The sequence below is a fragment of the Bradyrhizobium sp. LHD-71 genome (assembly GCF_031157255.1).
Taxonomy (GTDB): domain Bacteria; phylum Pseudomonadota; class Alphaproteobacteria; order Rhizobiales; family Xanthobacteraceae; genus P52-10.
Genome location: NZ_JAVIFX010000029.1, coordinates 1 through 57,671, shown reverse-complemented (window position 1 = coordinate 57,671; position 57,671 = coordinate 1). Strand labels below are relative to the sequence as shown.

The 57,671-nt window shown below is 62.9% G+C and carries 51 protein-coding genes (1 of these 51 running past the window's edge); 30 read left to right on the top strand and 21 right to left on the bottom strand.

Annotated elements, in window-relative coordinates; all coding sequences use genetic code 11:
* The 5 genes from RCO31_RS27210 to RCO31_RS27190 all read right to left on the bottom strand — a co-directional run.
* Positions 1 to 492, bottom strand: the 5' portion of a protein-coding gene (locus RCO31_RS27210) for an SDR family oxidoreductase (RefSeq protein WP_308971496.1). The gene continues 291 nt to the left of window position 1, outside the view; only the first 492 of its 783 coding nucleotides appear in the window; it begins with the start codon at positions 490 to 492; the stop codon falls past the left edge of the window.
* Between the two features lie 118 nt (positions 493 to 610).
* Complete coding sequence (locus tag RCO31_RS27205) at positions 611 to 1,417, bottom strand: carbohydrate ABC transporter permease (protein ID WP_308971495.1); 807 nt, start codon at positions 1,415 to 1,417, stop codon at positions 611 to 613.
* Positions 1,418 to 1,425: 8 nt separating this feature from the next.
* Positions 1,426 to 2,298 carry a sugar ABC transporter permease gene (locus RCO31_RS27200; protein WP_308971550.1) on the bottom strand — a complete coding sequence of 291 codons (873 nt, stop codon included), beginning with the start codon at positions 2,296 to 2,298 and terminating at the stop codon, positions 1,426 to 1,428.
* 69 nt (positions 2,299 to 2,367) lie between these two features.
* A complete protein-coding gene (locus RCO31_RS27195; RefSeq protein WP_308971494.1) occupies positions 2,368 to 3,627 on the bottom strand; it encodes an ABC transporter substrate-binding protein in 1,260 nt (419 codons plus the stop codon).
* A gap of 2 nt (positions 3,628 to 3,629) precedes the next feature.
* Positions 3,630 to 4,721 (bottom strand): ABC transporter ATP-binding protein, encoded by a 1,092-nt coding sequence (locus RCO31_RS27190; protein ID WP_308971493.1) that lies wholly within the window; start codon positions 4,719 to 4,721, stop codon positions 3,630 to 3,632.
* Positions 4,722 to 4,961: 240 nt separating this feature from the next.
* Between RCO31_RS27190 and RCO31_RS27185 the strand changes: the two genes are divergently transcribed.
* From RCO31_RS27185 to RCO31_RS27155, 7 genes are all read left to right on the top strand, one after another.
* Positions 4,962 to 5,771 (top strand): DeoR/GlpR family DNA-binding transcription regulator, encoded by an 810-nt coding sequence (locus tag RCO31_RS27185; RefSeq protein ID WP_308971492.1) that lies wholly within the window; start codon positions 4,962 to 4,964, stop codon positions 5,769 to 5,771.
* Between the two features lie 104 nt (positions 5,772 to 5,875).
* Positions 5,876 to 7,834, top strand: a complete 1,959-nt coding sequence (locus tag RCO31_RS27180; protein ID WP_308971491.1) for a glycerophosphodiester phosphodiesterase family protein — start codon at positions 5,876 to 5,878, stop codon at positions 7,832 to 7,834.
* Positions 7,835 to 7,980: 146 nt separating this feature from the next.
* Entirely contained in the window at positions 7,981 to 11,433 is a 3,453-nt protein-coding gene (locus tag RCO31_RS27175; protein ID WP_308971490.1) for a glycerophosphodiester phosphodiesterase family protein, read from the top strand.
* Positions 11,434 to 11,505: 72 nt separating this feature from the next.
* Entirely contained in the window at positions 11,506 to 13,260 is a 1,755-nt protein-coding gene (locus RCO31_RS27170) for a type I secretion system permease/ATPase (protein WP_374991539.1), read from the top strand.
* Positions 13,247 to 14,605 (top strand): HlyD family type I secretion periplasmic adaptor subunit, encoded by a 1,359-nt coding sequence (locus RCO31_RS27165; RefSeq protein WP_308971488.1) that lies wholly within the window; start codon positions 13,247 to 13,249, stop codon positions 14,603 to 14,605. Before RCO31_RS27170 ends, RCO31_RS27165 begins: the two co-directional genes overlap by 14 nt.
* Before the next feature lie 220 nt (positions 14,606 to 14,825).
* A complete protein-coding gene (locus RCO31_RS27160; protein WP_308971487.1) occupies positions 14,826 to 15,854 on the top strand; it encodes an LLM class flavin-dependent oxidoreductase in 1,029 nt (342 codons plus the stop codon).
* A gap of 219 nt (positions 15,855 to 16,073) precedes the next feature.
* Positions 16,074 to 17,747 carry a thiamine pyrophosphate-requiring protein gene (locus RCO31_RS27155; RefSeq protein WP_308971486.1) on the top strand — a complete coding sequence of 558 codons (1,674 nt, stop codon included), beginning with the start codon at positions 16,074 to 16,076 and terminating at the stop codon, positions 17,745 to 17,747.
* 176 nt (positions 17,748 to 17,923) lie between these two features.
* Here the strand turns inward: RCO31_RS27155 and RCO31_RS27150 are convergent, their stop codons facing one another.
* The 3 genes from RCO31_RS27150 to RCO31_RS27140 all read right to left on the bottom strand — a co-directional run bounded on the left by RCO31_RS27150 (position 17,924) and on the right by RCO31_RS27140 (position 20,256).
* Positions 17,924 to 18,190 carry a hypothetical protein gene (locus RCO31_RS27150; protein ID WP_308971485.1) on the bottom strand — a complete coding sequence of 89 codons (267 nt, stop codon included), beginning with the start codon at positions 18,188 to 18,190 and terminating at the stop codon, positions 17,924 to 17,926.
* A 175-nt stretch (positions 18,191 to 18,365) separates the two neighbouring features.
* Positions 18,366 to 19,142, bottom strand: a complete 777-nt coding sequence (locus tag RCO31_RS27145) for a cyclase family protein (RefSeq protein ID WP_308971484.1) — start codon at positions 19,140 to 19,142, stop codon at positions 18,366 to 18,368.
* A 127-nt stretch (positions 19,143 to 19,269) separates the two neighbouring features.
* A complete protein-coding gene (locus RCO31_RS27140; protein WP_308971483.1) occupies positions 19,270 to 20,256 on the bottom strand; it encodes a fumarylacetoacetate hydrolase family protein in 987 nt (328 codons plus the stop codon).
* 132 nt (positions 20,257 to 20,388) lie between these two features.
* Between RCO31_RS27140 and RCO31_RS27135 the strand changes: the two genes are divergently transcribed.
* From RCO31_RS27135 to RCO31_RS27110, 6 genes are all read left to right on the top strand, one after another.
* A complete protein-coding gene (locus RCO31_RS27135; protein WP_308971482.1) occupies positions 20,389 to 21,315 on the top strand; it encodes an ABC transporter substrate-binding protein in 927 nt (308 codons plus the stop codon).
* Between the two features lie 10 nt (positions 21,316 to 21,325).
* Positions 21,326 to 22,027 carry an FCD domain-containing protein gene (locus RCO31_RS27130; RefSeq protein ID WP_308971481.1) on the top strand — a complete coding sequence of 234 codons (702 nt, stop codon included), beginning with the start codon at positions 21,326 to 21,328 and terminating at the stop codon, positions 22,025 to 22,027.
* 50 nt (positions 22,028 to 22,077) lie between these two features.
* The gene (locus RCO31_RS27125; RefSeq protein ID WP_308971480.1) at positions 22,078 to 22,830 is read left to right on the top strand and encodes an ABC transporter ATP-binding protein; all 753 of its coding nucleotides are present in this window, start codon (positions 22,078 to 22,080) and stop codon (positions 22,828 to 22,830) included.
* A gap of 1 nt (position 22,831) precedes the next feature.
* The gene (locus RCO31_RS27120; RefSeq protein WP_308971479.1) at positions 22,832 to 23,605 is read left to right on the top strand and encodes an ABC transporter permease subunit; all 774 of its coding nucleotides are present in this window, start codon (positions 22,832 to 22,834) and stop codon (positions 23,603 to 23,605) included.
* Complete coding sequence (locus RCO31_RS27115) at positions 23,602 to 24,384, top strand: ABC transporter permease (protein ID WP_308971478.1); 783 nt, start codon at positions 23,602 to 23,604, stop codon at positions 24,382 to 24,384. Before RCO31_RS27120 ends, RCO31_RS27115 begins: the two co-directional genes overlap by 4 nt.
* A gap of 80 nt (positions 24,385 to 24,464) precedes the next feature.
* Positions 24,465 to 25,538, top strand: a complete 1,074-nt coding sequence (locus RCO31_RS27110) for a glycosyltransferase family A protein (protein WP_308971549.1) — start codon at positions 24,465 to 24,467, stop codon at positions 25,536 to 25,538.
* A gap of 79 nt (positions 25,539 to 25,617) precedes the next feature.
* On the opposite strand, the gene RCO31_RS27105 is transcribed toward RCO31_RS27110, so the two are convergent.
* A complete protein-coding gene (locus RCO31_RS27105; protein WP_308971477.1) occupies positions 25,618 to 26,130 on the bottom strand; it encodes an Lrp/AsnC family transcriptional regulator in 513 nt (170 codons plus the stop codon).
* Between the two features lie 134 nt (positions 26,131 to 26,264).
* Between RCO31_RS27105 and hppD the strand changes: the two genes are divergently transcribed.
* Both hppD and hmgA read left to right on the top strand, forming a co-directional pair.
* Complete coding sequence (gene hppD, locus RCO31_RS27100) at positions 26,265 to 27,374, top strand: 4-hydroxyphenylpyruvate dioxygenase (RefSeq protein ID WP_308971476.1); 1,110 nt, start codon at positions 26,265 to 26,267, stop codon at positions 27,372 to 27,374.
* 186 nt (positions 27,375 to 27,560) lie between these two features.
* On the top strand, positions 27,561 to 28,919 hold the full coding sequence (gene hmgA / locus RCO31_RS27095) for a homogentisate 1,2-dioxygenase (RefSeq protein WP_308971475.1): 1,359 nt from the start codon (positions 27,561 to 27,563) through the stop codon (positions 28,917 to 28,919).
* Positions 28,920 to 29,045: 126 nt separating this feature from the next.
* On the opposite strand, the gene RCO31_RS27090 is transcribed toward hmgA, so the two are convergent.
* Positions 29,046 to 29,555, bottom strand: coding sequence for a ferritin-like domain-containing protein (locus RCO31_RS27090; protein WP_308971474.1), 510 nt, complete (start codon positions 29,553 to 29,555; stop codon positions 29,046 to 29,048).
* Positions 29,556 to 29,594: 39 nt separating this feature from the next.
* Complete coding sequence (locus tag RCO31_RS27085) at positions 29,595 to 31,145, bottom strand: FAD-dependent oxidoreductase (RefSeq protein ID WP_308971473.1); 1,551 nt, start codon at positions 31,143 to 31,145, stop codon at positions 29,595 to 29,597.
* 555 nt (positions 31,146 to 31,700) lie between these two features.
* On the opposite strand from RCO31_RS27085, the gene RCO31_RS34790 reads away from it, so the two are divergent.
* The 5 genes from RCO31_RS34790 (at position 31,701) to RCO31_RS27060 (ending at position 36,121) form a co-directional block, all read left to right on the top strand.
* Positions 31,701 to 32,000, top strand: coding sequence for a cysteine hydrolase family protein (locus tag RCO31_RS34790; RefSeq protein WP_374991538.1), 300 nt, complete (start codon positions 31,701 to 31,703; stop codon positions 31,998 to 32,000).
* A gap of 72 nt (positions 32,001 to 32,072) precedes the next feature.
* A complete protein-coding gene (locus RCO31_RS27075; RefSeq protein ID WP_308971472.1) occupies positions 32,073 to 32,291 on the top strand; it encodes a hypothetical protein in 219 nt (72 codons plus the stop codon).
* A 7-nt stretch (positions 32,292 to 32,298) separates the two neighbouring features.
* Positions 32,299 to 32,730: a DUF6766 family protein gene (locus RCO31_RS27070; protein WP_308971471.1), complete on the top strand. Its 432-nt coding sequence runs from the start codon at positions 32,299 to 32,301 to the stop codon at positions 32,728 to 32,730.
* 170 nt (positions 32,731 to 32,900) lie between these two features.
* Positions 32,901 to 34,316, top strand: coding sequence for an amidase family protein (locus tag RCO31_RS27065; RefSeq protein WP_308971470.1), 1,416 nt, complete (start codon positions 32,901 to 32,903; stop codon positions 34,314 to 34,316).
* A gap of 80 nt (positions 34,317 to 34,396) precedes the next feature.
* On the top strand, positions 34,397 to 36,121 hold the full coding sequence (locus RCO31_RS27060) for an amidohydrolase family protein (RefSeq protein ID WP_308971469.1): 1,725 nt from the start codon (positions 34,397 to 34,399) through the stop codon (positions 36,119 to 36,121).
* Between the two features lie 123 nt (positions 36,122 to 36,244).
* On the opposite strand, the gene RCO31_RS27055 is transcribed toward RCO31_RS27060, so the two are convergent.
* The 3 genes from RCO31_RS27055 to RCO31_RS27045 form a co-directional block, all read right to left on the bottom strand.
* Entirely contained in the window at positions 36,245 to 37,453 is a 1,209-nt protein-coding gene (locus tag RCO31_RS27055) for an LLM class flavin-dependent oxidoreductase (protein ID WP_308971468.1), read from the bottom strand.
* A 188-nt stretch (positions 37,454 to 37,641) separates the two neighbouring features.
* Positions 37,642 to 39,693 carry a hydantoinase/oxoprolinase family protein gene (locus RCO31_RS27050; protein WP_308971467.1) on the bottom strand — a complete coding sequence of 684 codons (2,052 nt, stop codon included), beginning with the start codon at positions 39,691 to 39,693 and terminating at the stop codon, positions 37,642 to 37,644.
* A complete protein-coding gene (locus RCO31_RS27045) occupies positions 39,693 to 41,357 on the bottom strand; it encodes a hydantoinase B/oxoprolinase family protein (protein WP_308971466.1) in 1,665 nt (554 codons plus the stop codon). The genes RCO31_RS27050 and RCO31_RS27045 overlap by 1 nt, the downstream gene beginning before the upstream one ends.
* 208 nt (positions 41,358 to 41,565) lie before the next feature.
* Between RCO31_RS27045 and RCO31_RS27040 the strand changes: the two genes are divergently transcribed.
* Entirely contained in the window at positions 41,566 to 42,114 is a 549-nt protein-coding gene (locus RCO31_RS27040) for a PRC-barrel domain-containing protein (RefSeq protein WP_308971465.1), read from the top strand.
* 154 nt (positions 42,115 to 42,268) lie between these two features.
* Entirely contained in the window at positions 42,269 to 42,646 is a 378-nt protein-coding gene (locus tag RCO31_RS27035; RefSeq protein ID WP_308971464.1) for a PRC-barrel domain-containing protein, read from the top strand.
* 120 nt (positions 42,647 to 42,766) lie between these two features.
* On the opposite strand, the gene RCO31_RS27030 is transcribed toward RCO31_RS27035, so the two are convergent.
* Entirely contained in the window at positions 42,767 to 42,976 is a 210-nt protein-coding gene (locus RCO31_RS27030; RefSeq protein WP_308971463.1) for a hypothetical protein, read from the bottom strand.
* 181 nt (positions 42,977 to 43,157) lie between these two features.
* Here RCO31_RS27030 and RCO31_RS27025 point away from each other — a divergent pair, with 181 nt between their 5' ends.
* Positions 43,158 to 43,544, top strand: coding sequence for a DUF1236 domain-containing protein (locus RCO31_RS27025; RefSeq protein ID WP_374991537.1), 387 nt, complete (start codon positions 43,158 to 43,160; stop codon positions 43,542 to 43,544).
* Positions 43,545 to 43,898: 354 nt separating this feature from the next.
* Positions 43,899 to 44,306, top strand: coding sequence for a hypothetical protein (locus RCO31_RS27020; protein WP_308971462.1), 408 nt, complete (start codon positions 43,899 to 43,901; stop codon positions 44,304 to 44,306).
* A 13-nt stretch (positions 44,307 to 44,319) separates the two neighbouring features.
* On the opposite strand, the gene RCO31_RS27015 is transcribed toward RCO31_RS27020, so the two are convergent.
* From RCO31_RS27015 to RCO31_RS27005, 3 genes are read right to left on the bottom strand one after another with little or no spacing between them, the layout of a single operon-like run.
* The gene (locus RCO31_RS27015) at positions 44,320 to 45,837 is read right to left on the bottom strand and encodes a tripartite tricarboxylate transporter permease (protein ID WP_308971461.1); all 1,518 of its coding nucleotides are present in this window, start codon (positions 45,835 to 45,837) and stop codon (positions 44,320 to 44,322) included.
* A gap of 15 nt (positions 45,838 to 45,852) precedes the next feature.
* A complete protein-coding gene (locus RCO31_RS27010) occupies positions 45,853 to 46,341 on the bottom strand; it encodes a tripartite tricarboxylate transporter TctB family protein (protein ID WP_308971460.1) in 489 nt (162 codons plus the stop codon).
* The gene (locus RCO31_RS27005) at positions 46,342 to 47,376 is read right to left on the bottom strand and encodes a tripartite tricarboxylate transporter substrate binding protein (RefSeq protein ID WP_308971459.1); all 1,035 of its coding nucleotides are present in this window, start codon (positions 47,374 to 47,376) and stop codon (positions 46,342 to 46,344) included.
* A gap of 142 nt (positions 47,377 to 47,518) precedes the next feature.
* Between RCO31_RS27005 and ribB the strand changes: the two genes are divergently transcribed.
* From ribB to RCO31_RS26990, 3 genes are all read left to right on the top strand, one after another.
* Positions 47,519 to 48,604: a 3,4-dihydroxy-2-butanone-4-phosphate synthase gene (gene ribB / locus RCO31_RS27000; protein WP_308971458.1), complete on the top strand. Its 1,086-nt coding sequence runs from the start codon at positions 47,519 to 47,521 to the stop codon at positions 48,602 to 48,604.
* Between the two features lie 120 nt (positions 48,605 to 48,724).
* Positions 48,725 to 49,945: an acyl-CoA dehydrogenase gene (locus RCO31_RS26995; protein WP_308971457.1), complete on the top strand. Its 1,221-nt coding sequence runs from the start codon at positions 48,725 to 48,727 to the stop codon at positions 49,943 to 49,945.
* A gap of 175 nt (positions 49,946 to 50,120) precedes the next feature.
* Entirely contained in the window at positions 50,121 to 51,047 is a 927-nt protein-coding gene (locus tag RCO31_RS26990; RefSeq protein WP_308971456.1) for an MBL fold metallo-hydrolase, read from the top strand.
* Here the strand turns inward: RCO31_RS26990 and RCO31_RS26985 are convergent.
* Both RCO31_RS26985 and RCO31_RS26980 read right to left on the bottom strand, forming a co-directional pair.
* Positions 51,020 to 51,874 carry a DUF1499 domain-containing protein gene (locus RCO31_RS26985; protein WP_308971455.1) on the bottom strand — a complete coding sequence of 285 codons (855 nt, stop codon included), beginning with the start codon at positions 51,872 to 51,874 and terminating at the stop codon, positions 51,020 to 51,022. The two genes, RCO31_RS26990 and RCO31_RS26985, sit on opposite strands and share 28 nt — an antisense overlap.
* A gap of 354 nt (positions 51,875 to 52,228) precedes the next feature.
* Entirely contained in the window at positions 52,229 to 53,857 is a 1,629-nt protein-coding gene (locus RCO31_RS26980) for a fatty-acid--CoA ligase (protein ID WP_308971454.1), read from the bottom strand.
* 203 nt (positions 53,858 to 54,060) lie between these two features.
* On the opposite strand from RCO31_RS26980, the gene RCO31_RS26975 reads away from it, so the two are divergent.
* Positions 54,061 to 54,996, top strand: a complete 936-nt coding sequence (locus tag RCO31_RS26975) for an extensin family protein (RefSeq protein ID WP_374991536.1) — start codon at positions 54,061 to 54,063, stop codon at positions 54,994 to 54,996.
* 13 nt (positions 54,997 to 55,009) lie between these two features.
* Here the strand turns inward: RCO31_RS26975 and RCO31_RS26970 are convergent, their stop codons facing one another.
* Positions 55,010 to 55,702: a L,D-transpeptidase gene (locus RCO31_RS26970; RefSeq protein ID WP_308971453.1), complete on the bottom strand. Its 693-nt coding sequence runs from the start codon at positions 55,700 to 55,702 to the stop codon at positions 55,010 to 55,012.
* Between the two features lie 387 nt (positions 55,703 to 56,089).
* Between RCO31_RS26970 and RCO31_RS26965 the strand changes: the two genes are divergently transcribed.
* Positions 56,090 to 57,067 (top strand): magnesium transporter CorA family protein, encoded by a 978-nt coding sequence (locus tag RCO31_RS26965; RefSeq protein WP_308971452.1) that lies wholly within the window; start codon positions 56,090 to 56,092, stop codon positions 57,065 to 57,067.
* Positions 57,068 to 57,400: 333 nt separating this feature from the next.
* A partial coding sequence (locus RCO31_RS26960) for a GntR family transcriptional regulator (protein WP_308971451.1) occupies positions 57,401 to 57,671 on the top strand: 271 nt, incomplete at its 3' end.

Genomic DNA, 57,671 nt, shown 5'->3' with positions numbered 1-57,671 from the left:
GGCGAGATGCTCGGCCAGCGAAACCGCCGCTGACTTCGTCACGCCGTAACTCATGGAGTTCAGCGACGTGAGCAGGCCCGCGGCGGACGCGGTGTTGAGGAGATAGCCGGAGCCGCGCGCCAGCATCTTCGGCACGAGCGCGCGGGCCGCCCAGACATGGCTCATCACATGCACGCGCCAGTTGATGTCCCAGTCCGCGTCGGGCGCATCCTCCATTCCCCGGCGTGACAGCCCGGCATTCGAGTAGAACACGTCGACATTGCCGAACTTCGCTTCCGCGGCCGCGATCAGGGCCTGGATGTCAGCTTCCTTGGACACGTCGGTCGGGACGGCGAGGGCACCGATATCGCCGGCGACGGCGGCGAGCTTGTCGGCGGCAAGGTCGGCAACCACGACGCCCTTCGCGCCAGCCTCAGCATAGGCGCGCGCGACCGCTTCGCCGATGCCGCTTGCTGCTCCGGTGACTACGCAGACCTTGCCTTTCGGATGCATCGCTCGACCCTCCCGATCATTGATTTTCAGTGGTCGCATTGTTGTCGGGCCTGCCGCGGCTGACAATTGCGTATTTGGAGTTGCCGTCTGCGCTAGCTCAATATCGCTTATTGGCGGGTCATTTGATCCCGGATGTCAGGAAGGCCTGCATGAACTGTCGCTGGAAGATGACGAAGGCCAGCACCAGGGGCGCGATCGTCATCAGCGTCGCGGCGCTGATCAGCGAGATGTCGACGCCGCTCTCGGGCGCGCCGAAGAGCGAGAGGCCGACGGTCAAAGGTCGGGTCTGCGGCGAGTTGGTGACAATCAGCGGCCACAGGAAATTGTTCCAGTGCGTCGCGACCGAGACCAGCGCATAGGCGAGGTAGACCGGTCGCGCCGCCGGGATATAGACGCGCCAGAGCACGCCGAGCCACGAACAGCCCTCGACGCGCGCCGCCTCCTCAAGCTCCTTTGGTACGGACTTGAAGGCCTGCCTGAGCAGGAAGATGCCAAAGGCACTCGCCATGTAGGGCAGGGCGATACCAAGCGTGGTGTCGAACAGACCGATCTTTGCGACAATGGCGTAGTTCTCGACGATCAGCACCTCTGGCAGGATAAACAGCTGCATCAGAACGAGGATGAAGACGAGATCGCGCCCGGGGAACTCGAAGCGGGCAAAGGCGAAACCCGCGAGCGTACAGAGCACGAGCTGGCCGAGCAGCACTGTCGTGACAAGCCGCACCGTATTCGCAGCGTAGGCAAGCCAGGGCGCCTGCTGCCAGACGGCGCGGAAATTCGAGAGCGTCCAGGGCGCGGCAAGATCGCGCCCCACGACCGCGCCCACGTCATGGAAGGCCGCCCAGACGGCATATGCCAAGGGCGAGACCCAGGCGAGGGCGAGCACGAGTGCGCCCAGAGCATCGAGGCTGAACCAGCGCTGCATCGTTGATCTCATCGATAGTGCGCCCGCCGGTCGATCAAGCCGAACTGGATGACTGCGACGAGGCAGAGGAGCAGCAGCACGAGAATGGTCATGGCCGCGGCACGCGGCGCATCGAAATAGGAGAAGGCCAGCTCCCAGATCCAGTAGAGGACGAGCTTGGAGGCATTGTCGGGTCCGCCCTTGGTCAGCACGAAAAGCTGGTCGATCAGCCTGACCGAGTTGATCAGCGCGTTGACGAGCACGAAGAGCGTCGTCGGCATCAAAAGCGGCAGCACGACGCGGCGCGTGTAGGTCCAGCGGCCGGCGCCCTCGATCAGCGCTGCTTCCTTGAGATCGGGCGGGATCGTCTGCAGCGCCGCGAGATAGAAAATCATGAAGAAGCCGGCCTCCTTCCAGATCGCTACGGCGATCACCGCCCAGAGCGCCGTGTCGGGCCGTCCGAGCCAATTGACCGAGCCCAGGCCGATGACGGCGAAGGGACCGATGCCCGGCGTGTAGAAGAACAGCCAGAGATTGGCCGCCGCGATCATCGGCAGCATGGTTGGGGTGAAATAAGCGACGCGCGCAAAGGCTCGCGCCGGAATCCTGGCATTGGCCCAGAGCGCCATACCGAGCGCGATGATGATCGAGGCCGGTACGGTGACGCCGGCATAAAGCAGGTTGTTGCCGAGCACGCGCCAGAACGTGAGATCGGCGATCAGGTCGGCATAGTTATCGAGGCCGACGAAGGCCGGTGGGCGCCGCCTCGTGCCGGCCGAGTAGAGGCTCTGCCACAGCGTCGCGACCGTGGGGGCGAAGGCGAAGGTTGTGAGCAGGACGAGCGCGGGCGACAGCAGCATCCAGCCATAAAGCGCTGCGCGCCGTCGCTCCTGCTTCAACATATCGGACACGACGGCTCCCGCGGAAAAAGTCGCGGAGCCGACATGGCCGGCCCCGCGAGCTCCAGGTGATTAGTTCCGGAAGGGCTTCAACAGCCGGTCGGCAGTGGCCTGAGCCTCGCTCAGCGCCGCCTGCGGGGTCTTGCTGCCGATCACCGCCGCCTGTACGGCGTTGTTCAGCGCCTCACGGACGCGGCCGGTTTCGTAGGTCGAGAATTCGGGGATCGCCACCTTGAGCTGGTCGCGGGCGACGATCGCTTGCGGAAACTCCTTGCCGTACTGCTTCAGCGCTTCGGTTTCGTAGGAAGCCGGGCTGACGCCGACATAACCGGTCGCGATCGACCACTGTGCGGCGCGCTCCGGCGCAGTCATGTATTTCATCAGCTTCAGTGCGGCCTTGCGCTCGTCGGGCTTTGCCTGCTTGAACAGGTAGAAGTTGCCGCCGCCGGTAGGCGAGCCGGGCTGCTTGTTGGCGGGCAGCATGGCGACGCCGAAATCGAATTTGGCTTCCTTCTTCACAGCGGTGAGGTTGCCGGTCGTGTGCCACATCATTGCGGTTTGGCCGGACGTAAAGGCCTGGCGCAGCGTGCCCCACTCGATCGCACCCTCCGGGCTGACCTTCTTCTCGGCCGAGAGCGAACGCCAGAAGGCAAGCGCATCCACCACGGCGGGATCGGTAAAATAGGTCTTGGTACCGTCGGCGCTCATCAACTCCTTGCCGTTCTGGATCGCGAAGCACTGGAACATCCAGTAGGCGTAGCCGGTGGTCGGGACCATGAGGCCCCAGCGGCCGTCCTTGGTCAGCTTCTTGGCGGCGGCAGCCATCTCCTCCCAGTTGCGCGGCGGCTGGTTCGGGTCGAGCCCGGCCTCGCGGAACATGTCCTTGTTGTAGAACATCACGATGGTGGAGCGCTGGAACGGCACGCCCCAGGTCTTGCCGTCGATCTTTCCGTTCGCCATCAGCGCCGGATAGAAGCTGCCGAGCCACTTGCGGTCCTCCTCGGAGGTCGCGACCTCTTCGAAGGGCACGATCAGGTCCTGCTCGATCAGGTCATAGGCGTCGATCGAGAATAGCACCGAGAGTTGCGCCGGCTGGCCGCTCTTGATCGCCGAAATCGCGCGGATGCGGGTGTCGTCGTAGTTGCCGGCATACACGGCCTCGACGTCGATATCAGGATTCTCTTTCTCGAATCCCTTGATCATTCCATCGACGACTTCGGTGAGCGGACCGCCGACGGCGATCGGATAATACATGGTGAGCTTGGTCTCCGCGGCGGCGGGCGTCGCGGCGGCGGTCAGTCCGAGAAGGAGGCCGGCGAAGAGAGATTTCATGGTCAGGGGCCTTTCGCTGCTGAAGTGGGGGCCGGCGCGTTGCGCCGGTCGGCGGGTGAGGGGGATGAGGCGATGCGGCGGCCGCTCGTGCGCTCGAACCAATGGAGCGCCTCGCGCGGCCAGTCGAGCGAGACGCGGTCGCCTGGCACGGCGTTGGAGCGGCCCGGAACGCGCGCGGTCAGGCGGATCGAGTTTGCGACCTCGAGATGGACGAAAGTCTCGGCTCCGAGGAATTCATGTTCGACGACCTGCGCCGCGAGTCGGCCCTGGCCTTCGGGACGAAGCGCGATGTCCTCGCTGCGCACACCGAATACCCTCTCGGCAGGTGCACAATCATCGGCTCCGAGCAACTGTGTCGGCAGCATCACCATGGGCGGTGAGCCGATGAAGCTTGCGGCGAAGCTCGTTGCTGGCCGTGCGTAGATCTCTGCGGGGCTGGCGGCCTGCTCGATCCGCCCGTCGCGCATCAGGACTACGAGATCGGCCATGCTCATCGCTTCGGTCTGGTCGTGTGTGACATAGATGACCGTCATGCCGAGTCGCTTCTGCAGCGCGCGGATATCCTGCCGCACACTGTGGCGCAGCTGCGCGTCGAGGTTCGAGAGCGGCTCGTCCATCAGGCAGAGTGGGTGGCCGGCGACGATGGCGCGCGCCAGCGCAACGCGCTGGCGCTGACCGCCCGAGAGCTTTGCCGGCTTGCGATCCTCGAGCCCTTCGAGCCCGGTGATCGCCAGCGCTTCGTCGAGCCGCCGACGGCGCTCCGCCCGCGCGATGCCGCGCACCTTGAGGCCGAAGACGATGTTCTCGGCTACGTCGAGATGTGGAAACAGCGCATAGGACTGGAAGACCATCGAGAGACCGCGCTCTGAGGGTGCGAGCGCGGTGACGTCGCGTCCATCGATCGCGATGCTGCCGCCATCCGGCGTTTCGAGCCCGGCAATCAATCTCAATGTCGTCGACTTGCCGCAACCAGACGGCCCTAGCAGCACCACGAATTGCCCGCGCTCGATTGAAAGCGAGACGTCGCCAACTCCCGAACGAACGGAAAAGCGGCGGCTCAGCTTTTGGATATTCAGGAAGCTGGCGGCAATCATGCAGAAGGCTTGATGATGACGGGGCAGGGGCAGAGCAGGCTGGCAGTGTGGATGAAGTGCCCGCACCGCCTCTCGTGGAGATCGTCTTCATGAGACGATCCACTGGCGTCACTAACGGGGGCGGATGACATTCATATGAACGTCAAATGCGAGTGCAAAATCCAACTTGCGCTCACTCGATCATGCTTACGAAGCAAAAACTGTCGTACGGGCGTTATGTGCTCGGGGTATTGAGATCATATGAATACACAAGATGTTCACTTGAACATGATCGCTGGTTCGGACCGGCGGCAGACGGCCATCGCTGAAATGCTGCACAGTCGGGACTTCATCAGTGTCGAGGAATTGGCTGCACACTTCGCCGTCACCACGCAGACGATCCGCCGCGATCTGGTCGCGCTCTGCGATCAAGGCCTCGCCCGTCGTCGACATGGCGGCATCGAAAGCATGGCTCGGAGCGGAAACCTCACATTCAAGGACCGTCACGTGCTGAACCGCGAAGCCAAGCAGAGCATCGCCGCCGCCGTCGCCGGTCATGTGAGCGATGGCGAGTCCCTCTCGCTTGGCATCGGCACCACGCCACAATTCGTCGCGGAGGCGCTTCTTTCACACCGCAGGCTGAAGATCGTGACCAACAACCTGCCGCTCGCCCTGATGGTGGGGCAAAACTCGGACTTCACGCTGGCGATCGCCGGCGGCACCGTGCGCGGCGGCGACCTCGATGTCTGCGGCGCAGCCGTCGACAGCTTCTTTGCGTCCTACAAGGTCGATGTTGCGATCTTCGGCGTCGCAGGCGTCGACGAGGACGGTTCGCTGCTGGATTTTTCGGAGGAGGAGGTGCGCGTGCGGGAGGCGATGCTGCGCAACTGCCGCAGATCGTACCTCGTGCTCGACTCCTCGAAATTCACCCGCCCGGCCTATGTCCATGGCGGGCGCATCGACCAGGTCACTGCAGTGTTCTGCGAAGCGGATCCGCCTGACAGGATTCAGCAGATGCTCGATCAGTCCAGCGTTCAGTTCGTCAAAGTACCCCACCAGCGTAACCCTTAGCCTTCAACGAATGTCGCGCGCGGCCGGGGCGCGGCTCGTCCATCAACTCCTTGTCGCAAGCATGCGGCCGGGCCGGCCGACTATTGACCTTTGGAGATCACCCGATGCCTGACATTACGCTTCTTGCTCATCGCGGCAGCAATCCCTACCCCGACCATTCGATGGATGCCTACAAGGCGGCCATCAACTGGGGCGCGGACTTCATCGAGCCGGACCTGTTCCTGACCAAGGATGGCGTGCTGGTGTGCTCGCACGACAACCACGGCTTTGAGAACAAGACCTATGCGCAGGCGCTGGCCGAGAACCCGAACCTCGTCACCTTCGACCAGGTCATCGAGCTCGTAAAGGAAATGTCGATCGAGACCGGCCGCAACATCGGTATCACCCTCGAGACCAAGAGCGCCAATTACGCGACCAGCGAGGCTGTCATCCAGAAACTGGTCGAGCACGACTTCACCGATCCGTCGCGCGTCTACATCAACAGCTTCGGCTCGGCGAATCTGATCAGCCTGCATGAAGAGATCATGCCGAAGTACGGCGTCGATATCCCGCTGATGCAACTCGGCTCCGGGATGAACAATCTCGAGCAGGTTGCGACCTACGCGGACGGCATCGCCCCTTCGATCGGCTCTTACACCAAGGAGCAGGTCGATCGCGCGCATGCGCTCGGCCTCGAGGTGCACACCTGGACCAGCGCGGGAACGTCAACGAGCCAGCTGCAGAACCTCATCAACATGGGTGTCGACGCCGTCTATGTCGACAACATGGATGCAGCTCGCACGAACGTCGAGGCGTTGAACGGCGTCAAGGTGATCTACGGCGCTGACGATCAGGACGACGAGCTTTCCGGCACCGACGGCAACGACCTCGTCTATGCCATGAAGGGTGACGATGCGGTGGAGGCCGGAGCCGGCGACGACTTGGTCTATGGCGACGGCGGCGACGACACCGTTGACGGCGGCGACGGCAACGACACCCTCATCGGCGGCGCCGGTGACGACGAGTTGCAGGGCGGGGCGGGCCATGACGCGCTCATCGGCGGCGTGGGCGATGACCTCATCGACGGCGGCGAAGGTATCGACACTGTCGACTATTCCGCCGATTCGGCGGGTATCGTGGTCGATCTCGCCACCGGCGAGGCCAACGGCGACGATATCGGTGCGGATGAACTCATCGGCGTCGAGAACGTCATCGGCGGTTCGGGGGACGACAGCCTGACCGGCGACGATGCGGCGAATCGCCTTGACGGCGGCGCAGGTGACGATGCGCTCGACGGCGGGGCTGGCGACGATCTCATCCTGGCCGGGCTCGGCAACGACACGATTGACGGCGGCGCGGGGTTCGACACGCTTGACCTCTCGGCGGCGACCGGACCGGTCTCGGTCGACTTCGGTGCGGGCCGCGTCTCGGGCCAAGGCATCGGTACCGACAGCTTCACCAACATCGAGAAGCTGCTGTTCGGCGCGGGCGACGACGTCGTCAGCGGCGGCAACGGTGACGATGCGTTCGACGGCGGCGCCGGCAACGACACGCTGAAAGGTGGCGCCGGTGACGACACGCTATGGGGTGGCGAAGGCAACGACGCGCTCGATGGCGGTTCGGGCGATGATGCCGTCTACGGCGGCCTCGGCAACGATACGATCAAGGCCGGTTCGGGCGACGACCAGATCGATGCGGGCCAAGGCAATGACGTGCTCGATGCCGGCTCGGGTGACGATGTTGTCCTCGCTGGTGCTGGCGATGATGTGGTCGATGGCGGTTCGGGCGACGATCGGATCGAGGGCGGTGAGGGCAATGATCTGCTCTCGGGCGGCTCGGGCCACGATGTCTTCGTCTTTGCCGCCGATTTCGGCAAGGATACGGTCGGCGACTTCAAGACGACGGGTTCGAGCGCGGACGTGCTGGAGTTCGCGATCGACGTGTTCGCCAACTTCGACGCCGCGATCGGAGCGGCCCATCAGGAAGGCGCGGACATCGTCTTCGCTGTCGACGCCGACACCTCGCTGACGCTGAAGAACGTCCAGCTCGCCAGCCTGCAGGCGGACGACTTCCACTTCGTCTGAGCAGCTTCGACGCCGGGCTGAGCCTTCAGCCCTCAACAAGAGACCGCGCCCGCGAGGGCGCGGCTCATCGATCATTCAATCACGCTTGCCGCCTGTCGCAGCGTTGCGACCGGAACGGTCTCTGCTTGCCTCTTGGAGATGAAACCATGTCTGATGCCATCCTCTTTGCCCATCGCGGCACCAACCCCTATCTCGACAATTCGATCGACGCTTACAGGTGGGGCTTCAACTATGGAGCGGACTACGCCGAGACCGATTTCCGTCTGACCAAGGACGGCGTGCTGGTCAGCTATCATGACGATCTTCCTGGTGGTATCGCCAACATGACCTACGCGGAAGTACGCGCGCAGGTCCCGACGGTCGTCACCCTCGACGAGCTCATCGCGCTGACGAAGGAGATGTCGGCCGAAACCGGCCGCAAGCTCGGTATCCTGATCGAGACGAAGTCCGCCGACTACGCGACCCATGAAGCGGTCATCAAGACGCTGATCGCCCATGACTTTGCCGATCCGGAGCGGATCATCATCCAGAGCTTCGGTTCGGAGCTACCCGACGTTCGTAACACGCTCATGCCGCAATATGGCGTGGATCTTCCGCTGGTGCAGTTGACCAGTGCAGCCCTTACCGCCGAAACCATCGCCCACTATGCGACCTACGCAGACGGCGTTGCGCCCGTGATGAGCCTGCTCACGCCGGAGCTGGTTGCGGCCGCTCATGCGGCTGGCCTGGTCGTCAATGGCTGGACCGTCGAAGGAACGCTTGCCGACGTCCAGAGGGCTCTCGATCTGGGGGTCGACGGCATTATCGCCGATAATACGCAGTGGTCGCGTCCGGCGCTCGAAAAGCTCCTCAACGATGTCAACGTGATCTATGGCAACGAGCAATGGGACGTGGTGAACGGCACCGTCGGAGCCGACAAGCTCTATGCCATGCAGGGTGACGATATCCTGCGCGCCGGTGATGGCGACGACATGCTCTATGGCGACGGCGGCAACGACCTGCTCTTCGGTGGCACCGGCGCCGACGGGCTGATTGGCGGCGGGGGCAATGATTTCCTCTCCGGCGGCGAGGGCGCGGATGTGCTCGACGGCGGTGGCGGCAATGATGTCGTCGTGGCGACTGGTGACCGGGTGGTCTTCCGTGCCGGTGACGGAATTGATCTGGTTTCGCTCGACGATACCAGCACGATCGTCTTCGACGGGGTTGCTCCGACCAGCGTCTCCGTCATCCGCGATGGCAACAACCTGATCATCCGCTCCGGCAACGACGCGCTTGTCCTTCTCAACGGCGTCGATCCCGCCCATCAACCCGCGTCGATCGCGACCGCCGATGGTTTGACGCTTACCGGCGCCGAGCTCGCAGCGCTCGCCATGCCCGGGACCGATGCCGAGGTCGCCGCTCTGCTGCCGACCCTGCAGGCCGTGCTGGCCAACGCGCCTGGCTTCGCCGCCCCCTCGACAATCCCGGTCGGCACCGACCTCATCGTCGACGGCGACTTCGGCGACGGCGTGCTCGCGCAGCAGATTGAAGACGCCGAGACCGGTGCGGTCTATCGCCTCAGCTTCTCGCTGGCCGACCTCCCGACCGGCGAAGATGGTGTGCGCGTGCTCTGGGGTGGCCAGGTGATCTATGAGGGTATTCCTGACAGCACCGCCAGCAAGCTGCATTTCATCGTTGCCGGCGGTTCGGGCGACGGCTCGAACGCACTTATGTTCGAAGGAATGGGCGCGAGCTTCGGCGCCGCGCTCGATGACGTCCATCTCGTGAAACTCTCTGATCCGATGCTGCCGGCGCCAGGGAACGTCGCGCCGGAGGCCGCCGAGGTCGATATCCTCGTAGGCCAAAACCTTCCCTTCAACGGCAAGGTCGCAGCCACGGACGCCAATGGCGACGCATTGATCTACAGCCTCGGTGAAGCCCCGGCCCATGGCACGGTTATCTTCGACGCGAATGGTAGCTACCGCTACACCCCGGCGGCGGACTTCACTGGAACGGATGGTTTCACGTTCCTGGCGAATGACGGGCATGGCGGCTTCGTCGAGACGGCCGTGAACCTGACCGTCGTGCCGGGCATCCCCGTCGGCATGGACCTCATCGTCAACGGCAGCTTCGAGGATGTGAGCGAATCCTCCGGCAGCAACGGTCCCTCCGACTGGGGCTACCGAAATCCCGACGGCGCCATTGTCGGCTGGACGAACGTCAACAACATGCGCATCGAGCAGCACTGGGATCACTACGGTGGCGTCAACGCCAAGGACGGCCAGTTCTGGATCGACATGGATAGTTCCAATCTGGCAGCCAGGCACAGGATCGGTCAGACCATCGCCCATGTCGAAACCGGTGCGACCTATCGCGTGAGTTTCTCGCTTTCCGACTCCGACACAGTGAGAAACGATGACGGCGTGCGCGTGCTGTGGAACGGCGAGGTCATCTTCGAAGGACTCCCGCCGCAGACCGGCGCCAGCTGGACGACCTACACCTTCGACGTGATCGGCGGCTCCGGTGATGGTTCGAACAGGCTGGAGTTCATGGACACGGGGGTCGCGGACTCCTGGGGCGCCGGCGTGGCGCTGGACGACGTGCATTTCGTCAAGGCCGCGGATGTACCTGCTCCCGGGACCGGCACGCCGGGCGACGATATCTTGACGGGCACGACGGGTGACGACGTGATCCTGGCGGGTCTTGGCGACGACGAGGTCGACGGCGGCGCAGGCAACGATACGCTCGATGGTGGCGAGGGCGACGATCTGCTCGACGGCGGCGCAGGCGGCGATGTCCTCAAGGGTGGCGAAGGTGACGACGAGCTGATCGGCGGCTCCGGCAGCGACATCCTCATCGGCGGCGCCGGCGACGACCTCATCGACGGCGGCGAAGGTATCGACACCGTCGACTATTCCGACGACAGCGTGGGCATCGTGGTCGATCTCGCTGCTGGCGAGGCCAACGGCGACGACATCGGTGAAGATGAACTCATCGGCGTCGAGAACGTCATCGGTGGTTCGGCAGACGACATCCTGATCGGCGATGACGCCGCAAACCATCTCGATGGCGGCGCCGGCAACGACACGCTGAAAGGTGGCGCCGGTGACGACACGCTATGGGGTGGCGAAGGCAACGACGTGCTCGATGGCGGTTCGGGCGATGATGCGGTCTACGGCGGCCTCGGCAACGATACGATCAAGGCCGGTTCGGGCGACGATCAGATCGATGCGGGCCAAGGCAATGACGTGCTCGATGCCGGCTCGGGTGACGATGTCGTCCTCGCTGGTGCTGGCGATGATGTGATCGATGGCGGCTCGGGCGACGATCGGATCGAGGGCGGTGAGGGCAATGATCTGCTCTCGGGCGGCTCGGGCCGCGATGTCTTCGTCTTTGCCGCCGATTTCGGCAAGGATACGGTAGGCGACTTCAAGACGACGGGTTCGAGCGCGGACGTGCTGGAGTTCGCGATCGACGTGTTCGCCAACTTCGACGCCGCGATCGGAGCGGCCCATCAGGAAGGCGCGGACATCGTCTTCGCTGTCGACGCCGACACCTCGCTGACGCTGAAGAACGTCCAGCTCGCCAGCCTGCAGGCGGACGACTTCCACTTCGTCTGAGCGTTACATGCCAATGCTAATCGGAAGGGCGCCGTGCGGCGCCCTTCCTGTTCCAGATCGCCTTTTTGAGGGGTGTCTCCCTTGCTTCCCAAGCCCTCTGCCAATGCCGCAAGCGAAGCGCTGGCCTCCTGCCGTTCGGCGTTTCTCGCGGTGGCCCTGTTCTCGGCCGTGGTCAATGTGCTGATGCTGACCGGGTCGATCTACATGCTCCAGGTCTATGACCGGGTGCTGCCGTCACGCAGCGTGCCGACACTGATCGCGCTCTCGATCATCGTCGCCGTCCTCTACATCTTGCTTGGCGTGTTCGACTGGCTGCGCCAGCGCGTTCTGAGCCGGATCGGCATCATGCTTGACCGCCGGCTGAGTTCGCCAGTGGTGAGTATCATCCTCAGCGCGCAAGTGCGTGGTGCTCCTGGTGCAATGCAGCTCTCGCGCGATCTCGACAGCGTCCGCGGCTTCCTGTCAGGGCTGGGACCGACGACCCTGTTCGACCTGCCGTGGATTCCGCTCTATGGCGGGCTCTGCTTCATCCTGCATCCCTATCTCGGCTGGACGGTGGTGGCGGGTGCCGTGGTCCTGATCGTGATCGCATTGCTGACGGAATTCCTGTCGCGTCGCCCGAGCGCCGAGGGTGCGCGCGCCGGGGCCGAACGATCGGCCTTGCTGGAGGCGATGCGGCGCAACGCGGAGGCAGTCGCAGCGCTGGGCATGGAGCGACGGGTCACGGCCCTGTTCGACAGCGTCAACGATCGCTACGTCGCGACCGGGCTCGGCGCGTCCGATATCACCAGCGGGCTCGGCACGGTCTCGAAGATCGTGCGCTTCATGCTACAGTCCGTCATGCTCGGCCTCGGCGCCTGGCTGGTCATGCAAGATCAGGCCTCGTCAGGTGTGATGATCGCCGCTTCGATCTTGAGCAGCCGGGCGCTGGCGCCGATCGAACTCGCCGTCGGCAACTGGCGGCCCTTCATCGGCGCGCGTCAAGCGTGGCACCGGCTGAAGGCAGCGCTGGGCGACGCGCGGCGGGATCCGCTCGTCACGCCAGAGCGGCCGAAGCAGCAGGTCGCGTTGGAGCATGTATTCGTGGCGCCGCCGGGCAGCCCGAGCCCGGTTCTGAAGGATATCGGCTTTGCGTTGAAGGCCGGGCAGGGGCTCGCCGTGATCGGCCCCTCGGCTTCCGGAAAATCGACGCTGGCGCGCGCGCTGGTCGGCGTCTGGCCGGCGCAGCGCGGCTCCCTGCGCCTCGATGGCGCCACTCTCGATCAATGGTCGGCCGAACAGCGCGGCGCAATGATCGGCTATATGCCGCAGGATGTGCAGCTCTTCGCCGGAACGGTGGCGGAGAACATCGCCCGCTTCGATTCCGAGGTGAGCGAGGAGGCGGTGAGGGCGGCGGCCAAGGCGGCGGGCGCCTATGAGATGATCGTCCGCCTGCCGAGAGGCTTCGAGACGCCGATCGGCGAGGCCGGTGGCATCCTCTCCGGCGGTCAGCGCCAGCGCATCGCCCTGGCCCGGGCGCTCTACCGCGACCCATTCCTGGTTGTGCTCGACGAGCCCAACGCCAATCTCGACGCCGAAGGGGACGCGGCGCTGACCGCTGCGATCGGCAGCGTTCGCGCGCGGGGCGGCATCGTTGTCGTCATCGCCCACCGCCCTTCAGCGCTGGCCGGCATCGACCTTGTGCTGGTCCTCGCCGAAGGCGAGGTGCAGGCGTTCGGTCCGAAAGACGAGGTACTGCGCAAGACTCTCGCCGCCGCACCCCCTGCGGCCGCGGACGTCGGCTCCCCGACTTCAAAGATGATGGTGACGGCCAATGCGCGCGGTTAACGAAAACAGGGCCGGCTTGCCGCAAATCGCGTCAGGAGCACCTGAGGCCCGCCGCCTCGATCCGCGGCGGGATATTCGCCGAGCGGCGATCGCCGGCGTCGTGACCATCGTGCTGCTTTTGGGGACAGTTGGCCTCTGGGCCGCGACCGCGCCGATCGCCGGCGCAGTGATCGCCTCCGGAAAGGTTGTTGTCGAAAGCAACGTCCGCCGCATCCAGCATCCGTCGGGCGGCGTCGTCGCCGAGATTCAGGTCAAGGACGGCGACCGCGTCAAGGCCGGTGATGTGCTGGTGAAGCTCGACGAGACCCAGGCCAAGGCGAACCTGGCGCTGATCGAGATCGAGTTGCGCCGCTTCCAGGCGCGCAAGGCTAGGCTCGAGGCCGAGCGCGACGGTAAAGCCGAGATTGTCATCCCCCCGGAGCTGGCAGAGCGGCTCGGAGAGCGGGTGGCGGTCCAGGCGCTGGAGGGTGAGCAGACTCTGTTCCGCACGCGACGCGGCGCGGTCGAGGTGCAGCGCTCGCAGCTGCGCGAGCGGATCGCCCAGTCGAACGAGGAGATCAGGGGGCTGGCCGCACAGATCGAGGCCAAGCGTGCCCAGGCCGTGCTGATTCACCACGAGCTCGACGGCGTGCAGAAACTCTACGAGCAGAGTCTCGTTGCGCTGCCACGGCTCACTGCACTTCAGCGCGAGGCCTCGCGACTGGCCGGTGAGGAGGGGAGTCTCACCTCCGACACGGCCCGAGTGAAGGGACGTATCGCCGAGATCGAGCTGCAGGTCCTGCAGATTGACGAGGATCTGCGCCGCGAGGTCACGACGGAGCTGCGCGACGTCGAGGGCAAGATCGCAGATCTCTCGGAGCGACGCATCGCGGCGGTGGACCAGCTTGCCCGCGTCGAGATGCGCGCGCCGCAGGACGGCATCGTCCATCAAAGCACGGTGCACACGATCGGTGGTGTCATCGGCCCGGCCGAGCAGATCATGCTGATCGTCCCGGAAACCGACGGTCTCGTGGTTGAGGCCCGGATCGAGCCGGCAATGATCGACCGGCTGCGCGTGGGACAGGCGGTGGTGCTGCGCTTCCCGGCCTTCGACAGTGCCACGACCCCCGATCTCCACGGCCGCCTGATCCAGGTCTCGGCCGACTCCGCAACCGATGAGAAGACGGGCGTATCCTTCTACATCGCCCGGGTCAGGCTGGAGCGAGCCGAGGTACAGCGGCTCGATGGCAAGGCGCTCCTCCCCGGCATGCCGGTCGAGGTGTTCATTCAGACCGGGATACGGACCGCGCTCGTCTATCTCGTCAAACCGCTGGAGGACCAGCTCGCGCGGTCGTTCCGATATTGATATGGCCGCAACCTCACAGATGAGGTTGCCGCAAAGCGATGCAAACGAAGAGCCGGGACGCGAGATCCGCCCAAAGATCAGCTTTGGCGCGTAAATCCTCATCACAGCTTGCAAAAACGCCATCGCAGCCAGCCGCCAACGCCACTTCTCCCTTGCGGCTTTTTCTGGCACCGATGCGCCCAATGAAGGCCGCGAGATGTGGCCGAACAAGAGGGTGACGATGAAAATCGGTGTGTTTCTTTTTCCCGAGGCGCGCGATCCAGCAAAGGACCATCAGATCATCAACGAGACGATCCGTGAGGCGCAGATGGCCGAGGAGCTCGGCGCGGATGCGGTCTTTCTTGCCGAGCATCACTTCGACGGCAATTGCGTCTATGTCGATCCGCCGACGTTTGCGGCGGGCCTCGCGATGGCGACGAACCGCATCAAGATCGGCTTCGCAGTGCTGCAGACGTCCCTCTATCACCCGCTGCGCATGGCCGAGCAGATCTCGTTGATCGACAATCTGTGCAAGGGCCGGCTGATCGTCGGCCTCGGCCGCGGCAGCCTCGTCAATACCCATGAATACGCCGGCTACCAGATCGATCCGGACAGCGCGCAGGAACGCTTCGAGGAGATCGAGGAAATCATCCTCAAGTGCTGGAACGGCGAACGGGTTGTGCACGCCGGCAAGTACTGGAACTTTGAAATCGGCATGCTGCGGCCGCGCCCGTTCACAAAGCCGCATCCGCCCATCCTGCGCAGCGTCGCGTCGCCCGGTTCGCTGAGCGCGATGGCGCGCCAGGGTCGGCCTGTGATCATGGCGGCGGCGACGGCGAAAGCTGCGGCGAAGAGCGTTGAGCTCTATCGCACGACGGCGAAAGAGGCAGGACTGAGCACCGATTCGATCGATCAGGCGATCGCCAAATGCTGGGTTGCGCGGACAGTAATTCTTGCTCCGACCGACAAGGAAGCCAACGAAGTGGGCATGCCACACTTCAAGGCGATGCAGGTCTATCGCGCCGCGCAAAGTGAGAAGTTTGATGCGAAGGTCGCGAAGGCCAATGCGAACATGGCGCCGCAGGTCCTGTGTGGGGCGCCCGACAGCATGATGGAGGAGTTCACGGAGCTGCAACGGACGGGAATCGGTGGGGTGATCGTGCGCTTCCGCACCGGACCGATGCCGGCCGAGTTTTCGAACCGCGGTCTCCAGCTCTTCATGAAGGAGATCGCTCCCGCGATCGGCGAGCGCACGCTCGCAACGGTGTAGCTGCGGTTCCTGCGAAAGCAGGAACCGATATCCTCCGAGTATATTGGCTGAAGGCAATCTCTGCTTTCCGCGACATGACCGTTGCCGCGTATGGGCTCCTGCTTCGCAGGGGCCCTATCCACTTTCACTCCGCGCAAGTCTTAGCGTTCCGCTGCGTGGACCGCATCCGCTCTTGCCGATAACGTGAGCCGGTCACCAGATTGATCAGGCGAGCGATCTTTGCCAAAAGATCGTCAAACACGAAACGGGAGGACCGGCATGAAGCTTGGCGCAGCGATCGCGGAGATCATGAAGCGCGAAGGAATCGAGATCCTTTGCGGCTATCCCGTCAATCATCTCATCGAATACGCCGCAGCGGCGGACATCCGCCCCATCATGGTGCGGCAGGAGCGCATTGGCGTTCACATGGCCGATGCAATTTCACGGCTAAGCTCCGGCCATAAGATCGGTGCGTTCTGCATGCAGCACGGCCCCGGAGCGGAGAACGCCATGGGCGGCGTCGCGCAATGCTACGGCGAATCGGTGCCGGTGCTGGTGCTGCCGATGGGCTATCCGCGCCGGCTGGCGCAGGTCGACCCGAACTTCAACTCCACCCAGGCGATGCGGATGTTCGCCAAGGGCTCAGAGCAGATCTGGCAGGCCTCCGAGGTCTGCAACATCTTCCGTCGTGCGTTCACCAAGCTGAAGAACGGCCGCGGCGGTCCGGTGATCGTCGAAATTCCGTCGGACTCCTGGAATGACGAGGTGGCCGAGCCCTTGAACTACACGCCGGTGCTGCGCACGCGCTATGGCGCCGATCCGGCGGACATCAAGCGAGCCGCGGAATTGCTGGTCAACGCCAAGCGGCCGGTGATGTATGCAGGGCAGGGCGTGCACTACGCCAAGGCATGGCCGCAACTGAAGAAGCTCGCCGAGCGGCTGGCGATGCCGGTGACCACCAGCCTTGGTGGCAAGTCGTCATTTCCCGAAACCCATCCGCTGTCGCTGGGCTCCGGCGGGCTTGCGGTGCCGCGCGCGGTGCCGAAGTTCTTGAGCGATGCCGATGTGATCTTCGGCATCGGCTGCTCGTTCACCGAGACGAACTTTGGCATCGCGATGCCGAAGGGCAAAACCATCATCCATTCGACACTCGACCCGGCGCATCTCAACAAGGACGTCGAGGCGAAGGTCGGCCTTGTCGGCGACGCAGCGCTGGTGCTCGACGCGTTGCTGGAGGAAGTCGGCAAGACGGTGAAGGCCGATCGCGATGCCAAGCCGGTGGCGGCCGAGATTGCCGCTTCGCACGAAGAGTGGCTGGCGAAGTGGATGCCGAAGCTGACCAGCAACGACGCGCCTCTCAACCCTTACCGGGTGCTGTGGGACCTGCAGAAGACGGTGGACATCAAGAACACCATCATCACCCACGACGCCGGCAGTCCGCGCGACCAGCTCTCGCCGTTCTGGAAATCGGTCGAGCCGCTGTCCTACATCGGTTGGGGCAAGACCACGCAACTCGGTTACGGCCTTGGTCTGGCGATGGGTGCGAAGCTCGCCCATCCCGAGAAACTTTGCATCAACGTCTGGGGTGATGCGGCGATCGGCTTCACCGGCATGGATTTCGAAACCGCGGTGCGCGAGCGTATCCCGATCATGTCGATCCTGTTGAACAACTTCAGCATGGCGATCGAACTGAAGGTGATGCCGATCTCGACAGACAAGTATCGCTCCACCGACATCTCCGGCGATTATGCCGCGATGGCGCGCGCCTTTGGCGGTCACGGCGAGCGCGTTACCAAGCCTGAGGACATCGTGCCGGCGATCCGCCGCGGCATGGAAAAAACCAAGGAAGGTGTGCCGGTGCTGCTGGAGTTCATCACCAGCAAGGAAGTCGAGGTCGCGCGTCCAGGAACGTGAGGACACGGTCGTCCCTGCGACGCGAACACGGGGCCGATCCGTAACCGCAAAGTTTAATGGCTACGTTGACGCGCCGCAAAGCACATTGTTGCTTGGGATCACGCGTCCCGGCTTGCAGTTTGCCTGGCCGGGACAAGTGAGAGTGAGCGGATTTTTGCCCCCTCGCGAAGACGAGCTCAGCTCACGCTCGCGGTCAGCCTGTTCCACGCCTGGCGCACGTTATCCGTCACGTTGTTCCATTTCTTTGAGGCAACGTCCCAATTGACGATCTGGCGGTTATCGAGGTCGGCTTGGCGGCTTTCGGCAGGGCGGCTCTGGCCTGTCGTTGTGCCTGATGTGACCGTCGTGCCTGATGTGATCGTCGAAGTCGCCGACACGTCATGCACATAGACGGCCGCGATGGTCAGCAGGCAGCCCAGAACCATTCCAAAGAACGTACGCATCTCGCGCTCCTTGAGAGTTGCGGCCGTTGAGAGCCGCACCTCGACAACGCGAAAGCTGGTGTTGTTGTTCCGAGCCGGAACTGCCCTGGCGGCGGCCCCGTGCATCGATCAAAACGACATAAAATCGTTGTCAAACCGGTCAATCGCCGGGGTCGCATGCCAAGCTCGTGTGCATTCACTCATCGATGATCGCGACCGCGCGACACCAGCCGGCCGACGCACGTTCGATCTTCACCGGGAAGCATGACACCATGAAGCCCGTGGAGGGAAGCTGCTCGAGATTGTGCAGCTTCTCGATGTGCGAGTAGCCGATGTGCCGGCCGGCCTTGTGGCCTTCCCAGATAATGCTCGCATCCTTGGTCTCGGCGTACTTCTTCGCGGTGAACACGAACGGCGCGTCCCAGCTCCAGCCGTCAATGCCGGTAACGCGCACGCCACGCTCGAGCAGGTACATGGTCGCTTCATAGCCCATGCCGCAGCCCGAGTTGACGTAGTCCTGTCTCCCGTACTTCGCGCCGGCCGAGGTGTTGACCACGACGATGTTGAGCGGCTTCAGCTCATGGCCGATGCGCTTCAATTCGTTTTCGACGTCGGTTGCAGTTGCGGCATAGCCGTCCGGAAAATGACGGAAGTCGAGCTTTACGCCGGGTTGATAGCACCACTCCAGCGGCACCTCGTCGATGGTCCACGCCTTTTGTCCGTGGTTCATGGTCGGGTGATAGTGCCAGGGCGCATCGAGATGTGTGCCGTTGTGCGTCGACAGGTTGATGCGTTCGACAGCCCATGCCTGACCGTCCGGCAGTTGCTCCGGCTTCAAGTCCGGGAAGAAGCGCAGCATGCTGTCGAGGCTTTGCTTGTGGTCGATGTATTCGATGGTCGGATGTCCGCCCGGCGGATCGGCCGGCACATCGTTCTGCAGCGGCACCGAGATGTCGATCAGTCTTCGCGCCATGATGGGTCGTCCTCTCTCCGTAGCCCGGGCGAGCGAAGCGACCCCGGGATCTGACTCTCCAGCAAGCATCCCCGCATGTCGCTTCGCTCATGCGGGCTACAGGCTACCTTGTTCCTCGCAATGACGATCAATCCTGCCGCTCCACTCTGTTCTTCAGTACGCCGATCTTCTCCACTTCGAGCTCGATCATGTCGCCATGTTCGAGATAGCGCCCGATCTCGAGCCCGCAGCCGCCGCCGACGGTGCCTGAGCCGATGAACTCGCCGGGCACCAGCGTCTCGTCCTTGGTGACATGGGCGATGATCTCCTCGAACGGAAACAACATACCACTGCTGATGCTGGAGCAGCGCACTTCGCCGTTGACCCGGGCCTCCATCTTCAGCTTGTAGGGATCACCGATTTCGTCCGGCGTGACGATCCAGGGCCCGAGCACATTGCCTCCATCGAAGCTCTTGCCCTTCGCGGGACCCAGCCGACCCTCCATCTCGATGCGTTGAGCGTCGCGTGCGGAGAAGTCGTTGAAGATGGTATAGCCAAAAATGTGGTCTTTCGCCTTCGACGCCGGGATGTTCGCACCCCTGTTCTTGGTAATGATGCCGAATTCCAGTTCATAATCCATCACCTGGCTGTAGCGCGGCCATTTCACGGTTGTGTTCGTGCCGCGCACGCTGAAGCGGTTGGTGATATAGTAGATCGGCACCTTGCGGTAGACTTCAGGCAGTTCGCCGAGCGGCTCGGCGTCGATCCGCGCAAGCTCCGCCATGTCGCCCTTTGCACGCGCAGCGAGCCGCAACTGCCCTTTGGGCGCCTGCAGGATGTGGAGGGGAAAGGACATTCCGTCGCGCATCTGCCGCGGCTCGGGGATCGGCGCCAGGATCTCGACCGCCGACACGTCCGACGAGAGGCTGGCGTCGCTTGCTGATCTCGCAAATGCGTTGCGTGCCGCATCCAACGCCTTTTCCCCGCCGTCGATCAATGAGAGCATCGACGCGAACGCGGGATCGGCCTGGCCTGCGCGTTCTGCCGCGGTCGCAAGATCGAACACCTTCGTGTCGTTCGCATGCACCATCCCGATGCGCTCTGCCCCGCCTGTCCTGAATGTTGCGAGTTTCATCGGCGCTTCCCCCATCGTTGTTGCGGCTTGTTGGTCCGAGCCATGTCTTGCGCGAAACAAAAATATATGAAAAAGAAAAATATCGATAATTCAGAAGACGTGTCAAGCGCAGGAAAATCGGGGAGGACCGAGATGAAGATCAGGGCGATCGTTGCATCGTTGCTTGCGCTGATGATGGCGGGCAGCGCCCACGCCCAGCAAAAACTGCAGATCGGCTGCACAGCGACCGGCGACTGCGCCTCGGCAATGATCGCGATCGATGAGGGCATCTTCAAGCGTCTTGGACTGGACGCGGAAATGGTGTTGATCGGCATCAACTCGAACATCCCGGCGGCGCTGCTGTCCAACTCGATTCAGATCGGCGGGCCGACAACTTCGGTGTTTCTGCAGGCGGCAGATGGCGGTCTCGACCTCGTCGCCGTTGCCGGCGCGTCAATCATGAACGAGCGCACCGCCAATCTGACCTCCGTGTTCGGGCGGACCGGTGTGACCTTCAAGGAGCCAAAGGACTTCGTCGGCAAGAAGGTCGGCGCTCCTGGCCTAGGCGCATTCTTGCACGTGCTGTTCGTCAAATGGCTGGTCGACAAGGGTGTCGACCCGAAGGGCGTGAACTTCGTCGAAGTCTCGTTTCCGACCATGAACGACATTCTCAAGTCTGGCGCGGTCGATGCGGTGCTGACCGGTGAACCGTTCGTGACGCGCATGACCAATGCCGGAACGGGATCTGTCGCATTCCGATACGTCGCCGAGCTGAACCGCAACGAGCCGGTCATTCTCTATGCGGCATCGCGCGACTGGGCGGAAAAGAATCCGGAAATCATCAGGAAATTCCGGGAGGGCATCGCGGAGGGCGCGAAGATCGTCAACGCCAATCGCGAGAAAGCGTCCGAGGCGATTTCAAAGTTCACCAAGCAGCCGATCGATATCGTCAAGCTCAATCCGCCGGCCTATTCCGAGCCGACGATCAAGTCCCAGGATTTCGCCTGGTGGGTAGATGTCATGAAGCAGCAGAAGCTGATGCAGAACGATCTCGATCTGACCAAGCTCATCCTGAAGTGAGGCGGGCGTGATGCCGCGCGCGTTAGCGAAATCCGTCGATGCCCAAACGGCTGACACGCTGAGCGAGCGCGCGGCGGCGTTGATTCAGCGCGACATTCTCACCGGGCGGCTGCCGCCCGGTTCGCGGCTCGGCATCATGGATCTTGCGCAAGGCTACGGTATGGGCGCGACGCCGGTGCGGGAAGGGCTCTCGCGCCTGGCAGCGCGGCAGCTTGTCATCGCGCTCGGGCAGCGTGGCTTCCGCGTCGCGCCCGTCAGTGAAACGGATCTGCGCGACATCACCCGTATGCGCATCATCGTCGAACAGGAGGCGCTGTGCCTGTCCATGAAGCAGGGCAAGGATGACTGGGAAGCCGGCATTGTCGCAGCCTTGCACCGCATGCAGCGTTATGTGGAACGCACCGGTTCGAAGTTCACCGAAGGTGCCGAGGAGTTCGACACGCTGCACAAGCGTTTCCACACCTCGCTGCTCGAAGCGTGCGGCTCGCCTCGGCTGCTGGCCGCCCATTCCGACCTTTATGATCAGGCCTACCGTTACCGCCGCGTGATGATGCGCAAGTTCGAAAGCGGCAAAACGTTCGTGCAGGCCCATCGCGATCTCGCCGATTGCGTGCTGGCGCGTGACCAGCGCCGGGCGCCGGCAATGCTGGAGGCGCACCTGAAGAGCACGATCGGCTATGTGTATCCGGACGAGAAAGGTCAAAAATCGTGACCATGACTCACAGCGCTCGAGCCGCTCCGGCGGCAAATGCGAGATCCGCGATGATGACGTTCGCGCAGACGACGATCGAGCTCGGCGGCAAGGTGATTGTCGACGATCTGAACTTCACGGTCGGTCGTGGTGAGTTCGTCTGCGTCATCGGCGCGTCCGGGTGTGGCAAGACCACGGCGCTGCGGCTCGCGGCGGGGCTATATCAGCCGACTGCCGGCGCGGTGACATTCGACGGCAAAAAGATGACCGCACCGCGCCGCGACATTGCAATCATTTTTCAGGATTACGGCAAGGCGTTGCTTCCATGGCGCACGGCGGCGGGCAATGTGTCGTTGGCGCTCGAAGCCGCGGGCGTCCCTTCGGCCAAGCGCGCGCCGCGCATCGCCGAGCTCCTGGCGAAGGTCGGTCTGCCCGATCATGCGGAGAAGTATCCAGCGGAGATGTCCGGCGGCATGCAGCAGCGACTGCAGATCGCGCGCTGTCTCGCTCAGGATCCGGTGGCGCTGTTGATGGACGAACCGTTTGGCGCGCTTGATGCGATGACGCGGCAGGGACTGCAGGACGAAGTGCTGTCGCTGGTCGCCGCCAGCGGCGCCACCGTGCTGTTCGTGACGCACGACCTGGAGGAAGCAATCTATCTCGGCGACCGGGTGATTGGCCTGCTGCCGCATCCGGGCCGTATCGGCATCGAGGTGATGGTTGATCTGCCGCGCCCGCGCGATCAACTCACCACGCGTGAGCATCCGGAATTCTTGAGGCTGCGGCGGGAGCTGTTCGACTTCATCAAGAAGACCGAGGGCTGACGTGGCGGTCTCGCCCGCGACATTGAAGGGCCTGGTACTGCCTGCGGCACTGATCGCCACGGCCGAAATCGGAGGCCGCATGGCCGATCTTCAGTACAGCGACTCTCTGGCGACGCCGAGCGCCATTGTCGTCGCATTCGGGCAGGCGGTCGCCGACGGCTCGATCCTGACGACGACGCGCGACACGCTCGTGACGGCCTTCGCAGGCCTTGGCATTGGCGGCACGGTCGGCCTGCTCATCGGCATCTTGCTCGGCGTGCTGCCGACCGCCGATCGCCTGATGGAAGTGACGATCGAATCGATCCGTCCAATCCCCTCGATTGCCGTGCTGCCGATTGCGCTGATCGCGCTGGGCTTTGGCTATCGGCTTGAGATCGCCATCGTCGCCTTCGCCTGCATGTGGCCCCTCCTGATACTTACGCGCTCAGCGGTGCGCGGCGTCGAACCGCGACTCATGGAAGTCTCGCGGGCTTTGCGGCTGACGCCGGCCGCGCGCGTTGTAAAGATCGTCATCCCGGCTGCATTACCGCGCATTTTTGTGGCGTTCCGCCTCGCTGCCGGCATTGCCCTGATCGTCTCGGTGACGGTCGAGATCGCCATCAATCCCTTGGGGCTGGGTCACGCGATCATGACGGCGCAGCAGGCGCTGCGTCCGGAGCTGATGCTCGCCTATCTGGTCTGGCTCGGCGTGGTCGGCTGGGGCTTGAACGCGTTGCTGCTGTTCGCGCAGCAGCGGCTGTTCGGCCGTGCCGCCATGGTGGAGGAGCGGCAATGAACGCGGGCGTCTCGGCGCGGGCGGCAACGCTGTGGCGGATTGCCAGTTTCGCCGTCGCCGCCGGCTTTGTCGCGCTCTGGCAGGCGATCGCAAATGCACGGTTGGTCTCGCCGGTTTTTCTCCCTGGCCCGGACCGCGCGTGGGCCGCCCTGATCCGCGGCCTCAGCGAGGGCGATCTCGGTGCCAAGGTCGTCGGCACGCTCGAACACATGGCGATCGGCTGGCTCGCTGCATCGCTGGTCGGTGTTGCCCTTGGCGCGGTGATCGGCTCGTCGCCGCGCCTGCGTCCCTACATCACCCCGACGCTGGAATTCCTGAGGCCGTTGCCGGTTTCCGCCATCATTCCCGTCGCGATCGCCTTCTTCGGCCTGTCGCAGGCGATGGCGCTGTTCGTCATCGCCTTTGGCGCGGTGTGGCCCATGCTGCTCTCGACAGTGCACGGCTTCGGCGCGGTGGAGCCCCGCCTTTATGAGGTGGCGCGCTCACTGCACCTGTCGCGCATGGCGGTCATCTTCAAGATCGGGCTGCCGTCGGCCAGCCCCGATATCCTGGCTGGCATGCGCCTCAGCGTGACGGTGGCATTGATCCTGGCCGTGGTGTGCGAAATTCTGGCCGGCCTTGATGGCCTCGGCCATTGGATCCTGATTTCCGCACGCGCGTTTCGCTCCGCCGATCTGTTCGCCGGTGTGATCTTGCTCGGCGTCATCGGCTATCTCACCGCGCTCGCCGTCGCCCTGGTCGAGCGCAGGCTGCTGGTCTGGCGCGCCTCGGGACATTAACATCATTGCTGACTATTGGGTGGATATCCCGACGGCTTGCGAATGACTGCGAAACAGTTCAGTCGCGCGTGCGGTGTGAAATGTGTAAGACCGTACCGCACGGACAAATGACAGCGCGGGAACGGTCGCCGCGCGGGAATCAGATGCGCATCTCGGCAATTGTTCCGCTCTACAATGGTGCCCCCTTCATCGAAGCGGCGCTTCGCAGCATCGCCGGCCAACGCCGACAGGCCGACGAGATTGTCGTGGTAGATGACGGGTCAACTGATGGCGGCGACGATATTGTACGACGGCTCGGGAGCGAACTACCCTTGCGCATCATATCGAAGATGAACGGTGGCCAGGGGTCAGCGCGAAACGTCGGCGTGAGAGCTTCGACAGGCGACCTGATTGCCTTTCTCGATCAAGACGACATCTGGTACCCACAACACCTCGAGGAACTCGAGAGGCCGTTTCTCAACCGGCCATCGCTCGGCTGTTCGTACTCGGATCTCGATCAGATGGACGTCAACGGGCAGCCATTTTCAGGGTCGGTTCACGAGACATACGACGCAAACGCACCACACCCCAAGCGCACGCTGCTCGATTGCATCAGTCGAGACATGTTCATGTTGCCGGGTGCGAGCCTGGTCGCGCGCGGCGCGTTCGAGGCTGTCGGCGGCTTCGACGAATCCTTGATCGGCTACGAGGACGACGATTTCTTTCTGCGCCTCTTTGCGGCGGGATACGACGCCGTCTACGTGCCGAAGGCTTTAACCCAATGGCGAATATTCCCAGGGTCAGCGTCTCGGTCGATCAAGATGGCTCGTTCGCGGCTTCTGTATTTTGACAAGCTGGCGAAGCTCTTTCCAGATGATGTGGCCACGGGGCAATATTTTGTTCGGGACGCGCTCGTGCCGAGATTTCTGCCGAACGTTGCGGGCGATGCCGTTCGTTGTCTTACGCGCGCCGAGGACGATTTTCGGCTCGTTGCGCTGGAGGCGTTGCAGCGCCTGCTGCCTCACTGCATGGGGAGCAGCAGGATCCAGATGCGGATTCTGGCCCTTGCACTTAACAGCAAGGTGTTGGTTGGGGTGATGCGAAACGCGGCGATCAGAAGAGCCATCTTCGAAGCCGCGAAGGTCCTCGGTTTCAAGTCGCTGGCGAGCAGATAGGCGCCGGTCCGGTCGGCGCGCGGTGGCGTTCTTCGAACGTGTCGGCGCTCGTCACAATCTTTGCAGGAGCTTCGCCGTTTCAGGCGACCCTCGTGCGCGACTTCTTCGTGTCGACGTTCCTGCCTTGCCGGGACAAGTGCCCGAGTGGAAGCTGCGTCGTGTGCTTCAACCGTTCAAGAACGATCGACGAGCGGACATGCGCGACGCTGTCATGCGGAAGAAAGACGTCATTCAAAATCCGTGAGAGTGCCGGAAGATCCTCCACCGCGAGCTTGAGCAGATAGTCCGTCGCTCCGGTCAGTGCATAGGCCTCCTGCACTTCATCAAGGTCGCTGATCAATTTTGCAAATCGTTTCGAGTTGTCCGGCGAGTGAGTGGCGAGCGTCACCTGCACGAACACGATGACCTTCAGTCCCAGCTTCTCGGCCGAGAGTTTCGCATGATAGCCTTCGATGATGCCCTCTTCTTCGAGCACAGCTCTCCGTCGCGAGCATTGGGACGGCGACAGGCCGGCATGCTCAGCCAATGCATCATTGGTCGCGTGGCCGTCGCGTTGAAGTGCGTCGAGAATCCTGAGATCAAAGCTATCCATGCAAGAATCTCGCTTGTCGGAACCAAATTACCAGCATTTCGTGCATAATCTGTGCGCCCAGGCGGCGCTTTGCAAGCCCGTTGCAGGGCCTGTGCCGTAGGCTTCGCGAGAGGTGATTTGCACAGGAGAGCGCCATGGGTCCGTTTCCGCACGATGCACCGCCGCCGAAAATCTCCGATGATAATCCGATGGGGACCGACGGCTTCGAATTCGTGGAACTCTGTCACCCGCGCCCCGAAGAGCTCGACGCACTGTTCAAGAGGATGGGTTTCTCGGTGGTCGCGAAGCATCGCGCCAAGCAGGTGACCCTCTATCGTCAGGGCGACATCAACTTCATTTTGAATGCGGAGCTGAATTCGTTCGCGGCCAAATTCGCGGAGGCGCACGGACCGTCCGCACCCGCGATGGCTTTCCGCGTCGTCGATGCGCGGCACGCCTACCATCGTGCGCTGGCAATGGGTGCCAAGCCGGCGCAAACGTCCGTCGGCCCGGGAGAGCTCAACATTCCAGCGATTGAGGGCATTGGTGGCCTACAGATTTATCTGGTCGACCGTTATGGCGCGAAGGGCTCGATCTACGACGTCGACTTCGAATGGCTGGCAGAGCCCAATCCGCAACCGACTGGTGCCGGCCTGTTTTATATCGACCACCTGACCCACAACGTTCATCGCGGCCGGCTTGACGAGTGGGCGGATTTCTATGTGCGGCTGTTCAACTTCCGGCAGATCAGGTTTTTCGACATCGAGGGACGCGTGTCGGGCCTGCATTCCCGCGCCATGACGAGTCCAGACGGCAAGATCCGCATCCCGATCAACGAGGATGCCGGTTCGAAGGGCCAGATCCAGGAGTATCTGGACGTCTACAAGGGCGAGGGCATCCAGCATGTCGCGCTCGGTTCGACGGATTTGTATGACTCGATCGAAACGCTGGCCGCACGGGGCGTCGAGTTCATGCCGGCGCCAAACGACATTTATTATTCGCGCATCGACCAGCGGTTGCCGAAGCACGGTGAACCTGTCGACCGCTTGCAGCGCGACGGGATCCTGATCGATGGCGAGGGCGTGGTGGACGGAGGTTTCACCAAGGTGCTGCTGCAACGCTTCGGACAGACCGCAATCGGCCCCATCTTTTTCGAGTTCATCCAGCGCAAGGGTGACGACGGCTTCGGCGAAGGCAACTTCAAGGCCTTGTTTGAATCGATCGAAGAGGATCAAATCCGTCGAGGGGTGCTTTCGGCGGGCTAGTGTCCCGGTTCTAACGTTCGCATCACGTTGCGGAAAACTCGTCTGCGAACGTTAGAACCAAGAGGGACAATAGCAACTTTATTTATAATGCTAGTGCGCTTTTTGGATTTGACGTTCGTACGCAGGACTCGCGGCAAATGCTGGTACGAACGTCAAATCCAGCGCACTAACGTAGGCGAGGATTCGATGGACCTAGAGACCCACATCCGTCACGGGGCTGGGAGCCAAGGCCAGCCGCTCATTTCGCCCGGCTACATGTCGGGCTTCGGCAATTCGTTCGAAACCGAGGCGCTGCCTGGCGCGTTGCCGATCGGGCGCAACTCGCCGCAGAAACTTGCTTATGGGCTATATGCGGAGCAGCTGTCCGGCTCGCCTTTCACCGCGCCGCGTGCGTCGAACGAACGCTCTTGGCTTTATCGCATTCGTCCAAGCGTCAAGCATTCCGGCCGCTATCGCAAAGTGGACAAGGGAATGCTGCGCACGGCGCCTGCGGCACGTGACGAAAGCAGCCTGCCGATCGGCCAGCTGCGCTGGGGGCCCATCGAACTACCGAAGGAGCAGCTGACTTTTGTCACGGGCCTGAGAACGATCACGACGGCAGGGGACGCGGACACCCAGACCGGCATGGCCGCGCACGTTGCGCTCGTGACCGCAGGCATGGACAACGAGTATCTGTTCAACGCCGACGGGGAGTTTCTGGTCGTCGCGCAACAGGGACGGCTGCGATTTCGAACCGAGTTCGGTGTCATCGACATCGAGCCCGGCGAAATCTGTGTCATCCCCCGCGGCGTGGTTTTCCAGGTGCAGCCGCTGGATCGCGCGGCGCGCGCCTATGTATGCGAGAACTATGGCGGCGCATTCACCCTGCCGGACCGCGGCCCAATCGGCGCCAACTGTCTCGCCAATCCCCGCGATTTCCTGACGCCGGTTGCGGCCTTTGAGGACTTCGAGGGATCCTGCAGGATGTACGCAAAATGGGGAGGCGAGCTATACCAGGCGGAGATTGGCCAGTCGCCGCTCGACGTCGTTGCCTGGCATGGCAACTACGCGCCCTTCAAATACGACCTGCGTCGGTTCGCGCCGGTGAACGCCGTTTCCTTCGATCATCCGGATCCATCGATCTTCACCGTGCTGACCGCGCCGTCCGAAACCGCCGGCACGGCAAACGTGGATTTCGTCATCTTCCCCGAGCGGTGGAACGTGGCCGAGAACACGTTTCGTCCGCCGTGGTACCACCGCAACATCATGTCCGAGTTCATGGGCCTGATTTACGGCGTGTACGATGCCAAGCCTCAAGGCTTCGTGCCTGGCGGCATATCGCTGCACAACTGCATGCTGGCGCACGGGCCTGACAGTGAGGCGTTCGAGCGTGCAAGCAATGGAGCCCTGGAGCCGGTCAAGCTGACGGGCACCATGGCCTTCATGTTCGAAACGCGCTTTCCCCAGCGCGTTACGCGCTATGCGGCAGAATCCCCGGTGCTCGATCAGGACTACCAGGATTGCTGGGCCGATCTCAGAAAACACTTCGCTCCGGAGCGCGGATGAGGAGGCCAGAGCCGACGGACGTCATCCGTGGCTCGAACGGGCTTGCCGGCGCAGCCTCTCACAAAGCGAAGGCCGGAGCGAAGCCCGGCCACGACACGTTTGATTGTCGCTGCGAGTTGAACGGACCTAGCTCGCCGCCTTGCGGTTCACGCCCTTGCGCAACGCGACGGTATTCAGCTTGGTGTCGGCAGCCTTTTCCTCGTTGAGATTGGTATTGAGGAAACGCACGATGTCGTCGTGGCCAAGCGCCTCGGCCCATGCGATCAGAGTGCCGTAGCGGGCGATCTCGTAGTGCTCTACCGCCTGCGCCGCGGCCACGATCGCCGCATCGAGCACCTCCTTGTCGGAGATCTCGCCCGCCACTTCATCGGCTTCCTTGATCAGGCCGTCGATCGCCGGGCAGGTCGCGCCCTTCGGGGTCTGCCCCAATTTCGTGAAGGCCTGGTCGAGCCGTTCGATCTGCTTGTTGGTCTCGCCAAGATGGTTCTTCAGCGCGGTCGTGAGGTCGCGATTGGTCGCCTTGTCGATCATCTTTGGCAGCGCCTTGGTGATCTGCTGCTCTGCATAGTAGATGTCCTGCAGTCCGTGCACCAGCAGGTCATCCATCGACTGAATGTCCTTCGTGAAGATGCCCATTTCATTCTCCCTTTGGCTGGAATGCGATTATCCCTGCTTTCAGGAATGCTCGAACGAACGCGTTCGTTCCTTGGCCTCCGGGGTCGACTCGTCCGCGGCTTGCAGCGGTGATATCGCCGGCGCATTCAACGGCTGTCCGTCGACGTCGAAGATGGAGCCGTGGCATGGGCAGTCCCATGTGTGCTCGAACGAATTGAAATGCAGCTGACAGCCGACATGCGTGCACGCCGCCGAGTAAAGCTGCAGGGCACCGCTCGGTTCGCGATAGGCAGCGATTTTCTTCAGGCCCTGGCGCAGGATCGCTCCCTGTCCGGCTTGCAGTTCATCGAGCGAGGCGATTTCGCCCGGCGTCACGTATTCCGCGAAATTCTTCAGCGCGGTTGCGTTCTCGCGCAGATAGTTGCCGATCGCCGCGACCGGTTTGCGATCCGGCGCATACACGGCCGCCCATGTGCTTTTCCCATGCGTGATGAGGTCGGCATTGATCAGGGCGCTCGCCACGCCGTGCGTCATGCCTTGGCCTGAATCGCCGGTTGCGACATAGACGTGCTTGCTGCCGGGATTGCGACCGATGAAGCCGGCATAATCGATCGTCTCGAGTACCTGTCCGGACCAGCGATGCGTGATGTTCTGCAGGGTTGGGATCAGCTCGCGCGCCCAATCCTCAAGTCGACTGAACCGCTTTTCAGCATCGTCAGCTTCGCCGGTCTTGTGATCCTCGCCGCCGACGATGACGTAATCTTTGCCGCGTGAGCCTGGTTGCAGTCGAACATAATGGTATGGATCTTCGGTGTCCCAGTAGAGCGCATCGGGTAGTGCGCCGGCTGGGATGCTGAACGCCATGGCGTAAGTCCGATACGGCGCCATCTTGGTGTGCAAGGCATAGCGATCGACGATCGGAGAGTTGGTGGCGATGACTGCAGCGTTCGCGGTGATGACCGCACGCGACGTCTTGACCTTGACCCCGCCACCGTCCTCGACGACCTCCTGCACTGCCGATTCCGAGAAAAACTTGGTCCCTTTGTTCGCGCAGACCCGCGCCACACCGGCGAGGTACCTGAGAGGATGAAAAGCTGCCTGATCGGGATAGCGCAGCGTCTGGCGATCGGCGCAGCCCTCCAACGAGACGCCGACCAGACGGTCGACCGGCATGCCGATCGAGCGTGCCGCGTCGAGCTCTTCGTCGATCTTCTCGGCTGATTGCCTCGGTCCCTGGAACAGATAACCGTCAAGCCGGCGGAAGTCGCAGTCAATTCCTTCGGTCTTTTGAATCTCTTCGATGCGAGCGATTGCTTCCGCCTGACTCTGATAGAATCCTTTCGTCAGGCCCAGGCCGCGCAGCTTCTTCATCTCGCCGACAAAATCGTCGCAGAGGGGCGAAAGGTGGGCTGTGGTGCGAGCAGTCATGCCCGAGCAAATGCGCCCGCGATCGACGACGATGACGGAGAGGTTGTGCTTGGCGAGCTCATGGGCGGTCGAGAGGCCGGCGATGCCCGAACCAATGACGACGACGTCACAGCGCTGATCGGCGTCAAGTGGCCGTGAGTCCGGCGCGACGTCGATGTCCATCCACAGCGAGCGGCTTGTCATTGTGACCTCCTTGTTTCTCCCGCCCGTGAGAAATCAACACCCGCCCGACCGTCGTAGTTCCGTCATTGGGTCGCCACGCGAAATAGGAACGCCGAGGGGCTGCGTTGCTTGGTCCACTGGACGCCAGAACAAGACCGTTCGCCATCTGGTCCTCCATTGGTTTTTCGGTCTGGCAACTCGGCGCCGTCCAAGCCGTTCCTCTTCACAGGTCGGTCACGCGCAAGCAACGAGATTGAGGAACCCCGGACGTGGTGCATCCATTATCTGACGATCGCACGATTCATCTTTGTCTCGACATGCAGCTCATGTTTGGGCGCGATGGTCCGTGGCCAACGCCGTGGATGGAGCGCGTGCTTCCAAAGGTGATGCAACTCGCCGAGCGGATGCCGGAGCGAACCGTGTTCACCCGGTTCATTCCACCGGTGCGGGCCGACGATATGCCCGGCATGTGGCGCGAGTTTTACTGCAAGTGGCTTAAGGTTACGCGGCAGCATCTGCCACCACTGTGTCTTGAACTTCTGCCGGAGCTGCGTCGCTTCGTGCCCCCCGGCGACGGTGTTCGACAAATGCGTCTACTCGGCGTTCGCCAACGGCCGGCTGCCGGGATGGCTCGACCAGCGCCGGGTCAGCACCTTGCTGATCTCTGGCGCGGAGACCGACGTCTGTGTGTTGGCAACCGTTTTGGCCGCAGTGGATCGCGGCTACCGCATTCTTCTCGTCACAGACGCCATCTGCAGTTCGTCCGACGCCGGTCATGATGCCTTGATGCGCATGTACACCCAGCGCTTCGATGTGCAGATCGAGTTGGCATCGACGGAAGAGGCGATCGATGCGCTCGGCGCATCGGCTCGCTAGGAACTCCGGACCGGGCTGACGCGTTCATCTCGCGTGATGTTCCAACCGGGAAACCGAGTGAGGAGGGTCAAGATGGGATTCGCCAGTTACGCCATCATCGCCACGGACAAGGGGTGGGGAATCCTGCACGATGGCGATGTTGAAGGCGACTACGAGACTAAGGAATCGGCGTTCGAATCCGCGGTCGCCGCAGCGTCTCTTGCGATTCGCGAGGGGCACGAGGTTCATGTCAGCGTTCCGAGCCGCGAGGCCGGCAACCGCACGAACCTGGGTGCGAAGGACACGGGTTGAGGCGCCGATGCAACGGCGTGGTCTCTTCCATCGCTATGGCTTTGCCTGGGTCACGGGCGGCTTCTTTATCATTTCGTTGATCGGCCACTGGCTGTTCGGCTGGTTCGCCTATGTCAATGAGCAGCATAGTCTCGGCCAGGCGCCCGACATCGGCGGCTACATGGTCGAAATGACGCGCGACACGCTGGAGAACTGGCAATCCGAATTCCTTCAGTTGCTGTGGCAGGTGGCCGGCCTCGCGTTGTTGCTCCATGTCGGTTCGCCACAGTCGAAGGAAGGCGACGACCGCATGGAGGCCAAGCTCGACGCGATCCTGATCGCCGTGGCGCCCAAGACAGGCGAGGAGACGATCAAGAAAATCGACGGCAGCTATGAAGGCCGCCATACCGACACCGAATACGCGCGGCGGATGTCGGAAAGCGTCCGGACCGGCGAATAGCGAGTAGTAACAGGAAGCAGGAAATAGCGGGCAGGAAATAGGCAGGCCCTGCTTCTGCATTTGCCATTCGCCATTCGCGGCGATGCGCCATGCGCGAGACCCTCATTGACAGTCGCACACATGGGAGCATCATCGGGATTTCCGATCCGCCTGCCGAACAGAGCATCCCCATGAATGATATCTGGCGCTTGTCCGCCGTCGAAGTTGCCTCGCTCGTCCGTCAAAAGAAGATTTCCGCACGCGAGGCGATGGTCTCCGCGCTTGACCGGCTCGAACGAGTCAATCCTCTGATCAATGCCGTGGTCGATTACAAGACGGACTACTCGCTCGCTCAGGCCGACGCCGTGGATGCTGCGATCGCGCGGGGCGAGCCGGTTGGACCGCTCGCGGGCGTGCCGGTCACCATCAAGGTGCTGACGGACCAGGCCGGTTTTGCGACGACCAACGGGCTCCGAATTCAGCGCGACCTGGTGGCGCAGACGGACAGCCCGATGGTGGATAATTTCCTCAAGGCTGGGGCAACGATCGTCGGGCGAACTAACACGCCGGCCTTTTCCTATCGGTGGTTCACCGACAATCAGTTGCACGGCCTGACGAAGAATCCTCGCAACAATGCGATCACGCCGGGCGGCTCTTCCGGCGGCGCGTCGGCTGCGACTGTCGCCGGCATCGGCCATATCGGTCATGGCACGGACATCGCGGGTTCAGTGCGCTATCCAGCCTACGCTGTCGGGATTCACGGTCTGCGACTCACATTGGGACGCGCACCCAACTTCAACGCTTCCGGGCCGGAACGTTCAATCGGCTCGCAGATCATGGCGGTGTCCGGACCGCTCGCGCGCACGATCGCCGATCTGCGCATCGCGTTTGCCGCGATGGCGGCGCCGCACGCGCCGGATGCACGCGATCCCTGGTATGTGCCCGTGCCACTCGAGGGCGCGCCGGCAAAAAAAGTCGCGGCGCTCTGCATCGCTCCCGATGGCCTGGAGGTGGCGAGCGAGGTGAAAGCTGCGCTGGTCGACGCAGCCAAGCGCCTGGAGCGGGCCGGCTGGACGGTAGAAGAGATCGTCAAGACGCCGCCGCTGAAGGAGGCGGCGCAGTTGCAGGTCAACCTCTGGATTGGCGATAATTATGAGGCGCAGCTTGCGGCTGCCGAACGCGAAGGCGATGCCGGCGCGCTTGCGTGCCTGCGTGGTCACGCTGGTGTCGGCCGCGCGCTGAATCTTGCAGGCTTTTCGAGCACGCTGATCCGCCGCGCGACGCTCACGCGCGAGTGGCAGCTCTTCTTCGACCGCTTCCCGGTCCTGCTGATGCCGGTCTCGGGCGAGTTGCCGTTCGAAGACCAGCTCGATCTTCGCGACGCGGAATCCTGGGCGCGGGTCTGGCGGGCGCAAATGCCGGTGATCGGAACGCCGTTCATGGGATTGCCCGGCTTGACCGTCGCAACTGGCCTGGTCGGACAGACGCCGGTCGGCGTGCAGGTCGTCGCCGGCCGCTATCGCGAAGATCTCTGCCTGCTTGCCGGCGAGGCGATAGAAGCCGGTGGCGTGCCGCCGTCGCCGATCGATCCGGTGGGGCTCGCCTAACAGCACTGCGCAGACCGCCGGTTGACAGCTCCCTGGCGCGGTTCATCATGCGCGAAAACATAACCAGGGAGCGAAACGCCATGGCCGATCTCGTGATTCGCGGCGGCACGGTTGCCGATGGTACAGGCGGCGAACTCTTTGAAGCGGATATCGCCGTCACGAACGGCCGCATCAGTGAGGTCGGCAAGGTCTCGGCAAAGGGCGCCGAGGAGATCGATGCCAGGGGCAAGCTGGTCACGCCGGGTTTCGTCGATGTGCACACGCATTACGACGGACAGGTGACCTGGAGCCACGAGATCACCCCATCGTCGGAGAACGGCGTCACCACTGCGATCATGGGCAACTGCGGCGTCGGCTTCGCGCCGTGCCGCCCGTCGGACCATCGCCGGCTGATCGAATTGATGGAAGGCGTCGAAGATATTCCAGAGCCGGTGCTGTCGGCGGGCATTCCGTGGGAGTGGGAGAGCTTTCCGGATTACATGAATTGGCTGGCGAAACGGCCGTTCAATATCGATATCGGCGCGCAGCTGCCGCATGCGGCCTTGCGGGTCTACGTGATGGGCGAGCGGGGCGCTCGGCGCGATCCGGCGACGGTGGAAGACAATGATGCGATGGCGGTGCTCGCTGCCGACGCCGTCAGAGCCGGCGCGCTCGGCTTTTCCACCTCGCGCACGCTGAACCATCGCACCTCGACCGGTGATTTCACCCCGACCTTGAAGGCTGGCGAGGACGAACTGGCGGCGATCGCGGCTGCGATGTGCGGGGCAGGCCAGAGTGTGCTGCAGTTCGTGCTGGATCAGCATACCATCGACGAAGATCTGCCGATGATGTTGCGAATTGCGGACCGGACCAAATGTCCGATCACCTTGTCGGTTGCGCAGGGTGACCGCCAGCCCCATCGCTGGCGGCAGACGCTGGACAGCCTCGCAGAAGCAGCCGCACGCGGGCTGACGGTGACGGCCCAGATCGCCGCGCGGCCAGTGGGCCTCCTGCTCGGCCTCGAGTTGTCGCGCAACCCGTTCCAAACCCATCCGAGCTACAAGGCGATCGCCAAGCTCCCGCTCGAGGAGCGCCTCAAGCGTCTGCGCGATCCGCAAACGCGTGCAGCAATCCTGAGCGAAGGGGCGACCACGACGGACGATCCGCTGTTCTTCCGTCCGAACTACGACAAGATGTATCTGCTGGGTAATCCGCCGGACTACGAACAGCCACCGGAGCGGACGCTCGGCGCACGCGCCAAGCGCGAGGGACGAAAAGCCGAGGAACTTGCCTACGACGCGATGCTCGAGGATGACGGCCGCGGCATGCTCTACGTGCCATTCCTGAACTACTCTGATGGCAATCTCGACGCGGTGCATGCAATGCTGAAGAATCCACACGCGGTGCCGGGACTGAGCGATGGTGGCGCGCATTGCGGCATCATCTGCGATGCAAGCTTTCCGACCTACCTGTTGACGCACTGGACCCGCGACCGCACCCGTGGCGAAAAGCTCACGATCCCGTTCGTGGTTGCCGCGCAGTCGCGCCGAACCGCAGAGTCGGTCGGGCTGATGGATCGCGGTGTCCTGGCAAAAGGCTTCAAGGCCGACATCAACGTGATCGACTACGACCGTCTGCATCTGCATCCGCCGAAGGTGCACTACGACCTGCCGATGGGCGGGCGGCGGCTGCTGCAGCAGATCGACGGCTATGACGCGACGATCGTCTCAGGTGTTGTCACGCAACGGCATGGCGAGCCCACCGGCGCACGGCCGGGCCGGCTGGTGCAAGGCGTGCAGGCGCGGCCATCGCATATGCACGAGTGATGGCTATCGAAGATTGCGCCGAACTCGGCGCGCCCCCTCTCCCCGGCGGGGAGAGGGGGCCGGCCGAGTGCGTGGCTGCCTATCCCAAACGCGATAACCCTGCTCTCGGCGAGCGACAACCCCTCAGCCGTTCGCCACGAGCCGGTCGATGGTGACACCTTTGCCGACACCGGCGCGATCCTTGTGGGGCGTCGTGTCGATTTCCTCGAGTTCGATCTCGCGGTTCAGCACCTTTTGCTTCCAGGCCTGATGCTCCGGTTCCTGCGCGTGGAATTCCGGCATCACCTCCTTGGCAAACAGTTCGAGCGATTCGCAGATATGCTCGTGCTTGTTCTTGCCGGCCTGGTTGAGCAGGATGATGCTGTCGACCCGCGAGGTCTGGAACTTCTTCAGCTTGTTGCGGATCGTCTCCGGTGAGCCGATCAGGCCGCCGCGCAGTGCCTTCTGATGGGCTTCCGGATTGGCCTGCTTCCACTTGTTGTACTCCTCCCACATGCTGACCGTGCCGGGCGCGGCGCGTTCGCGATTGCGCGAGCCGGAGTAGTACGCGAGTGCGAACTGGAAGAAAGTGATGCCGTCGGCCCGTCGTCGCGCCTCCTCGTCAGTTTCGGCGCACATGAAGTAGGACACCATCGCGATGTTGCAGTTGGACTGATAGTCGCAGAGCCGTTCCTGCCGCTTCACGAAGGCATTGTAATAGGCGTGCACCCAGGCGTGCGCCATTTCCGAGGTGAGGAACTGGAAGCCGAGCGCGCCGATGCCGCGCCGGCCCGCCATCTCGATAGTCTCAAGCTGAGAGCAGGCGACCCACAGCGGCGGGTGCGGTTGCTGGATCGGCTTCGGCGTGACGTTGCGTAGCGGAAATTTGAAATATGGGCCGTCATACTGCCAGCCTTCCTTCGACATCATCGGGATGATGCATTTGACAGCATCTTCCCAGATCGCGCGTTTCTCCGCCATGTCGACGCCGAACGGCGCCAGTTCCTGCACACTGCCGGATTCGCCCATGCCGAACTCGACGCGGCCCTTGGAGACGAGATCCAGGCAGGCGATCTTTTCAGCCACGCGCGCCGGATGATTGGTGGTGAGCTGAATGATGCCGTGGCCCATCCGGATATTCTTGGTGCGCTGGCTGGCGGCGGCCAGGAACACTTCGGGTTGCGGCGAGTGGGAGTATTCGTCGAGGAAGTGATGCTCGACTTCCCAGGCGTAGTCGTAACCGAGCTTGTCGGCGAGTTCGACCTGATCAAGGGCGTTCTGATAAAGGTTCAGTTCGTCGTTCGGCCCCCACGGCTTCGGCAATTGCAATTCATAGAAAATTCCAAACTTCATCGCTGTTTCCCTCCGGTGGCGCTTTTAATTGTCGCTTCATTCTAGCGGGCGCCACACAACGGTCTACGCGACAGCGGCCGCAGTCCCATGCGTCGTTGGAGTAGGCTTGCGCAAAAAGCGAATTGACGCACTGCACATACCGCCGTCGCCGCTGCGGCGAGGGGCGCAAGTGATGACGATAACGCCCGCTACTTCGCCAGCTCGATGTCCAGCCAGCCGAGGCCGTTGACGCGCATCTGGTCGCCGACGTTGACGACGACGGTGGTGGTCTCCGCCTCGAGGATCGCAGGCCCCGTGACCGCGGCGCCAGGCGGCAGAGCCGCAATGTCGAAGACCGGGGTCTCACGCCAGCCGCCAAACCAGGCCCGCCGCATCCCTTTGGCATTTGCCTTGGCCGCGTCCGGCACCTCGGTCAGGGCCGTTGCGGTGGAGCCAACGGCCCCGACCGCCGCGGCACGCGCATTGACGAAAACCACCTCTTGGTCGCGCGAGGCGTAGGTGTAGAGCTCTTCGTGCCGCCGGTGGAATTCGTCGTGAATACGCGCCACCAGATCGGGCGCATTCCAGTCCAGGACATCAAGCGGCACATCGATCTCGAAGATCTGCTCGCCGTAGCGCATCTCCGCCGAGCGCTCGATGCGGACGGGGCCATCGAACCACGCGCGAAGTCGTGCGGTCGCGTGACTTTCGAGGTCACCGAAGATCGTCCGCATGGCTGCGTCGTCCATCGTCACACGCTCGCCGATGTGGGTGCGACTGGCCTCGTAACGCAAGTCGGTCGCGAGCATGCCCCAGGCCGACAGGACCGAGGCGACGGTCGGCACGATCACGCGCGGGATTTCGAGCTCACGTGCGACCTCAACCGCGTGCAACCCGGCAGCACCGCCAAAGCTCAGCAACGTAAAGCGCCTCGGATCAACGCCCCGACGCAGCGTCATCAGGCGGATGCCGTCCGCCATCTTCATGTTGATCAGTCGGAAGATGCCGGCGGCGGTGTCGTCGCGCGACAGCTTCAGTGCGCCCGCGACACGATCGACCGCACGTTCGCTCGCGGCGTGATCGAGCTTGCGTTTGCCGCCGAGAAAGTTCTCGGCGTCGAGATAGCCGAGCAGCAGATTGGCATCGGTAACGGTCGCGAGCGTGCCGCCGTTGCCGTAGCAGGCCGGGCCGGGGACAGCACCTGCGCTTTCCGGGCCGACCTGAAACGCGCCTGCCGTGTCGACACGAGCGATCGATCCGCCGCCGGCGCCGATACTGGCGATGTCGAGGCTGCGCAGGGCGATGCGTTCACCCGCGAGACCGCGCTCCGCGGAAAGCTGTGCCTCACCGCCGGCGATCAGCGAGATGTCGGTCGAGGTGCCGCCCATGTCGAAGGGAATAAGATTGGGAACGCCGAGCAATGCCGCGGAACGACGCGCGCCGGCGACGCCGCCCGCCGGTCCTGACAGCACGGTTGCCGCCGCGAGCCGTGCAGCTTCCTCCACCGGCGCCATGCCGCCGTGCGAGAGGATGACGAACAGGCTGCCCGCGAAGCCCGTTTCGCTCAAGCGGCGCTCGAGGCTGGTCAAATAGCGATGCACTGCCGGCCCGACATAGGCATTCACGACCGTCGTCGAGACGCGCTCGAATTCCTTGATCTGCGGCAGCACGTCGCTGGAGCGCGAGATGAAGATATCGGGCAGTGCCCGGCGCAGCCGCTGTTCCGCCGCGCGCTCGTGTGCCGGATTGCGATAGGCATGCAGAAAGCAGATCGCGACGGAGGTGGCGCCCGATTGCCTGATCGTCGCGATCGCGGCATCGAGCGAGGTATCGTCGAGCGGGGTCATCACCGAGCCGTCGGCACGCAGCCGCTCACGTACGGCAAGCCGCAGCTGACGCGGCACCAGCGGTTCAGGCGGCGGTGAGCGGAGGTCGTAGCGATTATCTTTCAGGCCCTCGCGCATCTCCAGCACGTCACGATGCCCTTCAGTGGTCAGCAGCGCCACCTTGGCGCCCTTGCGCTCGAGCAGGGCGTTGGTCGCAACGGTGGCGCCATGAACGATGCGCTGCGTTCGTTCAAGCATTTCGGTGCGCGACAGCTTGAGCCTGCGTGCCAGCTCGTCGAGGCCGGCGAGCACGCCGATCGATTGGTCCTGAGGGGTAGACGGCGATTTCGCGAACGTGGTTTCGCCGTGGCCGTCGATGACGACGAGATCGGTGAACGTGCCGCCGACATCGATGCCGATTGTAAAGGACGCCACTAGTCGGTCTCCGATGCTGTCGACGAGACGAGGCCCTGCTCGAGATCGCGGGCCTGTGCTTCCGCGCTGCGCCGTGCGTGGTCGCCCCAGCCACCTCCGCCGCCCGAGCGCACCTGCAGCACGTCACCCGGCGAGATGGCGATGCCGACCTCCTTGGTCTTCAGGACACGCTCCGCCTTGCCGTGTGAGATCAGCCGGTAATCGTGCGGCAGGCCGTCCTCGCCGCCGAGTATGCCGCACGCGCCATGGCGCGCGCCATCGCCGGCAGTGTTCGCGCGTGCCGGCTTTGCGGTCTCGACCACCAGATCGAGGTCGACGCCAAGCCCCCCGCGATGTTCACCTTTGCCGCCGGAATCGGTGCGAAACTCATGCCGTGCGAAATGCAACGGGAAACGTACCTCGGCGATCTCCACGCTGCCGAACTTGATGCCGCCGACGGTGTGCCATTCGCCGATCGACGACCATCCGTCGCCGCCTGCCGATGCTCCGCCGCCGGGTCGTGCGTGAAACATGTGCCAGATGAAGCCGCGGCCGGTGCGCGGGTTCTCTCCCTGGATGGCAATGCGGAAGCGCCGCCCCCAGCCGCCCATGACGCGGCCCGGGCACGAGCCCGACATCGCCTTGATGATGGCTTCGACGATTTCGTTGGACGGATGGCTGGTGCATAGCGTCACCGGCAGGCCGGGATCCGCCCAGACGATCGTGCCTTGCTTCGCTGCGACCTTCAGCGGCCGCAGGGCGCCGGAATTTTTCGGAATGTCGGGATCGATCAGGTAGGCGAACGCCATAGCGACCGCTGCCTGCATGTTGGCATGCGACGAGTTGACGAAGCTGGTGGTCTGCGGATCGGAGCCGGTGAGATCGACCTCGATGTCGCTGCCGCGCTTCGTCACTCGCGCGACGATGCGGATATCGTTGCGGCCATGCCCGTCGTCATCGAGCAGGGCCTCGCCGTGAAACACACCGTCCTTCCAGGAGGAGACGATCGCGCGCGTCTGCCGTTCGGAGGCATCGAGGATGTCTTCGATCGCCTGGGTGACAGTGGCCGCGTCGAGTTCAGTGAAAAGCTTCGACAGCCTGCGCTCGCCGAGATGGGCGGCGCCGACCATGGCCGCAAGGTCGCCGCGAAAGTCGCGCGGGTTGCGGATATTCAATGCGATCATATCGAGCACGTCTTCGCGCAGTCGCCCGGCTTCGTAGAGCTTCATTGGCGGGATGCGCAGACCTTCCTGATAGATCTCTGTTGCCATCGGATTGTAAGCGCCGTGGGTCGCGCCGCCGATGTCGCTTTGATGTGCACGCACGATGGTCCAGAATAGCCGTTTGCCGGCATCGAACACCGGCACGAACGCCGTCACGTCCGGCAGATGGCTGCCGCCGTGATAAGGGTCGTTCATCAGGATCACGTCGCCCGGCTGCACGTCGTGAATGCGCTCCTCGACCGCGCGCGTCGCCCACGGCAGCGCGCCGACATGCACCGGGATATGATCGGCTTGGGCAATCAGCCGGGCCTGCGTGTCACAGATCGCCAGCGAAAAGTCGCGGCTCGAGTTGAGAATCTGCGAATAGGACGTGCGCAGCATCGCTTCACCCATCTCGGCAACGATGGCGCTGAGACGATGTTGGACGACGGCGCGTGTGATCGGATCAACTTGGCTTGACATGTGTGGTTCGCTGCGGCGGTTCCTTCAAGTTCCCAAAATGACAGCAAACGTGACGAATGCCAATCGCTGGAACTGCGCGGATAGTTGCAAAACTGTGCGAACGCGGACCGCCGCTTGCTCAAACGTGACATCTTCGCAGCGATGTTCGAGCCGGAACATCGTCATACGTCGCGCGTTCAAAGGGTACAACATGCAGTGGAGGATAGACATGTTCGCAAAGAAATTTGCGGTTGGATTGGCGGCGGCTGCACTCGTCTCCACCACCGCTTTCGCTCAGGCGCCTGCTCCGCCCAAGGAGTCCGCTCCGACGGGGCAGTCTTCATCGATGCCTCGGGCGGATAGTTCGGCACCGACGCAGACGCAGAGCGCGAATGAGTGGCGTACGTCGAAGGTCATCGGCCTCTATGTGTACAACGATGCCAACGAACGTCTCGGCTCGATCAACGATCTGTTGACGGATTCCAGCGGTAAGATCAGCAAGGCGGTGATCGGCGTCGGCGGCTTCCTGGGGATCGGCGAGAGTGACATCGCCGTGGACTTCGACCAGTTGAAGTTCGTCAATGAGCCGATGCGTACGACCTCAAGTTCGGGTACGTCGCCGGGTGGCGGTGCGGGCGGCTCGGTCGGCACGACGGGTACAACCGGCACGACCGGTACGACGAGCGCGTCGAAGCCGAGCATCAATCCTGATCATGCCAAGCTGAGCATGACCAGGGAGCAGCTCAAGGCTCTGCCGCAGTTCAAATACGCGAATTAACGCGTCCACACGTTCAGCAAGAGGCCGCAGCCGTGCTTGTCGCCTGGCTGCGGCCTTTGCTTGTCGACTGCAAACCCATGAACGTGTGCGAGGCGTGGGAACTTGCCTGCGGCGCCGTGCGTTCTCCCATGCAATAAATTCAAGGGAGGCATTCATGACGAGCGACACAATCGTCCGAAAGAAGCACACGCTGATCGCCAGCGACCGAGTGGAAGGGACGGCCGTTCGCCGTCCGAAGGGTGACAAGATCGGCTCCATTGAGCGGCTGATGATCGACAAGATCTCAGGCAAGGTTGCCTACGCCGTCCTGAGCTTCGGTGGATTCCTGGGCATCGGCCACAAGCATCTGCCGATTCCCTGGTCGCTGCTGAACTACAACGTCGAACTCGACGCCTATGAGCTCGACATCGCCGACGACGTTCTGCGCAAGGCTCCGTCCTCGGAGCAGAATACCGAGTTCGACTTCGGCGATCGGATCGATGAGGCAAAGCTGTACAACTATTACAACGTGCCGCCGTACTGGGGCTTCTGACGTTATCGCAGTTTGTAGCCTGCATGAGCGCAGCGATATGCGGGGACGCTCTCACTGCCGGCTGATGCCGTTTCCCGCATATCGCTCTGCTCATGCGGGCTACAGCTGCGCCGCGCGCGGTTACGCCTCCCAGCGTTTGGCACGCGCGAACATGCGGCGCAGGGTTGCCTCTGCTTCGCTGGCCTTGGTTTCGGGCAGCGTCTGGCGCAGCGCTGCGATGGTCAGCTCAAGCTGCGCCGTATCGAGCCGCGATTTGAGGTGCTCGAATTCAACCTGATGCAGTCGCGGCTTCAGCCTGTCGAACTGTGCCTGACGATCGTGAAGCGGCATGACGTCCTCTTTTGGTCTTGTTGATGAATGCTTTGGCAGACTTGAGCGGGCGTTGGCACCGCGCTGGCGCATTCGTGGCATGCATGCGCGTGTGCATCTGGAAGGCCTCCCATCCAATCGGGGAACGTGAAGTCCCGTAACCGGTTTTAGAGATGTTGAACAATCAACCGGGAGGAACATGATGAACATCAAGTTTGTCTTGGCGGTCGCCGCAGTCGCGGCCACCCCCATCATTGCAAACGCCCAGTCGACGACAGGGCAGGGCGCGGCAAGCGGTGCAGCGACTGGCGGCCAGATCGGCGGTCCGGTGGGCGCAATCGTCGGCGGTACAGTCGGCGCGGCGGTCGGTGCAGCGGTTGAGATTCCGAATGCACTGATCATGTCGGTTGAGCGCGCGAACGCACCGTCGGTCACCGTCCGTGAGCGCATCGTGGTCGGCGAGCGCTTGCCATCGAGCGTCCGACTGCGCTCGGTGCGGGAGTATCCGGATTACCGCTACGCGGTGGTGAATGATCAGCGCGTGATCGTCGAGCCTCGCTCGCGCCGGATCGTCCACATCCTTCAGTAGCGGCTATCTTTGCTCGACGAAAATGGCCCCGCCTTTGGCGGGGCCATTTTGTTGGGCCGATCTTTTTCCCGTCCCTTATTGCGACGCCTCGCACGCTGCCGCAGCCGGCACGTTAACACTTTGAACGAGATGTGAACGAAGCACGCCCGAATCAGCGACTTCGGTTCAAATCGTGTCCGTCGTGCTCCACATCTCGTGGGGCGGCCAAGCGACGCGACCAGATCAAGTAAGGAAGGACGCGCGGCTTTCCTGAAATTTGCGGTTTTCGCGTTAACAATCTCGAACGGCTGGTTAATCCATTCTTAAGAAATCACTCAGCAATCTTGCGGTAGCCGTCGGGGGAGAAATTGCCAGATGTCCAGCCGAGATGCTTTCGCCAAAGACGACTGCCCTGTGGAAGACGAACTGCTCGGAAGCCTTTACCGCGCAAGTCCGCAAGGGCTTCAGGAGCTCGCCCGGTCCGTGCCGCCTGAGACTCGCGCCATGCTGGCGCTGTTCTGCTATCGCCGCAGCCATATGCAGGACCTTGCACTGGCGATCGCATCAACCTGCGAATTGCGAGACCTGACGGAGTGGGGCGGGACCTTGGGTTCGACGATCTATGCCCAGGCGCAGCAGGCGGCGCGCAAGCCCGTCGCGATTGAAGCGAGCAGCCGGCGCAAGGTCACGCTTTCCACCGCGCCGCTCGCGACGTTTGCTCGCCCTGTTGACGATCTCGACGATGATGACCTCGGCGAGGATATCGAGCCCGTGCTCGGTTAGGCGGCCGTACGATCTAGAGGCTGCTTTCCTGCGCCATGGCGGTGGCCACGGATGTGCGCCGGCGCGCGAAGTATCCGACCGCAAGGATGCCCGCGACCAGAATCCACACGGTGATCGCAATCGGCGTATCGACGAAGGCCCACAGGTCGCCCTGGCTGAGAAACAGCGTCTCGCGAAAGTGCTTCTCGATATTCGGGCCGAGGATCAGGCCGACAACCAGCGGTGCAAGCTGGAAGCGCAGCTTGTTGAAGGCATAGCCGAGCAGGCCGGCCCCGAGCAGCACCCAGACGTCGAAGATGCTGTTGCGGACGCTGTAGGCGCCGATGACGGATAGCACCAGCAGGATCGGCAGAAACAGGTAAAGCGGAATCCGCAGGAGGCTGACCCACACGCCGATCATCGGAATGTTCAAGGCAAGCAGCATGACGTTGCCGATATAAACCGAGGCGATCAGGCCCCAGAAGATCTCGGGCTTCTCGGTGATCAGAAGCGGTCCCGGTTGCACGCCCTGCACCAGCATTGCCGAGATCATCAGCGCGGCGATCGGTGTGAACGGAATGCCGAGCGCGAGCAGCGGCACGAGCGACGCCGTTGCCGCTGAGTTGTTGGCCGCTTCAGGGCCAGCGACGCCTTCGATCGCGCCGCTGCCGATTTCGTCGGCGTGTTTGGAGACTGCTTTCTCCAGCCGGTAGGAGGCGAACGAGGAGAGGGTCGCTGCCGGCCCCGGCACCAGGCCGAACAGGAAACCGAGACCAGTGCCGCGCAGCCATGAGGGCACTGCGCGCTTCCACTCCGTGCGGGTCGGCAACAGTTCGCGCATCTTCACGCTTTGCGGGCGGGCTGCGGCATGCGCCTTGTCCTCGATCAGCAGCATGAGCTCGGCGAGCCCATAGAGGCCGACGACGATTGGCACGAGCGAGACGCCTTCTACCAGATGCAGGATACCGAACGTGTAACGGGTTTCGCCGGTCACCGCCTCCTGGCCGATCGTGCCGAGCGCAAGTCCGACCGCCATTGGCAGCAGCGAGGAGGCGAGCGTGCCTCCGGAAATGCGGGCCATAACCATCAGGCCGCCGAAGGTCAGCGCGAAGAAGTCGGCAGGTCCAAACAGGATCGCCACCTTGGCCAATGCCGCCGAAAACAGCATGACGCCGATTACGGCCAACGTGCCGCCGACGAATGAGCCGACGGCGACGATCGTCAGTGTCGCGCCGGCGCGCCCCCTGCGCGCAAGCTTGTAGCCGTCGATGGCGGTGACGACTGAGGCGGACTCGCCGGGAATATTCAGAAGGATCGCTGTGGTCGAGCCGCCATACATCGACCCGTAGAAGATCCCCGCCATCATGATGAGCCCGGCCGTCGGATCGAGAGAGAATGTCAGAGGCAGGATCAGAGCCACGCCGGCAACAGGCCCCAGTCCGGGCAGCACACCGATCGCCGTCCCGGCAAATGCTCCGGCGAAGGCGGCGAGCAGGTTGGCCGGTGTCATCGCGACGCCAAGCCCGTAGAACAATCCCTCGAAAGCAGTCATGGGGAAGCGTCGACCTCAGAATAGCCGCGTCAGGCCGTAGGGCATCTGCACCTGAAGGAAGCGGACAAAGAACAGTTCGAATGAACCGGCGATGACGACTGCGTATAGCGCAAGGCGGAGCTTTGATTTGTCCGAGAGAATTGCCATCGCCACGAACAGGAACAGAGCCGAGGCGATCAGGTGACCGATGTACTCCATGGCCACGAAGTAGATCGCGAACGCGCCGAGCACAAACACCAACCGTCGCAGATCAGCGCCGGCCGGCAACGTGAACGTGGCGCCGTGAACCTCGTTCGACGTGTTCCTGCGCTCGAGCAGAATGGCGATGGAAGCGACCGCCAGGATGATACCGACGGCGATCGGAAAGATCGCCGCGCCTGGCCGGTGCCATCGCCCAAAATCCAGTTCGCGCCAGGCGTAGAATGTATAGGCGGCGCTAAGGACGAGACCTGCAACGGCCGCAATGCGTCGCCCGGTGGCGACTGAACAGGTGTGGCTGCTCATCTATTTCGCGCTTTCAAGAAAGTCGTTCACTTCCTTGAACTGCCTTTCATAGTCCATCAGTTCCTTTTTCATGTCGTCGCCGAACTTGGGGTCCATGGTGTAGCCGTTGGCGACGGCAAAGGCTTTGAAGTCTTCGCCTTCGAGCACCTTCTTCGAAGCGGCGAACAGCTTGTCGAGGATCGGCTGTGGAATGCCCTTGGGCGCGATCACATAGTAGGCGGTGCGAACGGCGGACTTCCACGGGGTCTCGCCGGTCGGCTTGGCGTCCGGGAACAGGAAGTATTTGTCGTTGCTGAAGGTTGCGATGACGCGCAGCTTGCCGGCATCGACCTGGCCCTTCATGGTCGCACCGAAGCCGACCGAACCATCGACCCGGCCACCCAACGCCGCGAGCAGCGCCTCACCACCACCGCCGGTAAACGGCACGGTGGTCACACGCAGGCCCGACTGTTTGTTGAAATGTTGCATGGCCAGATCGGGCGTTGTGCGCAAGCCCGAAACGGACACCTTCAGCTTGCCCGGGTTCTTGCGCGCTTCCGCGATGAAGTCGTCGAAGGTCTTGAATCTGCTGTCGGCAGGGACGCCGAGAATCGACGGCAGGTCGGCCAGCTTGACGATCGACTGGTAGCCATCGGTGTCCTTCCAGGCGAGGCCCTTCATCTCCAGCGGCTGGTAGGCGAGCGACGAGTTCGAACCGAGGCCGATGGTGTAGCCGTCCGGCGCGGCGCGGACCACGGCTCCGGTGCCGATGGTGGCGGACGCGCCCGGCTTGTTCTCGACAATGAGCTTGACCTTCAGTTCCTTCTCGAGGATTTCGCAAAACTTCCGGCTGATCGGATCGGTCGAGCCGCCCGGAGCATAGGGCACGATGAAGGTGATGTCGCGGTTCGGCCATTCCTGAGCCTGCGTCGGTCCGGCCGCGCCAAGTGCGGCGATGCCAGCTACGGCAAGCAGGACGTTGCGTCGATTGAAGGCCAGACCCATATGCGCTCTCCAGCGTTTCTTGCTCTTGCGCGCGACCATTGCGATTGACATCGGGCCGCGTCAACTGCTTCTGCACAGCGGAATAAAGGTTCTGAAGCCGTCCGCCGGAATAGCCGTTCTGCTCTGCGTAACCTAGCTAGTAACGGACCGCCGGACGGTCTAAAGGTTCCAGCCCCGACCAACCGAGCGAGCTATGGCCCATCCTATCCCCGAAGTTCTGAAGGCGTTCGCCGAAGGCGAGATGGTTGTCGTCACCGATGATGACGATCGCGAAGGCGAGGGCGACCTCATTGTCGCAGCCGCGCTCTGCACGCCGGAGAAGATGGCTTTCATCATCCGCCACACCTCCGGTATCGTTTGCGCGCCCATTACCTCTGAAGATGCGCGCCGCCTGCGGCTCGATCCGATGGTCGCCCACAACGATTCCGCGCATACAACCGCATTTACTATTTCGATCGACTACAAACCTGGCGGTACGACCGGCATTTCGGCCGAGGAACGCACCGCCTGCTGCCGGGCGCTCGCCAATCCGAATGTCGGCGCCAACGATTTCGCGCGTCCCGGCCATATCTTCCCGCTGATTGCGCGCGACGGCGGCGTGCTGCTTCGCTCCGGCCATACGGAGGCCGCGGTCGACTTGTGCCGGCTTTCGAACCTGCCGCCGGTCGGTGTCATCTCTGAACTCATGAACGACGACGGCTCAGTGATGAAGGGCGCGCAGGTCAGCGCCTTTGCCAAGAAGCACAACCTGAAGCTCGTGACGATCGCCGACCTGATTGCCTACCGGCAGGCCCGCGAGAAGCTGGTCGAGCGCGTGTCGACGTTTACGGTTGAAAGCCCGATTGGGCCGCTGCAAGGCTACGCCTATTGCACGCCGTTCGACGACATCTACCACGTCGCCTACGTCTACAAGGGGATCGGCGACGGCAAGAACGTGCTGACGCGCTTCCACAAGCCCAATCTGGTGCGTGATCTGTTCACCGGCGTGAGCCGCGTACGTGCTGCTCTGGAATATTTTCAGACGAACGGCAGCGGCGTGCTGATCTACCTGCGCGACGGCGCTGCCGGCGTGCCGGTCGCGCCGCTCGGCGAGCCGAATTCCGCGGAGGCCGCACGCAACCAGCAATGGCGCGAGGTCGGTGTCGGCGCGCAGATCCTGCGCGATCTGGGCGTCACGTCGATCCGCCATCTCACCTCGAGCGCCGTCGATTTCAAGGGACTCAACGGCTTCGGGATCGAGATCGTCGCTACTGAGCCGTTCAAGTTCGAACCGAATTGATCCCCGTTTGCCGTCGCGGCTGCTTTGCAAGCGGCGGTCAACCTTTTAACTTGCCCCCGACCCGGCCCGCTGTGATCTTTGCCGATCTGCCGGCGGGCGCCGAAACAAGAAGGAACCTCCATGAGCGTGCAACCCAAGAAGGCTCACTCGCACAAGGATGCCGAGGCGAAGTTCAAGTGGGATGACGCACTGTTGCTCGACGATCAGCTCACTGAAGACGAGCGCATGATCCGCGACACCGCCCGCGCATACGCGCAGGAGAAGCTGCTGCCGCGGGTGATCGACGCCTACCTCAACGAGAAGACCGACCGCGAGATCTTCAACGAGATGGGTGCGCTGGGCTTGATCGGCGTGACGTTGCCGGAGGAATACGGCTGCGCCAATGCGAGCTACGTCGCCTACGGCCTGATCGCGCGCGAGATCGAGCGCGTCGATTCCGGCTATCGTTCGATGAACAGCGTGCAGTCGTCGCTGGTGATGTATCCGATCTATGCGTATGGCGACGAGAACCAGCGCAAGAAATATCTGCCGAAGCTTGCAACCGGCGAGTGGGTCGGCTGCTTCGGCCTCACCGAGCCGGACGCCGGTTCCGATCCGGGCGGCATGAAGACCCGCGCAGAAAAGGTTTCGGACGGTTACCGCCTGACCGGTTCGAAGATGTGGATCTCCAACGCGCCGATCGCCGACGTGTTCGTCGTCTGGGCGAAGTCGGCAGCGCACGACAACCAGATCCGCGGTTTCATCCTTGAGAAGGGCATGAAGGGTCTCAGCGCGCCGAAGGTCGGCGGCAAGCTCTCGTTGCGCGCTTCGATCACCGGTGAAATCGTGCTCGACGGAGTCGTGGTGCCCGAGAGTGCGCTGCTGCCGAACGTCTCCGGCCTCCGCGGTCCGTTCGGTTGCCTCAACCGCGCCCGGTACGGCATCGCCTGGGGTGTGATGGGCGCCGCCGAAGACTGCATGCACCGCGCGCGTCAGTACACGCTCGACCGCAAGCAGTTCAACCGGCCGCTCGCGGCCACGCAACTGGTGCAAAAGAAGCTTGCCGATATGGAGACCGAAATCGCGCTCGGTCTGCAGGGTGCGCTGCGCCTCGGCCGGCTGTTCGACGACGGCAAGATGGCGCCGGAAATGATTTCGATCATGAAGCGCAATAACTGCGGCAAGGCGCTCGACATCGCCCGCACCGCGCGCGACATGCACGGCGGCAACGGTATCCAGATCGAATATCACGTGATGCGGCACGCCGCGAACCTGGAGACGGTCAACACCTATGAAGGCACGCACGACGTGCACGCGTTGATCCTCGGCCGCGCCATTACGGGTATCCAGGCCTTCGCTTAATCTTTACCTTTCCCCGCTTGCGGGGAGAGGTCGCGCGGCGACGCCGGGCGGGTGAGGGGTACAGGTCCCTCCACAGATGCCAACGGGCGAGGAGAGTCATCAGCCCCTCACCCCAGCCCTCTCCCCGAGCGGGGAGAGGGAGCACGAAGAGATTGTTCACTCGAAGGACAACGCCATGAGCGATGAGGACGTAGGCTTCAACAAGGACTTTCCGCTGAAGCCGGGTGTGGTTGAGGAGGTCATGCCGGGCCTGAGGCGGATTCTCTGCGACAATCCCAGCCCGTTCAGCTTCACCGGCACCCTTTGCTACATCGTCGGTCGCGGCAAGGTGGCGATCATCGATCCGGGACCGGACGATGCCGCGCACGCACAGGCCGTTCTCGATGCAGTCCGCGGCGAGACGGTCACGCATATTTTCGTCACTCATACCCATATCGACCATTCGCCGAACACGCCGCGCATCAAAGCCGCCACGGGCGCCACGGTTTATGCCGACGGCAATCCGCTGGTCTCGCGCTTCGTGGTCGACGGCGAGAAGCGCACGAGCGAGGCCGGCGGCGACATGACGTTTGTGCCGGACGTCAAGCTTGCCGACGGTGAAGTGATCGAGGGTGACGGCTGGTCGATGCAGGCCGTGGCCACGCCCGGGCACGCGTCAAACCACATGGCATTCGCCTGGCGCGAAAAGAAGGTGCTGTTCTCCGGCGATCACGTGATGGGTTGGTCGACGTCGATCGTTTCGCCGCCGGACGGTTCGATGATCGATTACATGGCCTCGCTGGAGAAGCTCCTGCATCGCGACGAGGATCTCTATTTCTGCGGCCATGGCCCGCAGGTGCCCGATGCGAAGCGCTACGTCCGCTTTCTGCAGCGGCACCGCAAGGCGCGCGAGGACTCGATCCTGCACCGTCTCGCCAAAGGCCCGTGCGATATCCCTACCATTGTGCGCGCGAGCTACATCGGCATCGATCCGCGGCTCGTCACAGCGGCGGGGCGCTCGGTGTTCGCTCACCTGGAGGATCTGGTGGCGCGCAAGATCGTTGCCACCGACGGCCAGCCGTCGATCGAGGGCACCTACCGCTTGGTCGCGCCCTTGGCCTGAGCGCCTTTCGCCGGTGTCGTCGGCTGTTTCGGCACAGGCTTGGCGTTGTCGGTCGCTTCGTTGATGTCCTCGATCAGCTTGGCGACCCGCGCGGCGTTGCTGCCGAGATCGTGGTCGAAATAGCGTGAAGACGAGCGCATATCGATGCGCGCGCCGGGCCCGTCCGGCAGGATGCGGACGGCGATATCCTCGCGAAAACCCATGATCGGGGTGCGGGCGATTGCCTCGATCTTGCCTTCGCGGCGGGGCGGGGCAGGCGGGCGGGCATCGACCACCAGCCATTTGCGCCTGTTGATCAGCCTCAGCACGGTGTCATAGGCCTTCTGCGGCGGTACCTCGACTGTAGCCGGTTCGAGGTCCGGGTAGGCCGCGCGCTGCTGCGCCGCCGAATAGAGGCCGGCATAGGCTGCAGGGTTTGCGCCATCGCCCGCGCGCAGCCGCGCCAGGGCCTCGAATCGCGGCGGGTCGATCGGATCCGTGGTGATGTCGTAGATCGGCGGCAGGCGTCGGTATTCGAACGCCAGGTAAAGTGGATAGGCGAGGATCGCGACGTCAAGCAGCAGCGCCACGAGGATGCGGCCCATGCCGCGGGAACCGTTCTGCCAGATCGCGGCAAACGCTGCCAGCGAGACGAGGATCGACAAGAGTGCGACCGCCAGCGCGCCGAAGAACGTCGCAAGCGCCGGCTTGAATTCGAGAAAGCCGAAACGGATGATGATGATCGAGACGATCGAGGCCACGAGCGAGAACACAGCCAGACGCCTCGCCCAGGTCGCGAGCGCTGAAAACGGCTCCGATTGATACGCCGCGGAAAACCTGCGCGCCATCTCGCTGATTGGCCTTCTGCTCTTGATCGGCCGTGTGAAACACGGGTTCAAAAAGAATACAAGGCGGACATGACCCCCGGGCAAACGGCCGTGGAGCATGATCGCAGGCACGGTACGGCCATCCCGTGAACAAATCCCTCATCCTGGGGTGCGCGGAGGCGCGCCGTCTCGAACGCCGAGGCCCGGGGGCCGGCGTTGTGTGGTCGTCTCATCCGTCGCCCGGCCACACTTCTCGGGAGCTACGCCAGGCACTTCGGGATGACGGATTTATTCCCAGAATGCGTTTCGGATGAAATCCGGGCCGATCCCCGGCAAGGATTCCCGGATTTCATCCGCGCTGCACGCGCGCCCGCCTCACGCCGCCGCGGTCGGCAGCGCGTAGTCCTTGAATTTCACCCGCAGGTCGGTCTTCTTGATCTTGCCGGTCGCGGTGTGGGGAATTTCATCGACGAATTGCACGTCGTCGGGCATCCACCACTTGGCGATCCTGCCTTCCATGAACTTCAAGATTTCCTCGCGCGTGGCGGTCTGTCCCTGCTTGAGCTGGACGATCAGAAGCGGGCGCTCATCCCATTTCGGGTGGGCGACGCCGATCACCGCAGCCTCTGCGACCTTCGGATGGCCGACTGCGAGGTTCTCGAGATCGATCGACGAGATCCACTCGCCACCGGACTTGATCACGTCCTTCGAGCGGTCAGTGATACGCAGGTAGCCATATTTGTCGATGGTGGCCACGTCGCCTGTATCGAAGAAGCCGTTATCGTCGAGGACCTTCTCGTTGAGGCGGTAATAGGCGCCAGTCACCGCGGGTCCGCGAACCTTCAGCCGTCCGAAGGTCGTGCCGTCCCACGGCAGATCCTTGTTGGCGTCGTCGGTAATCTTCATCTCGACCATGAACGGCGGAAAGCCTTGCATGGCCATGACGTCGACCTTGGGCTCGCCCTTTAGATTTGCGTATTGCGGCTGCAGCGCGCCGACGGTGCCGAGCGGTGACATCTCCGTCATGCCCCAGGCGTGGCGGACCTCGACGCCCATGTCGTCAAAGGCCTTGATCATCGAGCGCGGCATTGCCGAGCCGCCGCATACCACCACCTTCAGATCGGGCAGGGTGAGCTTGTTGGCGTCCATGTACTGCAGCAGCATCAGCCACACCGTCGGGACACCGGCGGTGTTAGTGACCTTTTCAGTGGAGAGCAGCTCGTACACCGAGGCGCCGTCGAGCTTGGGGCCCGGCAGCACCAGCTTGGTGCCCATCGAAGGTGCGGAGAAGGCGATGCCCCAGCTGTTGGCGTGGAACAGCGGCACCACCGGCAGCATCGTGTCCTTGGACTTCGTGCCGAGAGCGTCGCCGTTATTGGCCATCAGCGCGTGCAGCACATTGGAACGGTGCGAGTACAGCACGCCCTTCGGATCGCCAGTCGTGCCGGAGGTATAGCACATCGCGGCCGCCGTGTTCTCGTCGAAGATTTTCCACGCGAAGTCGCCGTCGACTGTGCCGATCCATTCCTCATAAGAGACGGCGTTCTTCAGCTTCGTCTCCGGCATGTGCGCCTTGTCGGTATAGATGATGTAGCGCTCAACCGTCGGCAGCTTCGCCGCAAGCGCTTCGAGCAGCGGCACGAAAGTGAGGTCAACCATGACGATGCGGTCTTCGGCGTGGTTGATGATCCAGGCGATCTGGTCGGGAAACAGCCGCGGATTCACGGTGTGGCAGATGGCGCCGATTCCCATGATGCCGTACCAGGATTCAAGATGTCGCCAGGTATTCCAGCCGAGCGTGGCAACGCGATCGCCGAGCTTGATGCCGTCGCGTTCCAGCCGCTGTGCGACCTTCAGCGCGCGGGCGCGGATCTCTCTGTAGTTCGTGCGGTGGATCGGCCCTTCGACCGACCGCGTGACCACTTCCCGCTCGCCGTGGATGGCTGCTGCGTGATCGATCATCCGATTGCACAGCAACGGCCAATCCTGCATCAAACCGCGCATACTCTGCTTCTCCTTCAGCGTCCTTCGTCCCATCCGGCCTGCTTTGCGTGCCGGTTCCTGGCCCTATTTAGCGCGGCCCAAATACGCCGCAAACCCGTTTTGGTTCCCTCTTTGGAATAAAGGCCAACCATGCGAGGGATGCAATCGCCTTCCAGGCCTGGGTGGCGTTGATCTGGATGCAGCGGAATGGGCGGGCAGGGCGCGTGTCTCACTTGAACTTGAAACTTATGCTTGGGGCCTATTCTGCCGCCATGCTGCTGCTTTTTTGCGCCGACACGGCACCTGCTGCAGCGCGTGTGCCGCTACCTAAGCCGCGGCCGATCGAAGCACCGAAGGCGGAGAGCGCAGGCGAGGCTGACAAGCAGGCGGAAGAAAAGGCCGCACCGCAGCCGTCCGCCTGCCGTCTCGCGTTGACCGAAGATATTGCAATCGCACCGACGCTGCCGCCGATCACCGGTCCGGGCGCCTGCGGCGGCGACGATATCGTACGGCTCGAGGCCGTGGTGCTGCCGGACAAGAGCCGCGTGCCGTTGAAGCCGGCGGCGACCCTGCGCTGCCCGATGGCCGCCGCGATTGCCGAATGGGTGCGCAGCGATGTCGCGGCGATTGCGGCCGAGGCAGGGTCGTCGATCAGCGAGCTCGACAACTTCGACTCTTTCGACTGCCGCGGGCGTAACCGCGTCGCGGGCGCGCGCCTGTCCGAGCATGGCCGCGCAAATGCGCTGGACGTGCGGGGTGTCAAGTTTGCATCCGGCCGGTTCCTGTCGTTCACGGATCGTGACGCGCCGCGCGAACTGCGTCAGAAGCTTCTCGCGTCGGTGTGCGCGCGCTTCACGACGGTCCTTGGCCCGGGGTCGGACTGGTACCACGAGGACCACATCCATCTCGATCTTGCCGAGCGGCGCAACGGCTATCGCATCTGTCAGTGGGAGATCTGGGATTCGCTGCCGAAGGTCGCGCCACTGCTGCCGGCGGTGCGGCCCGATGACGCGCCGCCGCGTGCGGTGGCGGAAGAGAAGGGCGGGCAGCAAGAGGCGCCGGAGAAGGCCGCAGGGACAGAGCAGCCGAAACAGGAGCCCGCGCCGCAGAGGAGGAGGGCCAACAAAAAAGGCGCCGGAAGGTCCGGCGCCTTTCGTTAGACTGTCTGCTGCCTCAGTATGTTGAGGTGCCGATGCCTTGCAACGCCACCCGCGGATTGACCGGTGAATCGCCTGCCTTGCGATCGAGCACCACGACGATAGTGCCGATCTTTACGCGCGTGTAGAGATCGATCACATCCTCATTGGTCATCCGGATGCAGCCGGAGGAGATCGACTCGCCGATATACTCCGGTTGGTTGGTGCCGTGGATGCGGAACAGCGTGTCTTTGCCGCCCTGATAGAGATACAGCGCGCGCGCGCCAAGTGGGTTGTCCGGACCGCCTTCCACCTGCTTCGGCAGACCTTCGATGCGCCGGTGAATGTCGGCCGTGGGAATCCACCGCGGCCATTCCTGCATGTTGCCGACCTTGGCGATGCCCGAGAATGCCAGAGCCTCTTCGCCGACAGTAACTCCGTACCTCAGAGCCTTGCCGTTGTCCTGCACGAGATAAAGGTAGTGGTTATCGGAATCGATAACGATCGTTCCGGGGGTTTCCTTGCGATGATAGTTGACGATTGCGCGGCGATACGGCTGCGGAATTTGGGCATTGGCGTAGCGCGCCTTGGCAAGCAGTTCCCTGTCGCGCGGTTTCAGGTTGGCGTCAGATGCAGCCTCGTACGTCGCTGTCTGGCACGCAGCCAGCATAAGCGCAGCAGCCGCGACCACCGCCAGACGGGCGACAAGTGAAGAACGTGAGGACGACATTCGAATTTTTACCCCTCAACTATCCTTCGGGTGTCCCAAAACCGAAGGCCGGCAGGCCTTACTGCCCGATTCCGACTGGATGTAGTTACCTCAAGCAATTGCCCTTTTTCCAGCTTCTCAGCGTTCATGTCGCTTCGCAGCATGCCGGATGTGGCATTTTTGCTTCACACTCTCGGTGTACGCACTCAATGTAACGGAGAGGCTTTAAGCAGCCGTTAACCACGCCATTTCCACAGGCAGGCGCAATTGAAAGATGTCTAAATTGTGGCGAAGTGGCCTGAACCGCGCGCCCTTGTCCGAATCCCCAGCGCGAGGCACGGATGCCGGACTGCCCATCCCGCCCTGCGCCGCTCCAACGATCCTCACAAGCGCAAGCCAGGTACGCCAATGCTCTCGGTTTTTGTTCCCGCCAACAACACGCTGAAGATGGTCGAGCCGGCTCCCGGCGAGCCGCTGCCGCAGGAGGCCGTTTGGATCGACCTGATCAACCCGCAGCAGCCCGAGGACAAGCTCGTCGAGAAGCTGGTCGGCATTGAGATTCCGACCCGCGAAGAGATGCAGGAGATCGAGATTTCCTCGCGGCTTTATGTCGAACGCGGGGCGCGCTACATGACCGCAACCTTGATGTGCGCCGCCGACAGTGATGCGCCGCGCACCACGCCGGTGACCTTCATCCTCTCCGGCCATCGACTCGTCACCGTCCGCTACGATAACCCGAGGCCGTTTGCGCTCATCGAACATAAGCTCGCGCGCAACTGCTCGCCCGGCATCAATGGCGAGATGGTGTTGATGGAATTGCTCGACGCGGTGATCGACCGCTGCGCCGACATCCTCGAACGCGCTGGCGCGGAGATCGACAGCGTCAGCCGCGCGATCTTCGAGCCGGAGCAGACGCGCAACGGCCAGGCGAAGCAGTATTCCAGCATCCTGATCAGCATCGGCCGCAAGGGCGACTTGACGTCGAAGGTCCGCGAAAGCCTGGTTTCGATCGGCCGCCTGGTGACCTTCGTCGCCGCTGAAATTGAAGGCGTAAAATGGTCGAAGGACATGCGCGAGCAGCTCAAGACCATGCAGCGCGACGTGGTCTCGCTGACCGACCACGCCTCCTATCTGTCGAACAAGACCACCTTCGTGCTCGACGCGATGCTTGGTGTCGTCAACCTCGAGCAGAACAACATCATCAAGCTGTTCTCGGTGATGGCGGTGGTGTTGATGCCGCCGACGCTGATCGCTTCGATCTATGGTATGAACTTCAAGTTCATGCCGGAGCTCGATTGGCATTTGGGCTATCCGCTGGCGATTGCCTTGATGGGGCTCGCCGGAGTCCTGCCGTATGTATTCTTCAGGTGGAAGAAGTGGTTATAACGCGCCGAGCGCTTCAGCTCAGCTCGTTTTCGGAAATTTCTGCGAGCCTTGATCAAGTGCGGAAATAGTATCCGAGCTTGAAAGCGCAGCTTCCATGGATCGGAACGAAAGTCGTTGTCGGCCGTGCCGTGATGTGGCGACCGCCGTTGATCCGTCGAAGCATCCAGCCATCCACCCGACAATCCAAGCGAAGTTGCGACCGGCCTCATGCTGCGGACATCGATCGCGATGCATCCTCGATGACGTCGCGCGGGCATCCGTTCGTCAACGATCCTGTCGGAGTTGATATAAAGCTATAGCAAGCTGTCTTTTGGGGTGATAGCCTAGGATCTCATGAGCCGATCGGGACCAATCGCCAAATTTTCGGGGCCGGAAGCACCGGTTGATCTGGCATCGGCGCCGGCTTTGTCCGACCGGTCGCCGATGCCGCTCTACCATCGGCTTTATGTCATCCTGCGGGACCGTATCGCTAGCGGCACCTACCCGGGCGGTTCGGTGCTTCCGAGCGAATTCGAACTGACGGAAGCGTTCAACGTCAGCCGCATCACCGCGAAGCGCGCCCTCGATGAACTTGCTACTGAAGGCCTTGTTGAACGCGTGCGCG

Bases quoted from the DNA above. Each gene is read 5' to 3' on its own strand.
- RCO31_RS27135 (WP_308971482.1), top strand. From the start codon at position 20,389: ATGAAGATCAGGGCGATCGTTGCATCGTTGCTTGCGCTGATGATGGCG.
- RCO31_RS27185 (WP_308971492.1), top strand. From the start codon at position 4,962: ATGAATACACAAGATGTTCACTTGAACATGATCGCTGGTTCGGACCGG.
- RCO31_RS27075 (WP_308971472.1), top strand. From the start codon at position 32,073: ATGGGATTCGCCAGTTACGCCATCATCGCCACGGACAAGGGGTGGGGA.
- RCO31_RS26995 (WP_308971457.1), top strand. From the start codon at position 48,725: ATGAGCGTGCAACCCAAGAAGGCTCACTCGCACAAGGATGCCGAGGCG.
- RCO31_RS27070 (WP_308971471.1), top strand. From the start codon at position 32,299: ATGCAACGGCGTGGTCTCTTCCATCGCTATGGCTTTGCCTGGGTCACG.
- RCO31_RS27190 (WP_308971493.1), bottom strand. From the start codon at position 4,721: ATGATTGCCGCCAGCTTCCTGAATATCCAAAAGCTGAGCCGCCGCTTT.
- RCO31_RS27035 (WP_308971464.1), top strand. From the start codon at position 42,269: ATGACGAGCGACACAATCGTCCGAAAGAAGCACACGCTGATCGCCAGC.
- RCO31_RS27150 (WP_308971485.1), bottom strand. From the start codon at position 18,190: ATGCGTACGTTCTTTGGAATGGTTCTGGGCTGCCTGCTGACCATCGCG.
- RCO31_RS26965 (WP_308971452.1), top strand. From the start codon at position 56,090: ATGCTCTCGGTTTTTGTTCCCGCCAACAACACGCTGAAGATGGTCGAG.
- RCO31_RS27105 (WP_308971477.1), bottom strand. From the start codon at position 26,130: ATGGATAGCTTTGATCTCAGGATTCTCGACGCACTTCAACGCGACGGC.
- RCO31_RS26985 (WP_308971455.1), bottom strand. From the start codon at position 51,874: ATGGCGCGCAGGTTTTCCGCGGCGTATCAATCGGAGCCGTTTTCAGCG.
- hmgA (WP_308971475.1), top strand. From the start codon at position 27,561: ATGGACCTAGAGACCCACATCCGTCACGGGGCTGGGAGCCAAGGCCAG.
- RCO31_RS27090 (WP_308971474.1), bottom strand. From the start codon at position 29,555: ATGGGCATCTTCACGAAGGACATTCAGTCGATGGATGACCTGCTGGTG.
- RCO31_RS27165 (WP_308971488.1), top strand. From the start codon at position 13,247: ATGCGCGCGGTTAACGAAAACAGGGCCGGCTTGCCGCAAATCGCGTCA.
- RCO31_RS26990 (WP_308971456.1), top strand. From the start codon at position 50,121: ATGAGCGATGAGGACGTAGGCTTCAACAAGGACTTTCCGCTGAAGCCG.
- RCO31_RS27030 (WP_308971463.1), bottom strand. From the start codon at position 42,976: ATGCCGCTTCACGATCGTCAGGCACAGTTCGACAGGCTGAAGCCGCGA.
- RCO31_RS27205 (WP_308971495.1), bottom strand. From the start codon at position 1,417: ATGCAGCGCTGGTTCAGCCTCGATGCTCTGGGCGCACTCGTGCTCGCC.
- RCO31_RS27140 (WP_308971483.1), bottom strand. From the start codon at position 20,256: ATGAAACTCGCAACATTCAGGACAGGCGGGGCAGAGCGCATCGGGATG.
- RCO31_RS27040 (WP_308971465.1), top strand. From the start codon at position 41,566: ATGTTCGCAAAGAAATTTGCGGTTGGATTGGCGGCGGCTGCACTCGTC.
- RCO31_RS27115 (WP_308971478.1), top strand. From the start codon at position 23,602: ATGAACGCGGGCGTCTCGGCGCGGGCGGCAACGCTGTGGCGGATTGCC.
- RCO31_RS27005 (WP_308971459.1), bottom strand. From the start codon at position 47,376: ATGTCAATCGCAATGGTCGCGCGCAAGAGCAAGAAACGCTGGAGAGCG.
- RCO31_RS27055 (WP_308971468.1), bottom strand. From the start codon at position 37,453: ATGAAGTTTGGAATTTTCTATGAATTGCAATTGCCGAAGCCGTGGGGG.
- RCO31_RS27145 (WP_308971484.1), bottom strand. From the start codon at position 19,142: ATGGCGCGAAGACTGATCGACATCTCGGTGCCGCTGCAGAACGATGTG.
- RCO31_RS27010 (WP_308971460.1), bottom strand. From the start codon at position 46,341: ATGAGCAGCCACACCTGTTCAGTCGCCACCGGGCGACGCATTGCGGCC.
- RCO31_RS27045 (WP_308971466.1), bottom strand. From the start codon at position 41,357: ATGTCAAGCCAAGTTGATCCGATCACACGCGCCGTCGTCCAACATCGT.
- RCO31_RS27180 (WP_308971491.1), top strand. From the start codon at position 5,876: ATGCCTGACATTACGCTTCTTGCTCATCGCGGCAGCAATCCCTACCCC.
- RCO31_RS27130 (WP_308971481.1), top strand. From the start codon at position 21,326: ATGCCGCGCGCGTTAGCGAAATCCGTCGATGCCCAAACGGCTGACACG.
- RCO31_RS27085 (WP_308971473.1), bottom strand. From the start codon at position 31,145: ATGACAAGCCGCTCGCTGTGGATGGACATCGACGTCGCGCCGGACTCA.
- RCO31_RS26980 (WP_308971454.1), bottom strand. From the start codon at position 53,857: ATGCGCGGTTTGATGCAGGATTGGCCGTTGCTGTGCAATCGGATGATC.
- RCO31_RS27200 (WP_308971550.1), bottom strand. From the start codon at position 2,298: ATGTTGAAGCAGGAGCGACGGCGCGCAGCGCTTTATGGCTGGATGCTG.
- RCO31_RS27125 (WP_308971480.1), top strand. From the start codon at position 22,078: ATGATGACGTTCGCGCAGACGACGATCGAGCTCGGCGGCAAGGTGATT.
- RCO31_RS27160 (WP_308971487.1), top strand. From the start codon at position 14,826: ATGAAAATCGGTGTGTTTCTTTTTCCCGAGGCGCGCGATCCAGCAAAG.
- hppD (WP_308971476.1), top strand. From the start codon at position 26,265: ATGGGTCCGTTTCCGCACGATGCACCGCCGCCGAAAATCTCCGATGAT.
- RCO31_RS27025 (WP_374991537.1), top strand. From the start codon at position 43,158: ATGAACATCAAGTTTGTCTTGGCGGTCGCCGCAGTCGCGGCCACCCCC.
- RCO31_RS27195 (WP_308971494.1), bottom strand. From the start codon at position 3,627: ATGAAATCTCTCTTCGCCGGCCTCCTTCTCGGACTGACCGCCGCCGCG.
- RCO31_RS27060 (WP_308971469.1), top strand. From the start codon at position 34,397: ATGGCCGATCTCGTGATTCGCGGCGGCACGGTTGCCGATGGTACAGGC.
- RCO31_RS27015 (WP_308971461.1), bottom strand. From the start codon at position 45,837: ATGACTGCTTTCGAGGGATTGTTCTACGGGCTTGGCGTCGCGATGACA.
- RCO31_RS27020 (WP_308971462.1), top strand. From the start codon at position 43,899: ATGTCCAGCCGAGATGCTTTCGCCAAAGACGACTGCCCTGTGGAAGAC.
- RCO31_RS26970 (WP_308971453.1), bottom strand. From the start codon at position 55,702: ATGTCGTCCTCACGTTCTTCACTTGTCGCCCGTCTGGCGGTGGTCGCG.
- ribB (WP_308971458.1), top strand. From the start codon at position 47,519: ATGGCCCATCCTATCCCCGAAGTTCTGAAGGCGTTCGCCGAAGGCGAG.
- RCO31_RS27175 (WP_308971490.1), top strand. From the start codon at position 7,981: ATGTCTGATGCCATCCTCTTTGCCCATCGCGGCACCAACCCCTATCTC.
- RCO31_RS27065 (WP_308971470.1), top strand. From the start codon at position 32,901: ATGAATGATATCTGGCGCTTGTCCGCCGTCGAAGTTGCCTCGCTCGTC.
- RCO31_RS27110 (WP_308971549.1), top strand. From the start codon at position 24,465: ATGTGTAAGACCGTACCGCACGGACAAATGACAGCGCGGGAACGGTCG.